The sequence below is a fragment of the Candidatus Formimonas warabiya genome (assembly GCF_002777255.1).
Lineage (GTDB): Bacteria > Bacillota > Dehalobacteriia > Dehalobacteriales > Dehalobacteriaceae > Formimonas > Formimonas warabiya.
The window spans coordinates 1845345-1903015 of the sequence record NZ_CP017634.1; the positions used below are offsets into that span (position 1 = coordinate 1845345).

47 protein-coding genes (2 of these 47 cut by a window edge) are annotated in these 57671 nt (G+C 46.4%); 3 read left to right on the forward strand and 44 right to left on the reverse strand.

All coding sequences use genetic code 11. The features are described 5' to 3' along the window. Nucleotides 1–301: the start of a xanthine dehydrogenase subunit XdhB gene (xdhB, locus tag DCMF_RS08740; RefSeq protein WP_148134072.1), read on the reverse strand. Its footprint begins 581 nt before the window's first position; the window shows 301 of its 882 coding nt (coding positions 1–301); the start codon lies at nucleotides 299–301; its stop codon lies off the left edge, out of view. 40 nt (nucleotides 302–341) lie between these two features. Then, nucleotides 342–2642, reverse strand: coding sequence for a xanthine dehydrogenase subunit XdhA (gene xdhA / locus DCMF_RS08745; RefSeq protein WP_148134073.1), 2301 nt, complete (start codon nucleotides 2640–2642; stop codon nucleotides 342–344). Nucleotides 2643–3205: 563 nt separating this feature from the next. Between xdhA (DCMF_RS08745) and DCMF_RS08750 the strand changes: the two genes are divergently transcribed. After that, nucleotides 3206–4960: a sigma-54 interaction domain-containing protein gene (locus DCMF_RS08750; RefSeq protein WP_148134074.1), complete on the forward strand. Its 1755-nt coding sequence runs from the start codon at nucleotides 3206–3208 to the stop codon at nucleotides 4958–4960. Between the two features lie 35 nt (nucleotides 4961–4995). On the opposite strand, the gene xdhC is transcribed toward DCMF_RS08750, so the two are convergent. The 9 genes from xdhC to DCMF_RS08795 form a co-directional block, all read right to left on the reverse strand. Further along, on the reverse strand, nucleotides 4996–5487 hold the full coding sequence (xdhC, locus tag DCMF_RS08755; protein WP_148134075.1) for a xanthine dehydrogenase subunit XdhC: 492 nt from the start codon (nucleotides 5485–5487) through the stop codon (nucleotides 4996–4998). Next, the gene (gene xdhB / locus DCMF_RS08760; RefSeq protein ID WP_148134076.1) at nucleotides 5484–6362 is read right to left on the reverse strand and encodes a xanthine dehydrogenase FAD-binding subunit XdhB; all 879 of its coding nucleotides are present in this window, start codon (nucleotides 6360–6362) and stop codon (nucleotides 5484–5486) included. Before xdhB (DCMF_RS08760) ends, xdhC begins: the two co-directional genes overlap by 4 nt. Next, entirely contained in the window at nucleotides 6362–8629 is a 2268-nt protein-coding gene (gene xdhA, locus DCMF_RS08765; protein WP_148134077.1) for a xanthine dehydrogenase subunit XdhA, read from the reverse strand. The genes xdhB (DCMF_RS08760) and xdhA (DCMF_RS08765) overlap by 1 nt, the downstream gene beginning before the upstream one ends. A 101-nt stretch (nucleotides 8630–8730) precedes the next feature. Then, a complete protein-coding gene (locus DCMF_RS08770; RefSeq protein ID WP_148134078.1) occupies nucleotides 8731–8925 on the reverse strand; it encodes a hypothetical protein in 195 nt (64 codons plus the stop codon). Nucleotides 8926–8962: 37 nt separating this feature from the next. Beyond that, complete coding sequence (xdhA, locus tag DCMF_RS08775; protein WP_148134079.1) at nucleotides 8963–11224, reverse strand: xanthine dehydrogenase subunit XdhA; 2262 nt, start codon at nucleotides 11222–11224, stop codon at nucleotides 8963–8965. 98 nt (nucleotides 11225–11322) lie between these two features. Then, nucleotides 11323–12780, reverse strand: coding sequence for a trimethylamine methyltransferase family protein (locus tag DCMF_RS08780; protein WP_148134080.1), 1458 nt, complete (start codon nucleotides 12778–12780; stop codon nucleotides 11323–11325). Between the two features lie 300 nt (nucleotides 12781–13080). Then, nucleotides 13081–13701, reverse strand: a complete 621-nt coding sequence (locus DCMF_RS08785; RefSeq protein WP_148134081.1) for a Crp/Fnr family transcriptional regulator — start codon at nucleotides 13699–13701, stop codon at nucleotides 13081–13083. 47 nt (nucleotides 13702–13748) lie between these two features. Continuing rightward, complete coding sequence (locus DCMF_RS08790) at nucleotides 13749–14402, reverse strand: Crp/Fnr family transcriptional regulator (protein WP_148134082.1); 654 nt, start codon at nucleotides 14400–14402, stop codon at nucleotides 13749–13751. Nucleotides 14403–14625: 223 nt separating this feature from the next. Continuing rightward, the gene (locus DCMF_RS08795) at nucleotides 14626–16050 is read right to left on the reverse strand and encodes a purine-cytosine permease family protein (protein WP_148134083.1); all 1425 of its coding nucleotides are present in this window, start codon (nucleotides 16048–16050) and stop codon (nucleotides 14626–14628) included. Nucleotides 16051–16830: 780 nt separating this feature from the next. Between DCMF_RS08795 and DCMF_RS08800 the strand changes: the two genes are divergently transcribed. Further along, nucleotides 16831–18192, forward strand: a complete 1362-nt coding sequence (locus DCMF_RS08800) for an amidohydrolase family protein (RefSeq protein ID WP_148134084.1) — start codon at nucleotides 16831–16833, stop codon at nucleotides 18190–18192. 145 nt (nucleotides 18193–18337) lie between these two features. Next, nucleotides 18338–19681, forward strand: a complete 1344-nt coding sequence (locus DCMF_RS08805) for a nucleobase:cation symporter-2 family protein (protein WP_148137809.1) — start codon at nucleotides 18338–18340, stop codon at nucleotides 19679–19681. A gap of 79 nt (nucleotides 19682–19760) precedes the next feature. On the opposite strand, the gene DCMF_RS30055 is transcribed toward DCMF_RS08805, so the two are convergent. The 33 genes from DCMF_RS30055 to pyrB all read right to left on the reverse strand — a co-directional run. Beyond that, complete coding sequence (locus DCMF_RS30055; protein WP_269467159.1) at nucleotides 19761–20615, reverse strand: methyl-accepting chemotaxis protein; 855 nt, start codon at nucleotides 20613–20615, stop codon at nucleotides 19761–19763. A gap of 268 nt (nucleotides 20616–20883) precedes the next feature. Beyond that, the gene (locus DCMF_RS08815; protein WP_148134085.1) at nucleotides 20884–21690 is read right to left on the reverse strand and encodes a methyltetrahydrofolate cobalamin methyltransferase; all 807 of its coding nucleotides are present in this window, start codon (nucleotides 21688–21690) and stop codon (nucleotides 20884–20886) included. A 118-nt stretch (nucleotides 21691–21808) separates the two neighbouring features. Beyond that, complete coding sequence (locus tag DCMF_RS08820; RefSeq protein WP_148134086.1) at nucleotides 21809–23209, reverse strand: monomethylamine:corrinoid methyltransferase; 1401 nt, start codon at nucleotides 23207–23209, stop codon at nucleotides 21809–21811. A 14-nt stretch (nucleotides 23210–23223) separates the two neighbouring features. Further along, nucleotides 23224–23922, reverse strand: a complete 699-nt coding sequence (locus DCMF_RS08825) for a cobalamin B12-binding domain-containing protein (protein WP_148134087.1) — start codon at nucleotides 23920–23922, stop codon at nucleotides 23224–23226. 357 nt (nucleotides 23923–24279) lie between these two features. Then, entirely contained in the window at nucleotides 24280–25887 is a 1608-nt protein-coding gene (locus DCMF_RS08830) for a PucR family transcriptional regulator (protein ID WP_148134088.1), read from the reverse strand. Between the two features lie 279 nt (nucleotides 25888–26166). Continuing rightward, nucleotides 26167–27867: an adenine deaminase gene (ade, locus tag DCMF_RS08835; protein ID WP_214659207.1), complete on the reverse strand. Its 1701-nt coding sequence runs from the start codon at nucleotides 27865–27867 to the stop codon at nucleotides 26167–26169. Nucleotides 27868–27974: 107 nt separating this feature from the next. Then, on the reverse strand, nucleotides 27975–28883 hold the full coding sequence (locus tag DCMF_RS08840; RefSeq protein WP_148134089.1) for a tetrahydromethanopterin S-methyltransferase subunit H: 909 nt from the start codon (nucleotides 28881–28883) through the stop codon (nucleotides 27975–27977). Between the two features lie 20 nt (nucleotides 28884–28903). Continuing rightward, nucleotides 28904–30268 carry a monomethylamine:corrinoid methyltransferase gene (locus DCMF_RS08845; RefSeq protein WP_148134090.1) on the reverse strand — a complete coding sequence of 455 codons (1365 nt, stop codon included), beginning with the start codon at nucleotides 30266–30268 and terminating at the stop codon, nucleotides 28904–28906. A 3-nt stretch (nucleotides 30269–30271) separates the two neighbouring features. Further along, entirely contained in the window at nucleotides 30272–30925 is a 654-nt protein-coding gene (locus DCMF_RS08850) for a corrinoid protein (RefSeq protein WP_148134091.1), read from the reverse strand. Nucleotides 30926–30978: 53 nt separating this feature from the next. Then, on the reverse strand, nucleotides 30979–32379 hold the full coding sequence (locus DCMF_RS08855) for a purine-cytosine permease family protein (RefSeq protein ID WP_148134092.1): 1401 nt from the start codon (nucleotides 32377–32379) through the stop codon (nucleotides 30979–30981). Nucleotides 32380–32496: 117 nt separating this feature from the next. Further along, complete coding sequence (locus DCMF_RS08860) at nucleotides 32497–33750, reverse strand: PocR ligand-binding domain-containing protein (protein ID WP_214659208.1); 1254 nt, start codon at nucleotides 33748–33750, stop codon at nucleotides 32497–32499. Nucleotides 33751–33851: 101 nt separating this feature from the next. After that, nucleotides 33852–34430, reverse strand: coding sequence for an orotate phosphoribosyltransferase (gene pyrE, locus DCMF_RS08865; protein ID WP_148134094.1), 579 nt, complete (start codon nucleotides 34428–34430; stop codon nucleotides 33852–33854). Then, on the reverse strand, nucleotides 34423–35145 hold the full coding sequence (gene pyrF, locus DCMF_RS08870) for an orotidine-5'-phosphate decarboxylase (protein WP_148134095.1): 723 nt from the start codon (nucleotides 35143–35145) through the stop codon (nucleotides 34423–34425). The genes pyrE and pyrF overlap by 8 nt, the downstream gene beginning before the upstream one ends. Before the next feature lie 70 nt (nucleotides 35146–35215). Then, nucleotides 35216–38431, reverse strand: a complete 3216-nt coding sequence (gene carB, locus DCMF_RS08875) for a carbamoyl-phosphate synthase large subunit (RefSeq protein ID WP_148134096.1) — start codon at nucleotides 38429–38431, stop codon at nucleotides 35216–35218. Between the two features lie 20 nt (nucleotides 38432–38451). Further along, nucleotides 38452–39531: a glutamine-hydrolyzing carbamoyl-phosphate synthase small subunit gene (gene carA / locus DCMF_RS08880; protein ID WP_148134097.1), complete on the reverse strand. Its 1080-nt coding sequence runs from the start codon at nucleotides 39529–39531 to the stop codon at nucleotides 38452–38454. A gap of 148 nt (nucleotides 39532–39679) precedes the next feature. Then, entirely contained in the window at nucleotides 39680–40969 is a 1290-nt protein-coding gene (locus DCMF_RS08885; protein WP_148134098.1) for a solute carrier family 23 protein, read from the reverse strand. Nucleotides 40970–41073: 104 nt separating this feature from the next. Next, nucleotides 41074–41631 carry a bifunctional pyr operon transcriptional regulator/uracil phosphoribosyltransferase PyrR gene (pyrR, locus tag DCMF_RS08890; protein ID WP_148134099.1) on the reverse strand — a complete coding sequence of 186 codons (558 nt, stop codon included), beginning with the start codon at nucleotides 41629–41631 and terminating at the stop codon, nucleotides 41074–41076. A 196-nt stretch (nucleotides 41632–41827) separates the two neighbouring features. Further along, the gene (locus DCMF_RS08895; RefSeq protein ID WP_148134100.1) at nucleotides 41828–42754 is read right to left on the reverse strand and encodes an RluA family pseudouridine synthase; all 927 of its coding nucleotides are present in this window, start codon (nucleotides 42752–42754) and stop codon (nucleotides 41828–41830) included. A 22-nt stretch (nucleotides 42755–42776) separates the two neighbouring features. Then, on the reverse strand, nucleotides 42777–43226 hold the full coding sequence (gene lspA / locus DCMF_RS08900; protein ID WP_214659209.1) for a signal peptidase II: 450 nt from the start codon (nucleotides 43224–43226) through the stop codon (nucleotides 42777–42779). A 387-nt stretch (nucleotides 43227–43613) separates the two neighbouring features. Continuing rightward, entirely contained in the window at nucleotides 43614–44318 is a 705-nt protein-coding gene (locus DCMF_RS08905) for a TraR/DksA C4-type zinc finger protein (protein WP_148134102.1), read from the reverse strand. A 57-nt stretch (nucleotides 44319–44375) separates the two neighbouring features. Next, nucleotides 44376–44615 carry a DUF5665 domain-containing protein gene (locus DCMF_RS08910; RefSeq protein WP_236860319.1) on the reverse strand — a complete coding sequence of 80 codons (240 nt, stop codon included), beginning with the start codon at nucleotides 44613–44615 and terminating at the stop codon, nucleotides 44376–44378. Between the two features lie 380 nt (nucleotides 44616–44995). Next, entirely contained in the window at nucleotides 44996–46426 is a 1431-nt protein-coding gene (locus DCMF_RS08915) for a sodium:solute symporter family protein (protein WP_148134104.1), read from the reverse strand. A gap of 62 nt (nucleotides 46427–46488) precedes the next feature. Then, entirely contained in the window at nucleotides 46489–47001 is a 513-nt protein-coding gene (locus DCMF_RS08920; RefSeq protein ID WP_148134105.1) for a hypothetical protein, read from the reverse strand. A 21-nt stretch (nucleotides 47002–47022) separates the two neighbouring features. Beyond that, complete coding sequence (locus DCMF_RS08925) at nucleotides 47023–47829, reverse strand: BtpA/SgcQ family protein (RefSeq protein WP_148134106.1); 807 nt, start codon at nucleotides 47827–47829, stop codon at nucleotides 47023–47025. Between the two features lie 12 nt (nucleotides 47830–47841). Then, the gene (locus DCMF_RS08930; RefSeq protein WP_148134107.1) at nucleotides 47842–48927 is read right to left on the reverse strand and encodes a M42 family metallopeptidase; all 1086 of its coding nucleotides are present in this window, start codon (nucleotides 48925–48927) and stop codon (nucleotides 47842–47844) included. 22 nt (nucleotides 48928–48949) lie between these two features. Then, nucleotides 48950–50464 carry an FGGY-family carbohydrate kinase gene (locus tag DCMF_RS08935; RefSeq protein WP_148134108.1) on the reverse strand — a complete coding sequence of 505 codons (1515 nt, stop codon included), beginning with the start codon at nucleotides 50462–50464 and terminating at the stop codon, nucleotides 48950–48952. A gap of 61 nt (nucleotides 50465–50525) precedes the next feature. Further along, nucleotides 50526–51287, reverse strand: coding sequence for a DeoR/GlpR family DNA-binding transcription regulator (locus DCMF_RS08940; protein WP_148134109.1), 762 nt, complete (start codon nucleotides 51285–51287; stop codon nucleotides 50526–50528). 257 nt (nucleotides 51288–51544) lie between these two features. Then, nucleotides 51545–52804 carry a branched-chain amino acid ABC transporter permease gene (locus DCMF_RS08945; RefSeq protein ID WP_148134110.1) on the reverse strand — a complete coding sequence of 420 codons (1260 nt, stop codon included), beginning with the start codon at nucleotides 52802–52804 and terminating at the stop codon, nucleotides 51545–51547. 23 nt (nucleotides 52805–52827) lie between these two features. After that, a complete protein-coding gene (locus DCMF_RS08950) occupies nucleotides 52828–53793 on the reverse strand; it encodes a branched-chain amino acid ABC transporter permease (protein ID WP_148134111.1) in 966 nt (321 codons plus the stop codon). 229 nt (nucleotides 53794–54022) lie between these two features. Then, complete coding sequence (locus DCMF_RS08955) at nucleotides 54023–55234, reverse strand: branched-chain amino acid ABC transporter substrate-binding protein (RefSeq protein WP_148134112.1); 1212 nt, start codon at nucleotides 55232–55234, stop codon at nucleotides 54023–54025. Between the two features lie 149 nt (nucleotides 55235–55383). Next, complete coding sequence (locus DCMF_RS08960; protein ID WP_148134113.1) at nucleotides 55384–56100, reverse strand: ABC transporter ATP-binding protein; 717 nt, start codon at nucleotides 56098–56100, stop codon at nucleotides 55384–55386. Continuing rightward, nucleotides 56097–56873: an ABC transporter ATP-binding protein gene (locus DCMF_RS08965; protein WP_148137812.1), complete on the reverse strand. Its 777-nt coding sequence runs from the start codon at nucleotides 56871–56873 to the stop codon at nucleotides 56097–56099. The genes DCMF_RS08960 and DCMF_RS08965 overlap by 4 nt, the downstream gene beginning before the upstream one ends. Nucleotides 56874–57172: 299 nt before the next feature. Next, on the reverse strand, nucleotides 57173–57671 hold the 3' portion of the coding sequence (gene pyrB / locus DCMF_RS08970) for an aspartate carbamoyltransferase (protein ID WP_236860224.1). It continues 467 nt past the right edge of the window; the window shows 499 of its 966 coding nt (coding positions 468–966); its start codon lies off the right edge, out of view — the gene reads right to left on this strand; the stop codon is at nucleotides 57173–57175.

Below are 57671 nucleotides of genomic sequence, written 5' to 3' on the forward strand. Positions count from 1 at the left end.
CCACCTTATCGACCGCTTCGCCCAAAACCGGCACGTGTTCCCCGATCAGGGCATGCCGGGTGATTTCACTGAAGGTGGTACCGGATCCGATGCTGATGGTGCCCTGCTCATCCCGGTGAATCCCTTTTAGTTCAGGGATGCCGTGAATGCTGATCAACTCGGCGTCAGGCATTTTTCCCTCATGTATTTTTATCAACAGGTCACTTCCCCCGGCGATCAAACGGGCCCGGGGATGGGCCTGCAATAACTGAACAGCCTCCTGGACAGAATGGGCTTCTTCATAATGGGCAATGTCATACATGCTTACGGCCTCCTTTATCCCAATGTCTGGGAACATACTTCTATTTAGAACCTGGCTCCCCAAGTAAACCTGCTTCTTTGAACTTCTCAAACAAACGCTGGGGGCTCATGGGCAGTTCATCTATCTTCACGCCGGTAGCATCCAGAATCGCGTTCCGGACGGCAGGAGCCGGAGAGACAGTAGGAGGCTCCCCTAACGCCTTATTCCCGTATGGTCCGGTTGGCTCATAAGTTTCTACAAACCCCATTCCCATCTCAGGGGTATCCAATACAGTCATCAGTTTGTAGTCCAAAAGGTTATTATTTAGGGGTTTTCCTGTTTTTTCATCAAAGAGCAGCTGCTCAAACAAGGCATAACCCAGGCCCATGCTCACGCCCCCATGGACCTGCCCTTCCGCCAGCTGAGGATTGATCAGCTTCCCTGAATCATGAATATTATAGAGCTCCAGAATCTCCACTTTGCCGATGGCCATATCCACTTCCACTTCCACAAAGGTACAGCCATAGGCCAGGGCGTTAACCCGGGCGTTATTGGAAACATCCGCCGTGATGGGCGCGGCATCAACCGGGTGATAATAGCTTTCCAGAGCCACCCGGGCAAGGGGCAGCACCTTTTCACCCCCTGGTTTCTTCACAACCCAGGCATCCACCAGATCCAGGTCCTCCGCCGGAAGATCCGTCATGCGCTGGGCCCAGTTCAAGACCTTGGCCTTCACCTCTTCCGCCGCTTTGCGCACCGCCAGGCCGGAAACATAGGTTTGTCGGGAAGCGTAGGCGCCGGTGTCAAAAGGGCTAATGTCCGTATCCTGCTCGGAAACAATATGCACCATCTCCAAAGGGATGCCAATGGTTTCCGCGGCCATCTGGGAAAGTACGGTGTCACTGCCCTGGCCGATTTCCGCGGCCCCCACCTGGAGCTGCACAGAACCATCCTGGTTCATGACGATTCTCGCGCCGGCAATTTCCAGGCTAACGGGATAGGTCCCTGTGCCATAGCTGAAGCAGGCCATGCCCAACCCCCGCCGTTTCAGCCCTGCCGGCTTCTCTCTGCTGGCTTTTTTATCATCCCACCGGATCAGTTCCTTCCCTTTGGCCATACACTCGGCCAGCCCGTTGGTGTAGGTGACAAGGCCGGTCAGGGGATCCGCATAGCCTACCTGGTGCAGGTTTTTCAGCCGGAATTCTACCGGATCCATCGCTAGCTCCCGGGCTATGTTCTCCATATGGGATTCCAGGCCGAAAATCACCTGGGGCGCGCCATAGCCCCGCATGGCTCCTGCCGCCGGTGTATTGGTATAAACCGTGGTGGCCGCACATTTAACGGCATGCTGCTGATAGATCTGGCGGAAAGTGGTGGTACATTTCCCGGCAATAGAATGGCCGTGGGAGGCATAGCCCCCGTTCTGGGAGATCAGCCGCATTTCCGCCCCCACCAGGGTGCCGTCTTTTTTGACGCCGGTCTTAAACCGGAAGTGAACGGGATGCCGCACCCGGGAGGCAATAAAAGTTTCCTCCCGGGAAAGCTCCAGCTTCACCGGCCTCCCATGCACCACGGTGGTCAAAAAGGCCGCCAGAGGCTCCACGACCACATCCTGTTTACTGCCGAAACCGCCTCCCAAATACGGTTTAATCACGCGCACCCTCCCCCAGGGAATTCCTAAAGCCTGCCCCACAATGCGGCGGCAGATATGGGGAATCTGGGTTGAGGAACAGACCACGATCCTGCCCCTGCTGTCCATATAGGCATAGGCACTGTGGTTTTCCATGGCACAATGCTGGACCATGCTGGTGCGGAATTCATCTTCAAAGATGATATCGGCTTCCTGAAAAGCTTTCTCCGGGTCGCCCAATTGATACTCGCTTTTCTTAATGATATTCTTGGTTCCCTTATGGATTTCCCTGGCCCCCTCTTTTAAGGCATCTTCTGCCCTTAAGAGAGGCGGGTATTCTTCATATTCTACTTCAATCAGCCTTAAGGCCTTTTGCGCCGTCAGCTCATCCCGGGCAATTACGGCGGCAATTTCATCACCCCAGAGCCGGACGCTCCGGGTGAGGAGATTGCGGTCCGCCACATCCTGATGTTTGGGGTCTATATGATAAGGATGCCCTGCCGTAGGGAAGGTATGCTGAGGAACATCTTCAAAAGTGACCACAGCTTCCACCCCCGGCAACGCCTTGGCTTTTTTCGTGTCAATCCTCTTCACCCAGCCATGGGCAATGGTGCTGCGGAACACCTTGGCGTATAACATGTCTCTTTCCATCAAGTCATCCACATATTTCGCCTGACCGCACACCTTGACCACCGCATCCACTCTTTGGGCCCTATCTCCCACATGATTCATATTTTTCTCCCCTCCCTTTTTCTCACTGCTCCACCTGAAATAGGCCTGGCGAAGGGTTATTCAAATTTGATCCAAATCTGCTCAGATCAGCGGGATCCCTCTTCCTGCCTCTCTTAAAATTTCTGCACCGGGTGACGGTTTTCCTCCAGAAATCCCCCCGTACCGGCTTGGTCTTTTCTGGAACCAAAACATCCCTTTTATTTTTTACATGCAATTACCGTGCCAACTATGTGGTAAAAAGCCTAAAGGTGTTTGGGAGATCCGGGATCCGGCTGCCGGGCCCGGGAACAACCTCCATAAACAGGCTCGTCCCGGTATGGAGAGGCAAAAGAGAGCCATCTATTCGGATCCGGTAGGAATGAATTTCTGCCCTTCATAGCCAATCTTTCTCAATATGATAATTTATATTTTTCCTCGGGATAACGCACCTCGTCAAGGCATTATCATCTTGATAAATAATTATCATTATGATAAAATAAATTGGTAATTGATGTGCAAGAATGAGCCATGCCAAGGGACATGGCAAAGACTTCGATCGACAAAAGGGAAAGGAATGACTTCCTATGGTAAATCTGCTTCATATTCAAGAACCGGTCCAGCAAATCGCCACCGCCATCTCTACGGTGCTTAGCGTGGATGTGGAAGTGGTCAACACGGAGTACATACGCATTGCCGGAACGGGAAAATATGCCCATCACATCGGCGAAAAGATCAAGCTCAACCACCTCCACCAAAAGGTGATCGCCCAAAAAAAAGATGTGTTTATCAGCAATCCCAGGGAACACGAATCCTGTGCCCCCTGTCCCCACAAAGACCTCTGTGAGGAATGCGCGGAATTGTGCACCCCCATCCTCTCGGAGGATATGGTAGTAGGGGTTTTCGGCCTGGTGGCTTTTCACGAACCCCAGCGTAAAATCCTGATCCGTCAGACCAATGAATTGTTGACTTTTATTAAACAAATGGGGGCCCTGATTGTCTCCAAAGTAAATGAGGAAGAATACATCAACCAGTTGCGGGTGGCCAAGGAACAACTGACGGTAATCATGGACTCGGTGAACGAAGGCATCCTGGCGGTGGACAGCCGGGGCCATATCACCCATGCCAATGATTCCCTGGCTGCCCTGATCAACCACCAGAAAAAAGGCCTGATGCACCGCCCGGTGCATGAAATCATGCCTGACTCGCCCATGCTTCACGCCATTACCAAAGGCAACAGCTACATTAACAAAGAGATCTATTATCCGGAATTAAAAAGACAGTTCCTCACTACCACCCGCCCTATTATCTCCAATCAAAAAATTATGGGCGCCGTGGCCACCTTCCGCCCCATTGAGGAAGTGGAACAGCTAATTCTGGACTACACGGAACCGCGCATCGATATCCGGTTAAACACCATTATCGGCAGGAGCCCGGCCATGGAGGAACTGCGCAAAAAGGTGCTTCAATTCGCCACCAGTTCTTCTACGGTTTTGATCAGGGGCGAGAGCGGCACGGGAAAAGAATTAATTGCCCGGGCCCTGCACAGTGCCAGTCCCCGAAAAAACAAATCCTTCATCGCCATTAACTGCAGCGCCATACCGGATACCCTTCTGGAAAGCGAATTGTTTGGCTACGATGAAGGCGCTTTTACCGGCGCAAACCGGCGCGGCAAGCCCGGCAAATTTGAAATGGCCCACGGAGGCACCATCTTTTTGGACGAAATCGGCGATATGCCCATTCATTTACAGGCAAAAATTCTGCGCACCTTGCAGGAGAAAGTGATTGAACGGCTGGGCGGCCACACCAGCCTGAATATTGATGTCCGCATCATTGCCGCCACCAACCAGCCCCTGGAAACCATGATTTCACACGGTGAATTCCGGGAAGATCTTTATTACCGGTTAAACGTGATCCCCCTCTACGTCCCTCCTTTGAGAGAGCGGCAGGAAGACATCCTGCCTTTAATAGAACACTTTTCCGGTAAATACAACAAATTATTTAAAAAGAACATTCAAGGCTTTTCCGAACAGGCTTTTGCCGCCCTGCTGGACTACGACTGGCCGGGAAATATCCGGGAACTGGAAAATGCCGTAGAATATGCCTTTAACATTGAAGCCTCCAACTACATCCGGGAAGAAAGCCTCCCTATCAAGTTAAGAAATTCGGAGCATAAAAGTAATACCGATACTTTTCATACCCTGAAAGAGCTGGAAAAAAAACACATCAAAACAGTTCTGGAGAAATACCCCGGCAGCACCGAGGGAAAAAAGCAAGCAGCAGATGTCCTGGGCATTGGCATCGCTACCCTGTACCGGAAGATAAAAGAATATGAGCTGTAAAAAGCTTATCGTTAATCCCTGTAATTATATTTGTACTATTTGTGAATTTGCCTATATTCTTCTGAGTTTTTTTCCGCCGCTTTTTGAACAGCCTTAATAATGTTGGTATAACCCGTACAGCGGCAAAAGTTTCCTGATAACTTTTTCTTAATCTCCTCTTCCGTTGGGTTAGGGTTTTCTTTTAACAGTGCATGTCCAGCCATTAAGAACCCGGGGGTACAGTAGCCACATTGCACGGCGCCGGCTTCAATAAAGCTCTCCTGTAATTTCGACAGCTTACCATCTTCAGCTAGCCCCTCAACAGTCAGAATATTTGTCTGATCAGCCCATGCTGCCAAATATAGACAAGAATCCACCGGAACATCGTCTACCAAGACCGTACATGCCCCGCACTCTCCCGCTTCACATCCCTTCTTGGTTCCGGTTAAATCCAACCGGTCCCTAAGAACTTCCAGCAGCGATTCCCGATCGTCAATTTCTACAGTCATCATTTCCCCATTGATGGTACAGCTAATAAACTTTTTCATGATCGTTTTCCCCCGGCTTGAAAAAATGCTTCCAGTAATGTCCGTGAAGTCAATTCTTTGATTAGTTCTTCCCTAAATTCTCTTGAAGCCCGCCACGATGAGCGGGGCTTAGCTTCTTTTACTGCCTCAATGCCAACTTTTACTAATAATTGGTCGGTAAGATTTTGCCCCAAAGCTACATTTTCCGCCTGATAACAGCGTATTGGCATCGGTGCTGCAGTGCCCAATGCAATCCGGATTTCCCCTATTGTCTTTTGATCCTTTAACAAGCAGACTACGGCACAGCCTAACGTGGAAATATCCATGGCTTTACGCATGCTAAATTTCGTGTAATGGCCTCCCCATAAACCGTTGATCTTAGGGATAGAAACAGCAGTAAGAATCTCTCCGTGCTGGATATCAGTTTGATATAATCCTTGATAAAATTTTTCCATATCAACAACCCTGGTACCATGCAAACTTTGTAAAGTCAGCTTGGCTTTTAATGTCAACAAAGAAGATGCACTGTCAGCAGAGGTGGCTCCATTACACAAATTTCCGCCAATAGTAGCCACATTCTGAATCTGCGGCCCACCCATGGTAATAGCGGCTTTAGCTAAAAAGGGCAGTTGATCATTAATAATCGGGTCTTTATTTACTTGGGTAAAGGTTGCCATTGCCCCAATTTGCACACTGCCGTTAGGAAGCTCTTTGATCTCTTTGAGACTTTTAATTCTTTTCAAGCTGACTAAAGGGATATCTGAAATTTCCTTATGACGAAATTTCAGTAAAATATCCGTACCCCCGGCAATAATCTTAGCCGTCCGGTCATTATTTAAAAATTCCCATGCCTCTTGTAAATCTGAGGGTTCATATAACTGGCTAAATCCGAACATTATCTTGTCACCCCCTTTTTCAATTTCATTAGCACTCTTTCAGGGGTCAACGGAATTTCATTATATTCTACTCCAACCGCATTAAGCACGGCATTTCTGATGGCAGGAGCTACAGAAATACAGGGAGGCTCCCCTAGAGACTTATTCCCATAAGCTGTTGTTGGTTCTTCGGTCTCAATAAAAGTTACATCAACCGGCGGCATATCAAGCATGGTAGGAAGTTTATAATCAAGGAGATTACCATTTAATGTCCGTCCGGTTTTCTGATCAATTAGTAACTGTTCGGAAACTCCATAGCCCAAACCCATGAATATGCCACCGTGAACTTGACCTTCTGCTAATAGAGGGTTAATGATTTTCCCTGAGTCATGGAGCGCCCAGATCTTTTCAACTTCAACCTTACCTGTACCGGTATCTACTTCTACCTCAGCAAATACCGCTCCGAAAGTCAGCGGATTACAGTTAGGTGAAAAATATTCTTCAAAGCAGATCGTTATCGGATGCTTGTGATCATAGTAAGCTTTCATAGCGGCTTTTCTGACACTAAGCAGTTTTTCATCATTTTCTCCCAAAATGAAGCCTTCCCGGGTGTCTAAACTTTCCGGTGATTTATTTAACATTTTTGCGGCATACCCTAATAAAGCTTCTTTACATTTTATTGCCGCCTTTTTCACTGCCATTCCACCTACAAAAAGCTGGCGGGAGCCATAAGCCCCATTATCAAAGGGGCAAATATCCGTATCTACGGCAATGACATTTATGGTGTCTATAGAAATACCTAGTGTTTCGGCAGCGATCTGGGCCATGGCCGTATCATTACCCTGGCCTACTTCCGCTGAACCTAAAAAGAGGGTTGCTGAGCCGTCTTCATTAAGTTTGATTCTGGCTCCGGAAAGCTCATGAACTGCAGGGTAAGTATGGCTTTGATAACTAAAGCAGGCCATGCCCAATCCTTTTTTCGTTACACTGCTATCATCATGCTCACGGTTCCGTTTCGTTTTCCAATTACTTAACTTTTCACCTTTTTCCAAACACGTTCCCAAACCGTATGAATTTACAATAAAATACTCATTTGGACATTTAAAATCAGGACTAATGAGATTTTTTCTCCGGAACTCCAGAGGGTCTATACCCAACCTTCCGGCGATATTCTCCATATGGGCTTCCGTAGCAAAATTCAGTTGGGAAATCCCGTATGACCTCATAGCCGAGGCTACCGGCATATTTGTATAAACAGATTTACCCTTAAACAAGGTATTAGGAGCGGGATATAAAGTAGGAAAATGAGAACTCATACTGTATACAATTCCGTGCCCATGGCCGGCATAAGCCCCGGTATTTGACAAAACGTCCATCTGTCTTGCTAATATTTTCCCTTCTTTGGTCACGCCGGTTTTTAATTTTATGATGGTAGAGTGACGGGTTCGTGTAGAAACAAATTCTTCTTCCCTAGTATACTCTAATAAGACAGGTTTCCCCGTTTTTTGAGTCAAAACCACATTAATAGGCTCCTGGCAGACATCCTCTTTCCCGCCAAATCCGCCGCCAACATATGTCTTTATGACCTTGATTTTTCTAATCGGTATATTTAGTGCTTGTGATAATATTCTGCGTAAATGAAAAGGAACCTGAGTGGCAGAATGAACCGTATACCGGCCATCATCCTCTAGATACACCAAAGATACATGATTTTCAATGGGACAGTGTTGCACGATCGGGGTTCTAAATTCATCCTCAAAAACATAGTTTGAGTCTTCAAACCCTTTTGCGACATCGCCAAACTGAGAAATATTCTCTCCGCAAATATTCTTGGTCCCCTCATGGATTTCCGGTGCATGTTCATCTAATGCATCTTCAGGTGAGAGAATGGCAGGAAGCTCTTCATATTCTACTTCTATTAATCTTATTGCTTCCTCAGCAATTTCTCTACTTTCGGCTGCTACTGCTGCGACAGGGTCTCCTACATACCTGACCTTTTTGTCTAAGATATACATATCTTGAGGACTGTCATCCGGATAAGGATGACCGGCGGAGCAATATAAAATTCTGGGAACGTCCTCCCAAGTTATGACAGCCTTGATGCCGGGAAAATTTTTCGCCTTACTGGTGTCTATTTTTTTAATATAAGCATGGGCAACCGAACTCCAAAGTATTTTTCCGTATAACATTCCAGGCATTTTGATGTCTCCGATATATTTAGCCTTGCCCATGACTTTGGGAATCGCGTCAATTCGCGGCACACTTTTACCGATATACTGGTTGTCCATACAAGACCCTCCTTATCAGGCGATGGGAAATAGTGATATCTTTGCGCTGAACCTACATATCTGTTCCGAGTTATCTGGCATCTCCTTATTTCCTCACAACATTAATAGGAGCCTTTGTATAAATGTACCATAATAAATAAGAAGAAAAAAATATTTTTCTCGGTTTTTTGTTCATATGCACAAGAGAGGAATCCCCCCTGCCATATGAAGAGAATTCCCCATATGACATCAAGAATCGTTACTTTTGCGATAGCATCTTTTCTTTTAATGCTTTGACCAACAACATCATGGGTCATGTTTTTACCTCATACAATTGTCTAAATGCCACATCTGCTATAACACCGTCCTTTTTAAGTGCAATAATATTTTTTCTGGTGTTAAAGGAATTTCATTATATGCTACCCCAATGGCATTCAAGACTGCATTTCTAACCGCAGGTGCTACAGAAATACATGGAGGCTCGCCCAAAGCCTTGTTGCCATATGCGGAAGAAGGTTCTATGGTCTCAACAAAAGTGACATCTACAGGGGGTACGTCCAGAATAGTTGGCATTTTATAATCCAGAAGATTCCCATTCAAAACCCTTCCGGTATTTTTATCAATCAATAGCTGTTCTGACGTTCCATAAGCAAATCCCATACTTACTCCGCCGTGGACCTGGCCTTCCGCTGCTTGATAATTAAGGATCTTACCGGAATCATGGAGCGCCCATATTTTTTCAACCTCTACCTTGCCTGTCCCCGTATCAACCTCAACTTCTGCAAATACTGCTCCAAATGCCAAAGGATTATTCCCCGGAGAAAAATAAGCCTCATGGTCAATAGTCACAGAATTGCCTTTTGTATAATGGGCTTTCATGGCGGCATCCTTTACTGATATTAAGCTCTCACCGGTTAACCCGTCATAAATTACTCCATATTTGACCAAGAGATCCTCCGGGTCCCGATTAAATAAAGATCCCACAAAACCTGTTATAGCCTTTCGGCATTTAACCCCGGCTTTTTTTACAGCCATACCACAGACGCTGGATTGACGGGAAGCATACGCTCCCATGTCGATAGGACAAAGGTCGGTATCAACGGCAATGACATGAATGGATTCCACGTCAATTCCCAGCTCCTCGGCTGCAATTTGGGCCATAATCGTATCATTACCCTGTCCGATTTCTGCAGAGCCTATGAACAAGGTGGCACTGCCATCTTCGTTCATTTTAATCCGCGCTCCCGATAGTTCGGCATTATAAGGGTATGTGCTGCTGGCATAGCTTAAGCAGGCCATTCCTAATCCTCTTTTTTTGATCCCGTTTGACTTTTGCCCTCTTTTCACGACCCAATTGCTTAACTCTTTACCCTTGTTCAAACACTCCTCTATGCCACAGGAATTTACCGAAAAATACGCTTGTGGGTCACGATAACCTAATTTGCAAATATTCTTCAAGCGGAGATCCAAGGGATCCATGCCCAATCTTTGGGCGATATTATCCATATGAGACTCCATCGCAAAATTATATTGGGAGATCCCATAAGATCTCATCGCCGAAGCAATCGGCATATTGGTATAAACCGATAATCCTGCAAAAGAAATATTAGGTGTCGGGTAGAGTACGGGAAACTGGGCATCAATGTTATAAACCACACAATGGCCATGAGCAGCATATGCCCCGGTATTTGACAAGACTTTCAGCTCTCTGGCAACCAGTTCCCCATTTTTCATCACTCCGCTTTTCAATTCTAGAATCATGGAGTGACGAGTTCTCGTTGAAACCATTTCTTCTTCTCGGGAAAACTCTAACAAAACGGGATTCCCTGTTGTTAAAGCCAATACTGCATTAATTGGTTCCTGGCAGACATCCTCTTTTCCCCCAAATCCCCCGCCAACATAACTTTTTATTACTTTAATTTTTCCCATAGGCATGCCAAGAACTTGGGATAGAATACGCCTGAGATGAAAGGGAATTTGAGTGGCAGAATGGACGATCAGCCTTGCGTCATTATCCAGATAGGCTAATGAAGCATGGTTCTCAATAGGGCAATGCTGAACAATTGGTGTTCGGAATTCATCTTCAATGATTAAATCCGCGTTTTTGAATCCCCCTAAGACGTTGCCAAATTCATAAGAATGCTGACCACAGATATTTTTGGTACCTTCATGAATTTCCGGGGCATTTTCTTTCAATGCCTCTTCAGGAGATAAAATTAAAGGTAATTCTTCGTATTCGACTTTGATTAACCCTAATGCTTTTTGGGCAATTTCTTTACTTTCTGCAGCTACAGCCGCCACCGGATCGCCAAGGAATCTAACTGTTTTGTCTAAGATATACATGTCTTGGGGACTGTCATCTGGGTAGGGATGACCAGCCGGGCAGTAAGCATGTCTAGGAACATCTTTCCAAGTAATAACTGCCTTAACCCCGGGAAGTCTTTTCGCCGGATCCGTTTCTATTCTTTTTATTTTTGCGTGTCCCAAAGCACTCCACAAGATTTTGCCATACAGCATACCAGGAATTTTTATGTCCCCAACAAATTTTGCTTTACCAGTCACCTTTGGAATCACGTCAATTCTTTTGGTACTTTTCCCAATGTGTTGGTAATCCACGAAATTCCCCTCCATGTAAAATATTTGGCTTTATACTATTTCTCAGATATTTAAGTTCCAAAGGATCTTGACATAAAAACAACGTTTCCTTGTCGGAATTATTTTGATCTCTTTCCAAGATTTTTTTCTGCACTTTTGATGATACTCTGCAGTTCTTTCTCGACTTCATTTGGCAAGACGATCGGTTTATGGTTTTCTTTGATCGATTTATAAATATCACGGGTACGTTCTATCATTTCTTTACTGCCCTGCTCTACCCAAGCCGGACGGGAAATTCTGTTAAATACTTTTGGCCTATAATTTTCTTTAAAATGCCTAAAGGTATGGTTCATCGTAATAAATGCTTCCCTGCCCGCCAGGTTCAGCAATTCTTCAAAACCCATAGTATCCTCATTAATCTCAAAACCTTTTTTTACCACCTTTGCGTAACCAAAAAGATCATTATCAATAATTAATTGAATCGGACTTGCCGTTTTTCCGGTTTCAAGATGTCCTACATCACCTAATATTGTTGCGTCAGACAAACTGACCAATTGGGTAATATACGCATCGGTACATGCGCTTTCCGCTCCTACAACAAAAGCGTCGGAGCCTCCTGCAAAACTGTGGCATGGCAGGCCATAGCCCTCTTCAATCAATTGGGACACCAACCCTCTGGCCATGGCGATTGAAACAGTAGCCTGAAGAGCATGGGTACTTGACATATCCATTTCATACATAATTGGTGTAAGAATACAAGGGGTCCCTGGACCGATACATTGAACCATAATCGTCATTGCCACGGTTTCAGCAGCAGCCATCAGTGCTACACCCGCTGGTGTGACCGGGGCATTAGCACCTGCTGTCGGCAGCGAACATACATGGATGGGTATGCCGTATTTGCCGCTTTGATATATAGCTTCAGAATCCATATATTTAATATCAAAGGGGGGTGCGGAACAAGATATATTGCTTACAATTGGCCTGTTCTTAAGTTCATCCATACCGCCCACTACTGCTGCCGCCATTTCCATCATATATGTGACATTTTCTGCCTCATAGGGCTGTAGCCAACCATGCTTTGTTGAATTATGGAGAACCACCTCAAAAGCATGGATATCCATTGTTTCAGGCGGGAAATCAGTAACCTTTAAAGTCAATAATGACCAAAAATCTATATGCTCCAATGCTTGGGTAACTGTAATGTAATCAGCCAAATCTTCTTTGCTGATACCTCTGTATTCATCAGTTAAAGCATCAATATAGTACATTGAGCCCGTAATCGCCCTAGTATAAAATAACCCTTCCGGATGAGGAAATTTCAAATCATACTTAGGGTCAATCCCCGCCAAAGTAAAGCTTCGTGGTGCTTGGCTCAGCATTTCTTCTTGTAATTCTTTCGGAAAAAGCACTTTACCGGAAGAACTTGAGACTTTTGCTCCTGCCCTTTCCAGATATTTCAATACCTTAGGATGGTCAACCTTCATACCCTGTTTGGCTAACAGCTCCTGGACTTTACTTTTCATTAGAGCAATTTCATCAACATGGGCAATTCTTAAACGTAAATTTTTTGCCATTTTTCTCCCTCCAATTTTTCAAATGAGGTCTTATCTACCAGTTGTCATTTATCGCCTCCTATTTTTAAAAAACAAGGTAGGTCTTTATTACTTTTGGGAAAATTTTACGCTTTAAATCTCTTTGAATTAATTAATATTGTAGAACCTCCTTTTATTTCGCAAACTGTACTAGACTAAAATCATTTTTTAAAACTGCAAAACGATTTTTCCATAAAAAAACCTCCCTTTTGATAACGAAGTAGTTTATCAATCAAGAGGTAAAAGATGCTAAGATATTTATATTTTTCAGGTTTAGTTTTCCTATTTTATCTTATAATTGGACAAACGGGTTTTTATTGACTTAGAGATGGTTACGGGATGTAAGGCCAAGGCATCTGCAATTTCTCCTTGAGAAAGATTTTGTAAAAGGATCATACTGTCCTTCATGGAAATGTTATAATTTTGGAAATCATTCATCAAAATATCAATTCTTTGATTGGCATCATTAAAACATAACGACTGAAGTTGATTTATGCTATTGTTTAGGACATTACTTTCAATGATAATTACTTCTTGAAAAAAGTTAGGATCTTCTTGCAGTTTTTTTTGAAATTGGTCAACAGGCATTCTAGCTAACTCAACTTTCGTAACAGCTTGGATTTCAAAAAAATAATCCTTTATTAATAACAAAAAATTATTTATTATACAGTTATCCCTCCAATAAATCATCTTCGTTCTTTTGCCATTCTTAATATAATATCTGATAATTCCTTTATTAAGATAATAAATATATTCCATCTTGTCAGATGCAAAAAATATTATAGCACCCGGTTTCAAATGAACAATTTCATAGGAAGAAAACACTTTTTTTACAGTAGGAATTGGGATATCTACATGCCAAAGCAACCCGCATTTGCTGGAATTACTGGCTGTCTCAACCATAAGTTTCTTCCTCCCTTTTGAAATTTGCGGTCTGTTATTAGGCAGAATTAATAAAACTGGATTAAGTTACGATTTTTGATTAGAATAAAGCCATCCTTCCGGTCTATCATTCCATTATTTTTAGCCTTTCGAATGAAAACATCAACTGCTTCAATGGATGAACTACTAAGATCAGCTAAATCTTGTCTAGTGATGGGAAAGTTTATTAAGATACCTTCTTTTTCCTGTATTCCAAACCTGTCAATAAGACATTTTAACACCCAGGAAATGCGTTGCCTTGTATCAAAAAAAGAAAGATTTTTTATTTTATCTTCCACCAATACATTTTTTTTAATAAGGCTTTTATATATCGACAGAGAAATTTCATAATTCGCCATAAACGAGCGAACCATCTCGTGTCTAAATACCAAGCATTTTACCTCAGAAAAAGCTTGTACAAAAAAATTGCTTTTTCCTCCATTATTAAAATAAAAATTCTCACCGAACCAGGATAACATTCCACAAAACCCAATGATATGCATCTTCCCGACATCGGAAATCATGCTAAGTTTTACATACCCGTCCTCAATAAGATATAAATTATCAACAAACTTTCCTTGTGATATTATTTCATCATTTTTATTAAATATAATTTTAATCCCTTTATCGTTTAACATTTTCAAATAGAGATCAGATATATCGTCTTCAATAAAGATAGACATAAATTTATCATCCCTCTTCTAGTGATAAAAAAGGTTAAACTTTAGCTAACATAATTAGTAAGTTATTCAAATATTATAGCTTTTATAATATAACATTTTTCTTAGGACAATTATACCGATTTAATATTCCGGATTTCAAGTCGTCAATCGTCGGTTTTGATTTGATAAAACAACATCCCCCCGGCCACTTTAAGTGGCACAGGGGGGATTTTTCTCTAACCGCTTAGCCAGGGGTTTTTTCTCCAATAAAGAAGCCCATACCATTTTTTAAACTCATTTTTCCGGCTATACCATAGATGATGGCCGTAATAAGGGTAGCCGGAAATACTATGCCGATAGTCATATGGATGAAGACCAATTTTTGCAGGAGAAAATAAATCGCCATTCCCGCGATCCAGCTTCCCATAGCAACCCAATTTATACCATTAGTGTACCAGTAAATCCCTTTCCTATCACTAATGAATTCCATTTTGTAATCCCCCTTGCGGACAAAATAATAATCGGTGGCCATAACAGCAATCAAAGGTGGGAACACCGCGCCTAAGTATCCGACAAATACATAGAAGAAATCCATGAAACTGCCAAAAACAATCGGTATAAAGGCAATTAATACAGTTACAATACCCGTTGTCCACAAGGTCTTTTCATAATTTAGGTTGGGGAAAACATTCAGAGTCGACATACAACCGGAAAAAAGAGCTACCATATCGGTTGTAATCGTAGATAAAATAATTACAATCAGCATGGGAATCCCAAGTCCCAAAGAGGTTGCCACACTGGAAGGATCACAGGCATTAGGGTCAAAGGTACCGGTTTGTATGGCTGAGGCAATTACAGCCATTACACCAACCAGGGCAAACCAATAAAGAGCTACCGTAGCACCCAATAACGGCGCAACTGTCGCCGACGTTTTCGTCTTGCAATAACGGGTATACTCTGCAACACAGGGCACCCAGGAAATACTGAAGGCCGCCATAGTATCAATGCTTATTCCTAAAGGCATTTTGAAGTTTGGATCCGGCTTCCAGGCAAGAATTTCCGAAATCGGAAAGGTCTTTAATACGGCATAAGTCATCCAGATACTAATCACAACCATTAAAACCACACTAACATTTTCAGCCTTTCTGATCAGTTTTGATCCGCCATAAGCAACTAAAAAACACGTTAAGATAGCATTTAATCCTGCACCGAAGGCCAGGCCTTTCCATCCGCCGGGCTCTCCGTAAGCAGGCCAGCCAAATATGATGCTAAAAACATAGCTCATGCTAATTCCACCAATAAAAGATCCCACCGAAGTCCAGCCAATTAATGAAATACTGTTTAATGCAGAAGGCAATTTACTTCCGATAATACCAAAGGAAAACCTGGTTAAGCCCATAGTGGTCGTGGCCACCTTAAAACCCATAAAACCCACTAAGGCAAGAATTAAATAAGCCAGTGGGTTGGCTATCATGGTAACCCCAAAAGCAGTCATAAAACCGGCTGCAGCAATTGACCCCCCAATAAACCATGCACCTGGCTGGCAGTTGGCTCCAACCCATGTAGAAGCCATATCCCAGAATCCATAGTGCCTAGCTTCCATTGGAACATATTCTTCAACCCCGTAATCCCTTGCTATACCTTCGCCATAATGATCGTGATCGCTCATTAATTAACCTCCTCGACAAAAGTAATTTAATTTTTACCCATGAAAATAAATTGATTTCTGTCAAGATAAAAACAGGTTTACAACCTCCTTGCAGTTAGGCTCTAATACAATTAATAAGGTGCACCTAAAATGATTGTAAAACAGCAAAAGAAAAATAAAACTGTAATAGACTAAAATCTATTTGACTGTTGTGATCTTACTTAAGGATGACAAAGGAAAAGGATCATAAATATAGAATAATATAATCAAATATTTTCATACTAGCATACGCCATACCTTTTGACTATGCCCGGCTTCGCTACTTTCTATCTATTTGGTGCATAGAGTGAGTAAATTATTTGTCAATTGGGGATATGCACAAAAAACATAAATAAATACTTCTTAAGAATAATGAAATATGAATAAATGCACAAAGGCCGGACAAAAAGAGTTGTAGAAATAAAAAGCGAATTAAATCCGAGACCAACAATCTATTGGATATAAACATATTTTACATGAGGAAAGTGAATTAACGACATTCTAACTTTAAAAAACCGAAAATTGGCTAAGCTTGCATATCAGTGAAACCATGTAGTCGATTTTGGACTAATCACTACATAGTGTAACAGCATCAATTAGCAACGTGGTTCTAGGTTTAACCCACGCTAAACTAACTTGTTATAGTTTAGCGTGGGTTTTTATTTCTCTATAAATCATAAAGGGAGGTAGGTTTAAAAGAATTTTCTAAGGAGAAGTTTTGATCGCCGGTAATTGGATACAAAAGAGACAGAGGTGGTTTTGATGTCAAGATTGCTGATAAAAAACGCAGATTCCATAGTAACCTGTGATACTAAAGACCGTATCATGCAACATCAAAGTATTCTAATAGAAGGTTCCAAAATTATTTCCATTGGTACTATCCCGGAGGATAAGGACGCTCAAGTTATTGATGCTAAAGGAATGTTTATCTATCCAGGCCTGGTTAATACACATCATCATGTACTACAGGCTTTTAGCCGAAACATTCCAGAAATTCAATCATCCGAACTTTTTGACTGGCTGCTATATCTGTATAATATTTGGGAAAAGGTCAATCCCGATTATATTTATTACAGTTCTATGGTTGCAATGGCTGAGTTTGTCAAATATGGGGGGACAACCTTATTTGATCATCATTTTGCATTTCCCAAAGGGATCGGTAAAAATATTATTGATCGCCAGTTTGAGGCAGCCAAGTCTTTGGGGCTTCGTTTTCATGCTGGACGGGGCTGTTTTACCAGGGGTAAAAAAGAAGGAGGACTCCCTCCCAATGAACTCGTAGAAACCTTAGATGAGGTTTTAGACGATAGTTTACGCCTTGTTGAAAATTTTCATGACCCAGAGGAATTTTCCATGCGTCAAGTGGCTTTGGCACCCTGTTCCCCTTTCTCGGTTAGTTCTGAAGTAATGATTCAATCAGCCAGGCTAGCAAGGGATAAAAAAGTAAGGCTGCATACACATCTGGCAGAAACCTTGGATGAGGAAAAATACTGCCTTGAAGTTTATGGAAAAAGGCCCTTGGCCTGGGCGGAATCCTGTGAGTGGGTAGGACCGGATGTGTGGTATGCCCATGGCATCCATTTTACGGATGAAGAAATTGATCTGCTCAGTCGGACCAAAACCGGGGTAGCCCACTGTCCTGTATCAAATATGAAACTTTCCTCCGGGATCGCCAAAATACCTCAAATGCTTGAAAAAAAAGTTCCGGTAGGTTTAGCGTTAGACGGCTGTGGCAGCAATGATGCGTCCAACCTATTGGCAGATCTTAGAATAGCTTATCTATTACACCGCTTAAGCTCCAGTACCAAAGCTCCCACCGGTTATGAAATCTTAAAGCTTGCTACTGTTGGGAGTGCAGCAATTCTTGGACGGTCTGATATAGGGTCCATTGAAGTGGGTAAAGCTGCTGACCTTTTTATGATAGACATTAACAAATTAGAATTTGTAGGGGGGTTATCAGATCCCGCATCCTTTCTTGGGACTGTAGGGTACAGCCGCCCTGTAGATATGACGATTATTAATGGGAAGATTGTTTTTAGGAAGGGCAGGTTAACTGGAATTGATGAGGAGGCTATTAAGAGTAAGGCAGCAAAACAGGTTGCGAAGGTGTATGGCACAATGTAAAGACCAGCTTGGTTCCATGAGTTTTCTTCAGTAAAGAAAGGGGGTTAATGAAATGAGCAGTCCTGAAAAAAAGACCTAGTTTGTAACAGAGCATCTTTATTTGCCGAGATTTTCAAATGATGATAACAAAAGGGGGTAGATTATGATGGCTGATGAAAAAGTTGATCGGGTTAATCAAATGTTGCCTGTTAGCAAGTTAAGTATTTTAGGGCTGCAGCACGTTTTGGCTTTTTATGCCGGCGGTATCGCTATTCCTCTGATCATTGGGGGAAGCATTGGCTTATCACAAGAGCAAATAGCACTTTTGGTAGCTGCGGATTTATTTACCTGCGGAATCGCCACCTTAATTCAAACGATCGGTATTAAAGGTTTCGCTGGAATCCAACTCCCGGTAGTACTTGGCTGTGCCTTTGCACCTGTGGCTGTGATGATTTCCATCGGAAACAGCATAGGTATAACAGCAATTTATGGTTCAATTATAGGTGCAGCCATATTTATGATTCTCGTTGCACCTTTTTTTGGCAAGGTTTTGAGATATTTTCCCCCCATTGTTACTGGCTCAGTTGTAACTATTGTTGGGCTTACCCTAATCCCGGTCGGCATAAACGATATCGCCGGAGGGTCTGGGAGTCCCACTTTCGGTGATCCCAAAAATTTATTGCTGGCTTTATTTACGTTGTTAGTCATTTTAGCAGTGAATAGGTTTTTTAAAGGTTTTATACAATCAATTTCCATCCTAATTGGTTTGTTCGTAGGGACGATTGTCAGCGGATTTTTTGGAATGGTCGATTTAAGCGTCGTAGCGAACGCAAAGTGGTTAAGTTTTGTTAGTCCTTTTGCTTTCGGAGTACCCTCCTTTGATCTTCGTGCCATCCTCACCATGTCTGTTACGATGATTGTCGTAATGATTGAGTCAACGGGCACGTTTTTAGTTGTTGGAAAATTTTGCGATAAAGAAATTACCGAGAAAGATGTTGTTAAAGGGCTGAGAGCAGAAGGGATTGGCAGTATTTTAGGGGGAGTGTTTAACTCATTTCCTTATACTACATATTCCGGAAACGCTGGACTTGTTGGTTTGACTAAAGTAGGAAGCCGTTTTGTTGTGGTTGCCGCCGGGATTATCCTGGTTGTTTTGGGGTTGATTCCTAAATTTGCCGCCCTGGCCACCGTTATACCCATGCCTGTCCTTGGGGCTGCAATGATGATGATGTTTGCCATGGTGGCAATGGCAGGAGTGGAAATTATGCAGAAAGTAGATTTTAGTTATCAAGGTAATTTATTGATCGCCGCCTGTTCGATTGGTATTGGACTGGGGATCACCGTTGTTCCTGCTTTATTTTCTAAAACACCCGAACTAGTTCAAATATTGATAGGCCAAAACGGTATCGTTTTAGGAAGTGCCACTGCAGTTTTATTAAACATTATTTTTAACCACGAAAAAAACCATGTTGAAGTCGGAGATACGGGCTACGTTCTAAAAAAAGTGTAAACCCTTGCGACAGACTTCTTCCCCGTTTGTGAAAGTAATGAACCGCTTACGGGGAAGAAGTTTAATTACTTAGGCAAATTTAGGCATTGGTATCTGTCGTTAATTCCTGAGCCATTGCTACAAGTAAATTAGCCAATCGAGTTAAATTTTCTACCTCTGGACTCACTTTAGTAAGAACTTCTGCTTGGTGGTTGGCGACCATAGCCACTTCTTGGGTGGATGAATTAATTTGTTCCACAGCATTTTTAATTTGGTCCAAAATACTTCCTATGTTTTTAGTAGACTTAGTACTGGTATGGGCTAATTTCCGAACCTCTTCAGCCACCACTGCAAAACCTCTGCCGTTCTCTCCAACCCGAGCCGCCTCAATCGCTGCGTTCAGTCCAATTAAGTTAGTTTGTCCGGCAATTTTCCGGATCACTTGCACAACTTGATCCGTTTCGCCAACACGAGCATTGGTTTGCATGGATATACTGTTTAATTCCTGGCTTGTAGCAGAAAGCTCTTCCGCTTCCGCTGCAATTTGTTGAACAGTCGTATCAAAATGCTTTATACTCTCTTCCAACGATTTGGCAATGTCAAGGAGCCTTTCTTTTTTATCAACTGACAACGCAATTGAAATGCCTCCCACAACTTCATTTTCTTCAAAGATCGGTATATCTATAGATATACAAGCTTCACCAAAGATTTTCCTATCTACCTCTGTTACCGATCGTTGTCTTTTTTTCATGGCATTATAAACTGGGTATTCGGGCACTATCGGCATACCGATATATGATTGACTCGATGGTTGTGCTTTTGTATTGGCAAACCAAATTAGCTTTTCTGTGTCATATAACCATATTCCAATATCCTCGATAGTAAATTGTTTAAGATAAGGAGCTACCGTTAAAAAATGCTGCAAAGTTCTACAATATTGATCGGACTCTGTCACTACTCCACCCCCATAGAAATATTTACTTCTAAAAGATAGAAACTGAACTTTAATAGAGTCAGATCATCCTTTGGTTCCAATAAATGTTTATCTCCGTTCACTATGAGCTCCACTTTTTTGCCCATCTCTTCTTCCCCAACTTTCCATCAGTCTAGAAAGATAACGATTACTAAAATCTCTCCCATAATTTTCTTGCCAGTTCCCTGCTCTTAGCCTCATTCTCTCAACTCGTCAATATCTATTAACTACTGTTGATTATTTATATTTCCTATTCATATAAACCATTTCTATAGGCCTTTAAGTATTTCATGGTATGTCGATCTAATCCCAACAACGCCTGAGCAGCAAATATAAGACCCATTAATTGTTTGTCGGTTGGATTTAGGATAAAAGAATCCATCCCCATACCCAGGTTCAATACTGTAAACACATGATTTAACACCTTCCGGTTGGGCAACCCGTAGGACACATTACTTAAACCGCAAATAGTATGGACATCCGGATATTTACTTTTTATATATTGGACGGTCTTAAGAACCTCTTGCCCCGCCTGATCTCCCGTACTAATCGGCTTGATAAGTGGATCCAGATAAATGTCATTTTGGGGTATCCCGGATTTTATAAGGTCGGGAATGAGTTTGTCCACTATTTTAATTCTTTGTTCAACCGTTTCCGGCATGCCGGAGTCATCCATTAATAATGCCACTACTTTAGCTTGATACTCTAATACCAAGGGCAACACATTTTCAAATCTTTCTTTCTCTGCTGTAATTGAATTGATCATCGGCTGTCCATTTCTATGCTGCCTTAATCCTGCCCGGAGGGCCTTACTGTTGGGACTATCCATACAAAGAGGAATATCCTTCACCACATCTTGAACTGTGTTTACCAGCCATTCAATTGTTGTCTCTTCCTCAAATACCACTGTTCCACAATTAATATCAATATAATCTGCGCCAGCTTTAGCTTCCTCTACAGCAACTTGCTGAATATAAGATGCATTTCTCGCCTCAACAGCTTCTTTTATTGCCTTGCGGCTGGTATTAATTAATTCTCCAACAATGAGAAGCGACATAATTAAGCCACCTTTCGAATCAATAACTTTGTGAATTTATGAAGATATCAGGAGGGCCTGGTACGAAAGCACCCGACCCTCAACTTCTTTAGATATCTTGCTTTTAATAAGATTGGGGCTACATTTCATTGTAAACTTTATCTAATGGCATACCTAAATCAATTAATTCTTTTCTGATGTCCAGATATAATCTTTCATATTCAGGAAGCGGCCTCATTTCTTTAAGATCAAAACAGTCTAATACGCTCTTTCCTTTAGGCGGGTTCGTAAGCCTTTCCTCGTATTTCGGAAGCACTTTCTTGGCTACTTCGTTAGCATCTTTACGGGTCATTCCCGCACAGGATTTGAACACTTCTCCGCACCACCAAGCCTCCATCGGCGTTAAATGATCGGTAAATTTTCCGCCGGCTGACCGGGGCTGGGTTGTTTTAGAAGCACCTGATACACAGTGATTCATTAAACCAACGGCTGCTTCATACATGAACATGTCGGTGCATGGACCGCCGGTTTCATTGACGATCTTGTTACGGATTAAATTGGTATTCCGGCTTACTGCCTGGATTGATACGCTGTTGGCCCACAAGGCTTTACGTCCGCAATTGCCAAACAATTGAATATCATAAACATAGGAACTAGTATAATCGCTGTCCAAAACTGTTCCGATCAACAAGTCGGTAGCAACATTGGCTAGCGCTGCTCCTTCTGCAGGACCTGCATACCCGCCGATATAAGAAAAACCGCCGGCACGGATCCTCATATCATAATTAATAGCCATCATGATCCGGTGGAATACGGAAAAATTGGTCTTCATTTCCACCGGGCAAAGAGCCATGGTAACATTTCCCGGGCCGCCCATAGCGGCAGCGCCGCCCAAATGTCCGAACTCAGTTACGGCACCGGCAACTCCCGTATTGGCCATCCCGGGGCGTCCTGCCCGCCATAAGGCATGACGTCTTAGCTCTACCTCGTAACGGCCCATTAAAGTTTCATAAGGGGTTCCGGACCGGACTTTTTGCCCATAGATGGTAGCTAGAGACGGTCCATGAAGCACATCCACCAATTTTCTGTATTTTACTAACCCTTCGACAATAGGAACATATAAATCTTCTGAAACCACAATTCCCAAGGAAGCACAAAGCAGGGGGGGAGTCGGGTCCTCTGGTTTTCGTACCTTCAACAATACGGTATCCGGACCGGAACCTAGGGTAAGTTCTTTGGGTTTATGCATTAATGTATGTTTTAATTCCTCTTCGGTAATCTTGATAATCCGTTCCGTTTCTACATTCAACATACCCAATTCCAATGCCAGTTCGTGCCCGGCTTTGAAAAACTGATCGGCTAAATCATCATCCGTATTAATCGGATTTTCCATATCAAGAGTATTCTGCAGGCCATATTTTTTTAATTTTTCTTTTATGGTTTGCGGAATAATCTTTGTATCCCATTCTTTTACCGAGCAAATCGGCCCCGTAAATGCTTTTTCCAGGCTCTTCAATAGCTTTTCCCGTCTTAATGACATATTTTTCGGCCCCCTTATGCCTGATAATATTCATAAACTACTGTTTCAAATGATCCGGGTTTATTACCGCTTTTTACTAATTGCTTGCAAACTTCTACCGCATCCGTGGCCGTCCGCCCATGTCCATCGGCTTTGATTGTTGCCGCCCAATTTGCCGTAACAGGTCCACCGCCCACAATGTAATAGTATTGGTCGCGTACACCGGCGTCCTCTAAATACTTGGCTAGGTCCTCCTGATAGGGCATGGAAGTTGTTAACAAGGTAGAAGTGGCAATAATGTTAGCCCCCACTTCCTTGGCTTTTTCCAGAAACCTCTTAACTTCCACATTAATGCCGATATCATAAACTTCAAAACCATTCACGGACAATAACCCGGCCACAATGTTTTTCCCGATATCATGCATATCTCCAAAGACGGTACCAATGACAACTTTGCCCAAAACTGGGGTATCGGCTTTTTCATCCGCCAATGCTTTGGACAAAACATTCAGAACTTCTTGCATGGCATCTCCGGCTAGAGTTAATTCCGGCAAAAAGGCTTCTCCGGCACTAAACCGGGCACTGATCACTTCCAATCCTTTTGATGCACCCTTCTCAATTGCTTCCAGAGCTGAAATACCTGCATCCAAAGCCTCTTGAGCCACTTTTTTAGCTTCATCGCCATCACAGTCTACGATTGCGTCTGTTAAACGCTTTAAAATTTGCTCCTTCATTATTTGCGCCTCCCAACATTAATTCTTCAGTTTCCTTGTTTTTTGTTAGATCATTTTAAGAAAAAATTTTGCCTCCATACTAAACTTTCAATGTTGGATGCCACCTCCCGTCAACTATGTTTTTGAAAAATTTGTTTTCAATAACAACATCATGATGTAGTGCTTTCCAAGATTTTTCTTTCTTTAACACATTTCAACCTTTCACTATTTATACAAAAAGAATGGTATCCGATATCTCCTTTTATTTAACCTTTTGTACTTTTGTGCAATACTTTCAAAAAAAAGAGGCGGCAAGTATTTGCGATACTGCCGCCTCAGGAGAAACATTGTAAATATTCAACTGAATACTAACGAGTTTCAAAAATTTAATTTGCCTTTGTTTTTTGCACTGATCAAAGGGAGTAATTTCAAGGCAATTTCCATATTTAAACGATCACTGGCTAATTTTAAATTAACTCTACACAACTTTTCAATAACAGAGATCCGGTATCTGACTGTGTTAGGATGCATAAACATTTTTTTTGCTGTTTCCCGATAATTACAACCGCTTTCAAAAAAACATTCTAAAGTCTCTAACAAATCAACATCACTTTCACCGCTTTGTTTCGTTAACGGCTTTAAGTAATCTTCATAATACTGGTTAACTTCCTGACTTACCTTGAGTATCCGAAAAAAGCCCAATTCGTGAAAATAATAAATCCTTGGATTTAAGTCTAAACATGACCCAATTTGGATCGCAATTTTCGCTTCTTCATAGCTCTTTGCCACATCCTGAAAAGTTGCTGGTCTTCCCAGTCCGATGATAATATTAGTAACTTTTAAAACATTGATTACCTCATGATATATTTTATTAAGCAGAGAAGAATATTTATCTAAATCATTAGGGATAAACAAAACGAAATGTTTATTCTCAACTAAACCAAATACGGTCTGACGCCCGAAAATTTTTGTGATCAAATAGTCTATATCATTAATAAAGTTAATTTCATGAAGTTCATTTGACATATTATCAAAACTTATGATCACCACCATGCCGTCATTGGGAATTTCAAAATCCAACTGACCGGCCTGAAATTTTGCTTCCTCCCACGAATACTTTCCATGCAGAAAAGATTCCAAAAAGCTTGTTCGATACTTCCTATTAATATCTATAATAGATTTAATTCTCTGTACTTCCACTGCACACGCGGAAGCAGCATAATCTAAAATATTAAAATCATTTTTATCAAAGTCCCGGTCATTTTTCAAAAGTAAAATGTTTCCTTGGGATTTTCCTTTCTCCACAATTTCTGCAGACAACCACTCTATCACAAAATCGTTTTTTACATATTGAAAAAGACTTACCCCACTACTAATATTTCTGGGAGTAAGTATTTCCCGCCATTTACTAGGATCAAAAACGAAGTCTTCCAATCCCCCCTGGGCCGGAAAATCATAAATTACATGCTGAAACAAAACCACAGCTCTTAAACCGCTCCATTTATAAAGTATCTTTGCCAATCCGGCCAATCCTTCAGTAAAAACACTGTAATTAATTTCCTTATATACTTCCTCTACCCGTTTCACTTCTTTCGTCAATTTGGAAACCATGTTTAAATTAATAAAGTCATAGATTTCGGTATAGGCATACTCATCCGGAATGCTGATGATCGGTACGTTAAGTCGATTCCCTAAGTCTTCCATTTTCCGGGGAAGTGTTCTGCCAAAAAAACGCAGCTTGATACCTAATGCAGCAGCCCCTTTTTTGGCCAAACTTTCTAAAACTATTTTTTGATTGTTTTCATCGTTTAAGAGACTATAACCAGTTGTAATAACTAATTCTCCGCCTCTTAAATATTTTGCAATATCAGGTGAGTCCAGCACTGTGACTGAAGATACAATATTGGAAAGTCCGCTTTGACCGGCTAGTACCTTTGACGCAGAAAAAAAATCACATGAAAGCAAATCTTTTAAGCTTATTTCCATAGTGCCACTGCCCCCTACCCTCAAAGTAGTTTGCCTCTATATCCTTTTCATATAAAATACATATAGGATACACCCTTAGAAACTCACTGTAAAACAATATTCGCCAAGTATCGGGCTGTTCCTGCAAGCACTCTTTTCGGGGAGACTTTGCTGTTGGGACTTTTTTCCCTTGGCACAGCGATAATTAAGAAAAAAACCTCCATTAATAATCGGAGGTTATCACCCATGTGACGCTTTAACACTTATTCTGACATGCTCAAGGTTATTTTTTTGATCTTTTTACAAGGGTATGATCTTAAATTCGTTTACATCAACCAATCCAAGATCCGTCAGCCTGATTTGAGGAATCACGGGCAGGGAAAGGAACGCCAAAGTCATAAAAGGATCGAAATCATCGGATACTCCTAGCTCCCGGGTTGCCGCCTTCACCAATTCCAGGGTTTCTACCACTTTCTCCACGGGCTCGTAAGACATCAGGCCGCCCAAAGGCAAAGCTAAGGAGGCGAGAACCTTTCCTTCTTTCACCACGGCTAAACCGCCTTTCAGTCTTACCATTTCGTCTATGGCCCGCAAGATATCATCATCATTGTCCCCGGCGATAATCAGGTTGTGGCTGTCATGGGCCACCGTAGAAGCAATGGCCCCGTTTTTGATATGAAAACCGTGCACCAGGCCCACTCCTATGTTGCCCGAGCCATGATGCCTCTCCACCACCACCAGCTTGACAATGTCTCCTGCACCGGACAGATACTGGGCAGAGGGAACCGTGATCTTTTCCGTCACCAGCTGATGCGGGATAATCTTGATCACATGAACGTCATCTTTCAGGTTAAAAGTCAATTTCCCCGGAGAAATCGGACCAATCTTTAAACCTTCCGGCAAACATCCCCCCACCTTTTCCTCAGGTACCTGGTAAACGGCTTTGCCGTCAACGGCCGCCAGCTTTCCTTTTTTAAACACCTTTGCCGCCGCCATGGTGTCCAGATCGTTCAGGATCACCAGATCCGCCTGGTAACCTGGGGCCACTGCCCCCAGTTGCTTCAAGCCAAAATGCTGGGCCGGATTAATGGTGGCCATCTGGATCGCCGTCACAGGCTCCATCCCCTGGGCGATACACAGCTTAACCAAATGATTGATATGTCCTTCTTTGATGAGATCCGTGGGATGCCTGTCATCGGTGCACAGCATGCACCGGCTCGAATTGTATTTGTTCACGGCAGGCAGCAAATCCTTTAAATTCTTCGCCGCCGTACCTTCCCGGATCATTAATTTCAGTCCTGCCCGCAGGCACTGAAGGGCTTCTTCGCTGCTGGTACATTCATGGTTGGAGGTAATGCCCCCCAGAACATAGGCCGATAAGTCTTGAGCATTGACTCCTGTAATGTGTCCATCGATGCGCATCTTTTTCTCTTGAAATAAATCCAGTTTAGCCCAGACGGACCGGTCCCCAAATATCACGCCGGGATAATTCATCATTTCCGCTAAGCCTAAAACTCTCGGATGACCGATAAATTTTGCCAGGTCATCAGCGGTCAGGGCAGCGCCTGAGGTCTCCAAATGAGTAGCAGGAACGCAAGAGGGCAGCATCAGATAGATGTCTAACGGGATCCGCTCACTTTCCTGCAAAAGGTAGTCGATGGCCCGCGTACCATAAACATTGGCCAGCTCATGGGGATCGGCAATAATGGTGGTCGTCCCTTTCGGCATCACGGTAGCGGAATACTGCACGGGGCTAACCAGGGAACTTTCGATATGCACATGGGCGTCAATAAAACCCGGAACTACAAAGGAACCGCCCAGATCAACTTCCTCCTTCCCCTGATAGGAACCGGTGCCCACGATATACCCACCGGAAATTGCTACGTCTCCCGAAAAACACGTACCGGAAAAGACATCCACAATCATGCCGTTTTTCAGCACTAAGTCTGCGGCTTGGTGGCCTCTCGCCATGGCCAAAATAGATTGATCATAATACACCATTCACCCCTCCTTGAATAAGGTCAGAAGACACAATGTCCCTAAATCTATTATAAAGGAAAAGCCTCAACCTAAAAAGATTGGGGCTTAAAATAACTGCTGGACCATGCTTAGAAAATTTTCAGCAACGGGGTCTGAGAAGTCAGGGGCCTTACCCCATACTCTTTGACGGTAAAAGCACCGACGGCATCCATCATGCTCACGCCGGCATATACCCAGGAAGCGTTTACCATGGGACCGTAAAAGATAAAATCCGCCCCATAGGCCACCGGCAGACTCATGGCTACGGAGCCGGCCGCTTGAAAAGCTTCCTTTTCCAGTTGTTTGGTCCTTTTCCACATGTATAAAGCGTTGGAAGGAGCGCAGCCGGTAACCAGGCCATATTTTTCTTTTAAATCGGCAATCGCTAAGGCGGACCAGCCGATACTGGGCAAATCCAGCACGCCTGTGTCCAATAAAATATTTTCCACTCCTGCCTCCGCCAGCCTGAATAAGATGTTTTGCTCTTTAGTTAACAGCTTAGATCTGTCAAAAGGCTTGATACTCCTGCTGTTAAAGACCATCAGCACGCAGTTTTTTACACCCAGTTCTCCCAGCATATTTATTTCCTGGGCCCCGGCTCCGATATCCAGGGAGTTATAGATGAGCTGGTTCTTGATTTTGCTTTGCCTTAGGCTTTTCATCACTTCCAGGCGGACTTTCTCGACAGGGGAATCCACCAGGATAGGGTCACCGGTCTGCTCAGCCACAAAGTGTACATACTTTTCCAAGGCTTCTACCGTTTCCCCTACCACATCAATCATCCGGGGCAAACCGGTTTTGATGGACCATTCCTGATCTGTCCGGAGCAGTTCCGCAGCCCGATCCCGGTCAAACTCTCCTTTTTGGTGATCGGTTACAATCTGATGTCCCCGGTAGAACAGGCTGCCGATTAAAACAGTAGGGTATTGGCCGGGTTGCCCGCCCAGGGTGATCTCACCGATGGTGATAGTTTTTTGCGGTGCCAAAAATTTGTGCATATTGTTTTCCTACCTATTCCCTAAAAGTCGAGTCCAAGTTTTGAGGCTTCTTCTTTCACTTCATGATACAGCCTCAGCCAATCATCTTTTGGTTGAATCCTTTGGGTGTCGTATACTTCATGATAGGGCACTCCTAAAAGGGGATTGCTGAAGGTATAATCATACTGCTTCACAAGAGCCAGAACAATTTCATTGGCCTGAGGCAGATCCATTCCTTGTTTCGCTGCGGCAATCCCGGTTTCCGCCATTAAACGGGCTTCCAGCCCGGAAGCATGAGGATACTTACCGTTGGTGGCCGCCACCCCCAACAAATGCATGGCGGAAACGGAAATCGCCAAGGCATTGGCCACAACCTCATATAACAGCTCTTTGGTGCCTGCCCCACAAGTGGCAAAGATATCTCCCAGGATGATTAAATTGGTATTCCGGCTAAAAGCCTGCCCCACCAAGCATTCCACCCACATAGTCTCCGGTGTGGAGGTGGACGTGTACCGGATATGGACGGGATGGCAGAGATGCAGGTGAGCCTGATTGGCCACCGTACCCAAAATAAAACTGGCCATGGCCGTAATCAGCGTCGCTTCCGGTCCTCCGGCGTAGCCGCCCACGATGGGATTGGGCAGGTTGCCGTTCAGTCCTCCATATTCCACAAAGTTGGCTACCTTGGACAGGTTATGGTAATCAGTTTTGAGCTCGCTCAACAAGGGGCACAGGTGGATATCCGAACGGCGCAAATATTCCGGTGCAGCTACGGCAATATCTCCTAATGCCGTAGCACTGCTTTCGGCCGCGATGAAAGGCATGCCCTGCCGGCCTAAAAGTTTTGCGCCCCGCCGCAACAATTCCAGTTCCCTTCTGGTAGCGGTAATCTCCAATGGGCTGCCTGTTTTTACTTCCAGCCCCTCCACCATGGTGATGGCGCCGTGATCCAGGGCATCGATCAGGGGCTCCTTGATATAGGATAAGGCGGTTTGGTAGAAGGTATCTTCATCCATGGGAGCGCCGGCATTACCCCCAAAGACCAGGGGAGTTCTCGGATCTGATATTTTTCTCGCGTACAGAGTCCGGGCGTCCTTGTATGCTCCGATAGTCAGCTCAAAAGGGGCTTCCCGCAAAGCCTGGGTAACTTCCTCTTTCGTGTATTGGATGATCCGTTCCGTGCTGCGGCAGTAAAGTCCAACCTGGGCCGCCATTTCCACGCCGGCGGCAAATACTCTATCCGCCATGGCCAGATCCTGGTTAATAATTTCATCCGGCTTATATTTAATCTCATATTCTTGGGCCAGTTTCCGGGCCGTTTTATAGATTAATTTCAGATCAAAATCCGTTTCTTTCGCATAGGGTCCATTTTCCGCCCGGTACATGGTTTCTAGAAAGCTCAGCATGAATCAGACCTCCCCCATTAAATTCAAGACCAGTTCGACAGCTTTGACGGCATCGGCAGCGTAGCCGTCGGCGCCTATTTGGGCCGCATAATCCGCGGTCAAGGCTCCCCCTCCCACGATCACCTTATAATCGGAGCGCTTTTGGGCGGTATTTAAAAGGCTGATCACGTCTTTTAAATAAGGTCGGGAGGTAGTGAGCAAAGAAGAAAGGGCAATAATATCCACTTTTTCTTTGCCGGCGGCATCAATAATCTTGGAACAACCGACATCCACGCCTAAATCCACCACCTCAAACCCGGCCGCAATCAAAAGGGAGCTGACAATATTTTTGCCGATGTCATGGATATCTGTTTCTACGGTGGCAATGAGAATCTTACCCCGGTGTACCTGTTGGGTCTGCTGTTCCGCTAAGCAAGGCCGCAGTAATTCCATGCCGTTGGCTAAGGCATTCCCGGCCAGCATTAAATCGGCCAGAAAATATTCTCCCTTTTCAAACTTTTCCCCCACCACCTTAGCCCCGGCAATTAAGCCGTCATTTAAGATGGACAACAAGCTTACACCGGCCTCAATCGCTTTTTTGACTTCAGCGTAAGTTTGTTCTTCGTCACCATTAATCACTGTTTCTTTAATGAGAAGTATCTCTTTTGCCTCTTCCATTTCTCACCCTCCATTTAGATACCTATTCCTAAAGCGGGAAATCTTTGTCTTGCTTAGGCCCGTAACGAATTCACATCCTGATAGGCTTTACTGGAGACACCAATTTTGGCTAAAACCCAGTAAATAATTAAAGAGAGCACAAACCCCGGCAGTAAGGAACCGGTACTGTTGATGCCAAAATTTATTTTTCTTAAAAAGAGATATACTGCGATACTGATGGCCCAGCTGGCGATGGCATACCAATTAAAACCGCCGCTATACCAGTATGGCCCGCCAATTTGGTCAAACTTGTCCACCTGATAGTTTCCTTTCCGGATCAGATAGTAATCAACCACCAGAATCGCCATCACGGGCGGAAAAATTAACCCGATATAATTGCTTAAGAAAGCCATAAAAGTGTCTAAAAAGCTGCCCACAATCAAGGGAATCAAGGAAACCAGAATTGAAATCACGCCGATGATCCAAATGATCTTTTTCATATCCAGCTTGGGCATAATATTGGCCACCGAGACAGAACCACTATAGATATTGATCAAATTGGTCGTTACCGTAGCAAAGATCACGACAATCAGGGCCGCCCAACCCAGTCCCAGCTGGGTCGCCACACTGGAGGGATCACTATAGTTGGGGTCGAAGGTTCCCGTCTGGATCGCCACTGCAATCACCCCCAGGGTCCCCACCAGGGCAAACCAGTAAATGGCCAGGTTGGCGCCGATAAAAGGAGCCAGGGTGGACGAGATCTTATTTTTGGTGTACCGGGTATATTCAGCGGCACAGATGGGCCAGCCGATGCTAAAGGCGGCCATGGCATCCACCCCTGCCCCAAAGGGCATACGCACGCTTTCATCAGGACGCCAGGCGGCGATTTGGGCCAAGGAATAGGTGCCCAGCACTTTAATGGTAATCCAGGTGCTCAAGATTAAGAGACCGACCATCATCACTTTCTCCACAAAGGCCAGGGACCGGGAACCCCCGATAGCGACGAATATCAGAGACAGCACCCCATTAATGACCGCTCCGATCGCCAGAACCCACCAGTCCCCGGGTTCACCGTAATAAGGCCAGCCAAATAAACTATTGAAGAGATAGCTCATGGAAATGGCCGCGATAAAGTTGGCTACCGCACCCCAGCCCACCAAACTAATGGCGTTGACCACGGACAAGAGCCTGCTCCCTTGAATGCCAAAGGGAACACGGGTAATTCCCATGGTCGTGGTGCCGATTTTGTACCCCATGTAGCCAATCAGCATCAGCACAAGATAGGTGATGGGATTAGCCACCAGCGTAATCCCCAGGGCTCCTCCCAGTCCTACGGCGGCAATGACTCCTCCGATATACCAGGAACTGGGCTGGCAGTTGGCCCCCATCCAGGTGGCAGTCATATCCCAAAAACCGATATGCCTGTCTTCCATGGGCACAGATTCATTGATCCCATACTCCTTAAAATGACTCAATCTATGACACCTCCGTTTTAATTGGGTATTTCTAAGTTTACGATACGAAAAAAAAGCGTTTTAGTCATGTAACTAAAGCGCTGTAAAATGTTCCTATTTTGCCATGATTGTCCCCGTCTACTCCCCACTGGTCCGATAAGCCAGGGGAGTCATGCCCGTATCCTTTTTAAAAACTTTGACAAAATAACTGGGGTTAGCGTAACCCACCAGCTGCCCAATTTCGCCTACCGGCAATCGCTTTTCCCTGAGCAGTCTTTTCGCCTCTTCCAGGCGCAAGAGGGTGATCAAATCATTCACGGTATAGGATAATTCTTTTTTAAATAAGTGACTAAGATAGGAAGGGCTTAGGTAGACGGCTTTGGCCACTTCCGATAAAGAAAGAGCGGGATTGGCGTAATTCCCTTGAATATATTCCACCGCTTTCGCCAAAACAAATTTATATTCCCCCTGCTCTTCCCGGGGCATGGAGGCAAAGAACAAATTCACCGTCTCTTTAGCCGCGATGTAGATTTTTTCTTCCCGGTCACAGCCCATCACCTTCTGGATGGCCTCATTATTCACCTGATAGGCAGCCTCATTAGGCAGGCCCGCATCACAGGCCGCCCGGGAAATCAACACCAGCATTTCAATCACCCGGTTTTTGATCCATTCCAAATCGTTCCCGGAGGAAATCAGGTCTTTCAACAACCGGCTCAAAACAGGAAGGGCGCCCGACCGGTCCTTCAAGCTCACATAATGGAGCAGCTCTTTTTCCTTTTCCAGGTAAACGGACCGGTTCGGCGCCGGCAGCTTGGCCAAAATCCTTTCAAATTTGGGGAGAGAAAATCTTTTCGACTCCCTGTGCAGCCCCTTGGCAAAATGGGATTGATAATTGGCAAAAATATAAACCAGCTCTGCGGCAATCTGGTCTTTGCCGGGTTCCACCTTTTTTACCGATTTTAAAGCCTGTTTTAAGCTGTCATAATTCAGCTTTAATTCGTCCGCCACATCTTTGAGCAGGTTAAAATAGGTCGTGCTGAAATGAGACATTAAGGCCTGTCCGTACACCACGGTGGAGACATGTCTTTCTTCCGCGAAAACCGGGATCGCCCATCCCACCAGCCCTGCATGGCAGCGAAAAATAAAGGGCTCCTTAAACTTTACCGATTGCAGACCGGCTTTGCGATAAGAGGAGCAGCATTTTTCCCGTCCGCAGGGGCTGGACCTGATCAGATCACAAAATTGGGGATACTGATACGAAGGCGGCAATAATGCCGGATTCCCGTCCACATCAACCAGTTTCGCATTAAATCCGGCGGATTGGGACATCAATTCCAAGACCCCCGCCAAATCCTTCGCCTCCAAAATATGCTTTAACTGCAGCTGAAACATCACACACCTCTTAGGGTCAGGCTTGACTTTTTGACTTTTGCCGTTGCATTCTATCGCCATTGTATCGGGAGCCTTAAAATAAGTCAATAAATTTCCCTAAGTCAAGCTCGAACCCGGCTGCCGGGTTTGACAGCAGGACTGCCTTCTTGACATAAGGGGCATACTGCCGGGTCCCAGCTGGGGACTTCCATGGTCAGAACGGCTTCCATTTTCACGCCAAAGTCAACTTTTCCCCCGCTCCGGTCCACCAGTAGGCCTACGCCTACTACCTGAGCCCCCTGGCCGGTCACTACCTCCATCACTTCCTGCACGGAGCCCCCGGTGGTGACCACATCTTCCACCACCAGGACCTTTTGACCGGGCTGCACCCGGAAGCCCCGGCGCAGGGTCATCTTGCCGTTTTCCCGTTCCGCAAAGAGGTTTTCCACACCCAGGTGCCGGGCCACTTCATAGGCGACCAGGATGCCCCCCATAGCCGGTCCCACGACCACATCAATTTCGTCCTTTTTGAACCGGGCGGCGATTTCTTCACACAAGGCAGCCGTGTACTCCGGATAGCGGAGGACCTGGGCGCACTGGATATAACGGTCGCTGTGCCGGCCGGAAGTAAGCACAAAATGGCCTTCCAGCAAGGCGCCGGATTTCCGGAACAGATCTAAGGCTTGATCCTGATTAAGCATCAAAGGCTTCCTCCATTTCTTCCACTATTTTTCGCGCCGCCTCACCGGGATTCTGTTGGGCGGTAATGGGACGGCCTACCACCAAATAGGTGGCACCCTGTTTTACCGCCTCTTTCGGAGTCATGACCCGCTTCTGGTCATTGGCGGTTGCCCAGAGAGGCCTCACCCCCGGGGTGACAATGACAAAATCATTTCCGCAGGCATTCCGGATAGCCCGGATTTCCTGGGGAGAAGCCACTACTCCATCCAGGCCGGCCTGCTGGGCCAATTTTGCCCAGTTTACCACTTGGTCTTCGATGGGCCGGGAGATGCCTACTTCTTTTTCAAAAACCTCCTGACTGATACTGGTGAGAACAGTAATGGCGATGACGAGGGGCTTCGGTATCTCTAATTGACCGGAAACTTCCCGCACCGCACTTGCGGATTTGGTCATCATTTCCACGCCCCCGGAGGCATGAATGCTGAACATAAAGGCTTCCCTGCGCGTAATGACCCGGGAAGTCTGGCACACGGTGTTGGGAATGTCGTGAAACTTCAAATCGACAAAAACCTTTCCCCCCAGGGCCTGAATGTCCCTGATAATATCAGGTCCCTCACTGTTGTACAATTGCATGCCGATCTTGAAAGCCCCTACACTGTCCCACAACTGCTCCACCAACCCCAGTGCCTCTTGCCTTGTCGATACATCCAAAGCAACAATCAATTTCTCTTTCATAAAGTTCACCCGCCTATTCTCTTTATTTATAAAAATATGGATATCCTAATTTCAGATCATCATCGCCCGCTCAAATCCTTCCCTGCATCCTATATTCCTGCAGGGGTACAAGGCGGAATTGCTCTCCCTTGGACAAAGACCGGAGCACATAAAGGATCACCCTGGTGGTATCCAGGGAGGTGAGACAGGGAATCCCCATCTCCACCGCCGCCCGGCGAATTTTAAAACCGTCCCGTTCCGGACTTTTCCCTTTCGTTAAGGTATTCACCACAAAATGAATGCGATTGGACCGGATCAAGTCCACAATATGGGGAGATCCTTCGGCCAGCTTATTCACCCGTTCCACTTTCAGGCCCGCCTTTTCCAAAACCGCCGCCGTCCCGGAAGTGGCCAGCAAGGTAAAGCCTAGCTCCCGAAAAGCCCGTAAAAGAGGAATCGCCTCGCCCTTATCTTTATCGGCAATGGTGGCAAGGATACTGCCCGAGGTGGGAATATCCGCCCCCGCCGCGACCATACCCTTGTATAAGGCCTTGGCAAAGCTCTTTTCCACCCCCATCACCTCGCCCGTTGATTTCATTTCCGGCCCTAAGGTAGTATCTACCTGGAGCAGCTTGGCAAAGGAAAAGACGGGAACTTTTACGGTGACATAAGGGGGGGCCGGATAAAGGCCCGGCGCGTAACCCTGGTCTTTCAGCGTGATACCCAGAATGGCCTTGGTCGCCATAAGCACCATGGGAATGCCGGTGATTTTACTTAGATAGGGAACGGTCCGGCTGGACCGGGGATTTACTTCCAGGACAAAAACCTGGTTATCATGGACCACATATTGGATATTGATTAATCCTTTCACTTTTAAGGCCCGGGCCAAAACTGAAGTATAGTCCACGATTTGGTCAATCACGTAAGGGGGTAAGGAATGGCTGGGGTAGACCGCAATGCTGTCCCCGGAATGGACGCCGGCCCTTTCAATATGTTCCATGACGCCGGGAATCAGGACATCCTCACCGTCACAGATGGCGTCCACTTCCACTTCCCGGCCCATGATATATTTGTCGACCAGCACGGGATGTCCGGGGGAGACTTTCACCGCAGTGGACATGTAGTCTAACAGGTCCCGGTCATGATAGACAATCTCCATCGCCCGCCCGCCCAGCACATAGGAGGGACGCACCAAAACCGGGTAGTCCACTTCTTTCGCCACCGCCAAAGCCTCTTCCACACTGGTAGCGGTGCGTCCGGGGGGTTTGGGAATCCCCAGTTCCTGGAGCAAGTGATCAAATTTATCCCGGTCCTCCGCCCGGTCAATATCTTCTACGGAAGTACCCAGGATTTTTATGCCGGCTTGAGCGAGAGGTTGGGCCAAATTGATGGCGGTCTGGCCGCCGAACTGGACAATCACCCCTTCCGGCCTTTCCTTTTCGATAATATTGAGCACATCTTCCGGGATTAAAGGCTCAAAATAGAGCCGGTCCGAGGTATCAAAATCGGTGCTCACCGTTTCCGGGTTATTGTTGATAATGACGGATTGAATCCCCTGCTCCTTCAAGCCCCATACCGAGTGGACAGAGCAGTAATCAAATTCCACCCCCTGGCCGATACGGATGGGCCCGGACCCCAACACGACAATTTTCCGCACCGCATCCGGCCGGGCTTCGTCTTCCGCTTCATAGCAGGAATAATAATAGGGCGTGACCGCTTCAAATTCCGCGGCACAGGTATCCACCATTTTATAGACCGGCAGGATCCGGAAAGCTTTTCTCATCTCCCGAACGGCCGCCTCTTCCCGCCCTGTGATTTTGGCAATGCTCAAGTCGCTAAAGCCGGTTCTTTTTGCCTTGCGGAGCAGATCGGGGGTCAATTCCCTTGCGGCCAGTTCTTTTTCCAGCTTCACGATCCGGTCCAGCTTTTCCAAGAAGAAAAGATCAATTTTGGTGCGGTCCCCGATTTCTTCAGGGCTCATGCCCCGCCGCAGCCCCTCGGCTACAGCAAAGATGCGCTGGTCGTCGGCTTGGTTGATTTTTTGGGCCACCTCCGGGTCCGATGCCTCTTGAAAGGTTTCCATGGCCAAGCCCGTCAGCCCCAGCTCCAGGGATCTGACTGCCTTGAGCAAAGCGGCTTCAAAGGTACGGTCAATGGCCATCACCTCTCCGGTGGCCTTCATCTGGGTGCCCAATAAACGGTCGGCCCGGGAAAACTTATCAAAGGGCCAGCGGGGAATTTTGATTACCACGTAGTCCAGGGCAGGTTCAAAACAAGCGTAAGTTTTCTCCGTGACGGCATTTTTGATTTCGTCCAGGGTTAAGCCGATGGCGATTTTGGTCGCTACCTGGGCAATGGGATAGCCGGTCGCTTTGGATGCCAAAGCAGATGACCGGCTGACCCTGGGATTCACTTCAATAACATAATACTGAAAACTAACGGGATCTAAGGCATACTGGACATTGCAGCCCCCCTCGATGCCCAAGGCCCGGATTATTTTCAGGGACGCGGCCCGGAGCATCTGGTATTCCCGGTCCGTTAAAGTCTGAGCAGGGGCTACCACAATGCTGTCCCCGGTATGGATCCCCACCGGATCAACATTCTCCATGCTGCACACGGCAATACAATTATCGGCCGAGTCCCGTATCACTTCGAACTCGATTTCTTTCCACCCGGCGACACTTTTTTCTACCAAAATTTGTTTAATGATACTGTATTTCAAACCCCGGGCGGCAATTTCCCTTAACTCCCGGGCGCACCAGGCCACGCCTCCCCCGGTACCGCCCAAAGTATAGGCGGGCCGGACAATCACCGGGTACCCTAATCCTTCCCCAAATTCCACGGCCTGATCTACAGAGGAGACAATGACGCTTTCCGGAACCGGTTCGCCGATTTCCTCCATCATCTTTTTAAACAGTTTCCGGTCCTCCGCCTTTTGAATGGCCATGAGGGGGGTACCCAAAAGCCGCACCCCTTCTTCCTCCAGGACTTTCTCTTGCGCCAGCTTCAGGGTCACATTCAGCCCTACCTGTCCCCCCAGCGTAGGCAGGAGTCCGTCCGGTTTTTCCTGCCGGATGATTTTGGCTACAAATTCCGGCGTCAGCGGCTCGATATAGACCCGGTCGGCAATATGGGCGTCCGTCATAATAGTGGCCGGATTGGAATTAACCAGCACCACTTCTAATCCTTCTTCCCGTAAAGCACGGCAGGCTTGGGTTCCGGCATAATCGAATTCGGCCGCCTGGCCGATAATAATGGGCCCGGAACCGATCACCATCACCTTTTTCAGACCGGCATGCTTTAGCACATAAACCCCTCCTCAACTACCTAAGCTGGAAAATTCCTGATCATATCGTAAAATTTCTCGAATAAGTATTCACTGTCCGTAGGGCCGGGGAAGGCTTCCGGATGGTATTGCACGGAAAAAGCAGGGATGTTTTTACACCTGATTCCTTCCACCGTATGGTCATTGAGATTGATGTGGGAAACCTCCGCCACCTGAGGATCCAGGGTATCGGCATTGATGGCAAAGCCATGATTCTGGGAGGTGATATAAACCCGGCCCGTATCCAGATCTTTCACAGGATGGTTTCCCCCCCGGTGGCCGAAATGAAGCTTATACGTATCCGCTCCCAGGGCCAATCCCAGCAGCTGGTGCCCTAAACAAATGCCGAACACGGGCAGCTTCCCCAAAAGTTTTTTAATGTTTTCCGCCGCATAGAGCACCCCTTTGGGGTCCCCCGGGCCATTGGACAGCATCAGGCCGTCCGGGTTCAAAGCCAGTATTTCTTCCGCCCCGGTATGGGCAGGCACCACGATCACGGTGAGATCTAGTTTGCTCAGCCAGCGCACAATGTTCCGCTTTGCCCCAAAATCCATCACCACCACCCGGTATTTACCCCCTGCTACAGTATAAGCCTCTTTGGTGGTTACCTGGGAAACCAGGTCCTGACCGTTCAGCACAGGCGCTTTTTTTGCCAAGTCCACCAGCTCCGCCCGGGTTAAGGCATCGGTGGTAATGATCCCTCCCATAGTGCCGGAGCTTCTCAACCTTTTCGTGAGCGATCTGGTATCGATTCCTTGAATCCCCACGATCTGATGCTCTTTTAAAAACTCTTCCAAATTGCTGGTAGAGCGCCAGTTGCTGGGCACATGACACAGTTCTCTGACCACAAAGCCCCGGACCTTCGGGCCGGCAGATTCGAAATCATCCCGATTGATGCCATAGTTTCCAATCAAAGGGTAGGTCATGGTCACAATCTGCCCGCAATAGGAGGGGTCGGTAAGAATTTCCTGATACCCTGTCATGCTGGTATTAAAGACTACCTCTCCTTGTCTCAGCCCGGTCGCTCCAAAGGATATTCCTTCAAAGACAGTGCCGTCTTCAAGTGCCAGGTATGCTTTCATCTTGTTTCCTCCAAACTCCATTCTATATTTTCCCATCCCTGCTTGCTTCTTGACTCTTACCTTTTGCCTCCTGAACGCGAGGCCCCCGAATAGTTATTATGACCAATACTTCCCCATTTGTTTTCCGAACATAAATCTTTTTTCGCCCTTAGGATTCTTGGGGCAGAACCAAGTTCAAAAGGATGCCGGCCAGCGTGGCATAGCCGACTTTTCCCGTGCCCACTCCCAGAATCAGGATCACGGCCACAATGATCAAATTGCGCGTAGACGATAAGTCTGATTTGGCTTCAATCATGGTTCGGATCCCTGCCGCAGCAATCATGCCGAAGAGCAGGATGCAGATCCCTCCCATCACGGCAAGGGGAATGGTGCTTAAAGCAGCAGAAAGTTTACCAATCAAACTCAAGCAAATGGCGATCACTGCGGCGATCCGGATCACCCAGGAGCTGTAAACCTTGGTAATCGCCAGGACACCGATATTCTCTCCGTATGTGGTGGCGGGAGGGCCCCCAAAGAAGGCGGCTACCACCGTAGCCAACCCATTTCCTAAAAGCACCCGGTCAAAACCGGGATTCTTAATCAAGTCTTTTTCCGTCACATTGCCAATCACAAAAATGTGGCCCAGGTCTTCAATAATGGAAACAAAGGCAATGGGCGCAATGGCGAGCAGGGCCGCCGCCGTAAACTGGGGAACAGGAAGATGAAAAGAGGCAAAGGAAAAGACCTGTCCGGCAAACTCGTGGGCATATTGGGCGGTGGGATTGGCCAGCCAGGCAGCTTCCAAAATAGGCTTCACATCCAAAAGCCGGAGATCGGGAGCAGCAAGGCCCCAGGCTTGAAGTTGAGGAAGAAAACCGCCATATTGAACGATGATGGAGAAAAGATACCCGGACAAGATGCCTAACAAGATGGGGATTACCTTAAGCATTCCTTTGCCCAGGATGCTGAAAAAAACAGCCGCCAGCAGCGTAAAGGAGGCTATCGCCCAGTTTGTGGAGGCCATATCGGCCACCGCCGTTTTGGCCAGGGCAAGTCCGATAATGATCACCACCGGTCCCACCACCACACTGGGCACATAACGGTTGATAAAGTCCGTGCCGAACACTTTGATCACCAGATAAATGGTTACATATACCAAACCGGCAATGATCGCTCCGCCCATCGCCTCTCCCAGGGAATGCTTTTCCGTGACATAAAGCGCAAGGGGAGCAATAAAAGCGAAGGAGGATCCTAAGTAAGCCGGAACCTTTCCTTTGGTAAAAAAGTGAAAAATCAGGGTGGCGATGCCGGAGGTAAGAAGGGCTACTGCCGGAGACAGTCCCGTAAGGTAGGGAACCAGGACCGTAGCACCAAACATGGCAAAGACATGCTGTACCGCCAGGGGCAACGCTTTGAACAGAGATAGTCTTTCATCAATTTGCACAATTTGTTTACTCATTTCGCAGCCTCCATATTTTAAATATAAAAAAACCCTTACCGTGATTACGATAAGGGCCAAAAACCGCTTCCCGACCTCGCCCTTATCAGCCTCACTGGACTGATTTAAAGTTTTTCGTCGGCAATCTCCTGAATAATGACTTTATCTTCTTTGTCTATTTCCCCTACATAAACCGAAACAATTTCTTTTAACGAAGTAGGAACATTCTTTCCTACGTAATCGGGCCTGATGGGTAATTCCCGATGGCCCCGGTCCACCAGCACCGCCAGTTGAATGCTGGCCGGGCGCCCCAGTTCGAAAATCGCATCCAGAGCAGCCCGCGTAGTTCGTCCGGTAAACAATACATCGTCCACTAAAATCACCGTTTTACCGGAAACCGGGAAAGAGACATCCGTATGGCTTACCACCGGTTGACCGGAAGAGAGGGCCAAATCATCCCGGTGCAAGGTAATATCAACGACCCCAATGGGAAGATCTTTCCCTTCGATTTCCTTAACCTTTCGGGTCAGTCTCTCTGCCAAAGGAACCCCCCGGGACCGGATGCCGATAAAACAGAGGTTTTCCACCCCATTGTTTCTTTCAATTATCTCATGGGCGATTCGGGTCAGGGCCCGCCTCATGGCATCTTTATCCATAATTTGTGTTTTTTCAATTAATTTCATCGTTTTCACCTGATCAAAAGGTTAAAATGAAAAACCTGCTTATACTAGGCTAAGCAGGTTGATATACCGCACCAAACTACAGTGGAATATGTCTTCCTTCATAGCCTCTCCGGACTATCTTAAAGGTAAGTTTTTGATCGGTTTTATTTTACAGGAAAAAAGGACTGCCGTCAATGCTTTATTTGCATAAAGTGTTTTATTTTTTTACCTGATGATTTCGTAAGTCCTGGAGCAATTCTTGAAAGTATGGGGGCAAAGGAGCTTCAAACTCCATATAGGCTCCGGACCGGGGATGATGAAAGCCTAACACCCGGGCGTGCAGCGCCTGACCTTTCAGGTCTAAATTCCCTTTGCGCGGCCCGTACAGGGGGTCTCCCACGACCGGGTAGCCTAAATAACTCATATGAACCCTGATTTGGTGGGTCCGGCCTGTTTCTAATCTGGCTTCGATCAAGGTATATTCGGAGAATCTTTCCAGGACCTTGTAATGGGTGACGGCCCGCTTGGAATTTTTCAGCACAACGGCCATTTTTTTTCGGTGCACCGGGTGCCGTCCGATGGGCGCATCGATCACGCCCGCCGGCTCCGCCACGGTTCCGTGTACGAGGGCATTGTAAACTCGGGTAATCGCATGGTCTTTGATCTGTTTTGCCAGGTTCATATGGGCAAAATCATTTTTCGCCACCATCAAAAGTCCGGAGGTATCTTTATCGATGCGGTGAACGATTCCCGGCCGCATCACCCCGTTGATTCCCGACAAGTCCGTACAGTGATGCAGGAGGGCGTTCACCAGGGTGCCCTGATAATTTCCCGCCGCCGGATGAACCACCATCCCTTGGGGTTTATTGACCACAATCAGGTCCTGATCTTCAAAAAGAACCTCAAAGGGAATCTCTTGGGCCGCCAGCTGCAGTTGTTCAGGTTGGGGGATGCCGATGAGAATTTCATCCCCCTCTGCCACGGCATAATTGGGTTTCACGGTTTTTCCGTTTACCAGCACTTCCCCGTCTTTGATCAGCTTTTGGATCCGGGAGCGGGAAAGATCGCTCACTTTATCTGCCAAATAGAGATCGATGCGGATCCCCAGCTCCGCACCGGTTGCCTGAAAAATTGTCTCAGTCAAGAAACATCACCATTTTCTCCCTTTACTTATCACCACGGCTGCGTAAATCCTGCCGGATCAGTTGCCAGCAGATCAGCGCCACCCCAACCACGATGGCGGAATCCGCCAAATTAAACACGGGCCAAATCCGAAAGTCCAGGAAATCCACCACTTCCCCAAAACGAATCCGGTCAATCAAATTTCCTACCGCCCCGCCCAGCATCAGCGCGATGCCCAGACGCAGCCAAATTTTTTCCCGTTCCACCCGGTAATAAAAAAAGATGGCGACAGCCGCAGCCAGAAGGGTAATGGCAATAAAAACGGGAGTTTGATTGGGCAGCAGGCTGAAGGCGGCTCCGGGATTGCGCACATATGTTAAGTGAAAAATATTATCGATCAAAGGTATCGTCTGCATTTCGGCCATTTGGGACCGGACCAGAAATTTGCTGCCCTGATCGATGATAATCACCGCTAATGCCACAGCTATGAGCATGATCTGTCTCCTCTATTGTTTCCAATTTGCATCTATCTTAACATACAACAACCCCTTTTCACAAGCTTGGGAAAAGGAAATTCGGAGACGGTTCTTGGAGGAAATTCAGGGACGGTTCTTGAATTGAATTTTAGTTTAAATTATGCTTAAAGCCCATAAAATAAAAAAAGTATGGCCTTTTATGGTGTTATTTAATCATTAGACTAAACAAACCAGGAAGGTCACACTTTACTTTATGATCACAACATTGATGATGGATTGTTAATGTCTCAAGAATTAGGATGTCTTTCTGCTCTATTAACAGGTCCTCATGATTACTTCTGTTAACCGGCATTGCGGGATGGTCCATTTTTCCGGCTACACCTGTCTAAGAGGCTATTGATATGCTCAGTCTCCCGCCTCATCACGCCTGCCCTTATATCCCGACCGGAAATCCTTATAGGCCATGCCATCCTTGGACCGATAATACGCCACGTTATCTACGTCATCTACAGCACCCACATCTTCATCCCAATCGTCATAAACATTCGGGTACTGGGCGCCGGATTCCGCCAGATCCTGGGGAGAATCGGCCGTACCGAAACGGGCTACCGCCTGCCAGGCATCTTCCCCGTCAAAAACCGGCTGGTTGTCCTGATCCCCAAATTTTCTATCATAAGAATAGTCCCGCTGTTCGCCAAAAGGCGGCCGGATCACTTCTTCCTCAATGGGCCGGGGTGTCCGGTCGGCTACCTCTTCCGCTTTCTTACAGGCCATGCATAAATTCGCGGAAGGCATCGCCTCTAACCGTTCTTGAGGGATGGGTCTGCCGCATTGATCACAAAGACCATAGGAATGGTCTTCTATTTTGTGTAAAGCCCTCTCCACATGGTTTAATTGGATTTCCGCATTGTCCCTCAAAGACAGGTCCTTTCCTCTTTCAAACAACTCATCTCCGATATCCGCCGGATGGTTATCATACATCGACAGTTCACCAATAGATTCTCTCATGGGATCATGAAGTCCCTGGTTCAGCCCCTCAATTCTCTCCAACAGTTCTTGTTTTTCCTTTAACAGACGATCACGGAAGCCCTGTTGCCGTTCTGTGTCCACTTTGTTACCCTCCTCCAGCACCTTATCGGTTAAGGCTTACCGGAGCTCCCGGTACATTTAGGGCCTTAACCCTTTACTTTCCTGGACATATTTTAGTAATTCCGCAATAAAATCCCCCACCAGGGGCAGGTTTAAGCCTACCAGTCGCTGCAGAATGAGAAAGGCAATGGCCCCTAAAAGGGTAAAACCGACGGCCATGCCAAATCCCCGGGAAATACCGGCAATAAAGTTAATAAAGATCAATTTCCGGGGGTTATTGAGTAATTCGATGTACTCGGCTAATTTCATCTTTTCCATATAAATGGAAAGTTTGTCTAGCTTCTTCTCAAGGGAATCCGTCACTTCCCTGAAACCTCCTCTACCCTTTATTAGGTTTTCCTGTAATAAAGTAAATTATGTCGGCAAAATCAATACCCATGTATTACTATCGTACCCTAAATAAAGGGAAAGGATCAACCAAAACCTTTCTTATTTTTCTGTAAAAAAAATGAGTCAAGTACGCCTTGACCCATTTTTATCCTCGATGATCCGATGATGATTCGATTCTGCCGCCCATCCCAGGAGAGCTGCTCTCAATTTCCAGTACCTGCCAGGTACCCTTGCTAGCCATCCTGGAAGATCTATACCCGTACCATAAAAACAGCGGATATAGATAGAGAAAAGTAATTCCCGGGATGTTAAAAGGCTTCAAAAGATGAAACCACCTCAAGCTTCTCTTGCCCAGGTGGGGCAGTCAACAGCGAAACCACCACATAAACCACCAGAGATGCCAAAGCACCGCAAATGTTAGGGTAAATTAAACCAAATAATCCAGGAACCTGCCCATATATCCAAAAATTAGAAACAAGGGCCATAATAGAGCCTACAATAAAGCCGCTGATCGCTCCCGCGGCATTGCCTCGCTTCCAGAACAGGCCGACTAACAGAGGGAACAAGATACCTGCACCGTAAATGAGCGATGACAGCACAAGCACCTCGATGACATTGCTCATAAAAAAAGACATGGTAAGGGAAATGCCGGCGACAGCCGCGGTGGCAATCCTCGTAACCATTAGATAGTGGGCGTCTTTCGCATCTTTTTTGATCAGGCGCTTGTAAATGTCCACCGTAAACATCGTCGAGCAGGCCGTAAGGCATGAGTCGGCAGTAGACATAGCAGCCGCAAACAAACCTGCCATAGCCAAAATGGACACGCCAAAGGGGACAACATCTCTCAGCACATATGTATAAGCAAGATCGGCGTTTTCAAGACCCGGGAACAGAATAGAAGCGCACATGCCGATCATCGCGTCAATGATCCCGAACACCAGCCATGCTCCTGCGGTAAACAGAAAGGCATTTCTGGCCACAGTGGGGTTTTTCGCGGCAAAAATTCTCTGCAGATAGTGCTGGTTGGTGCCGTAAAGAATAAAGCAAAGCGCGATCCAGCCCAGCGGCTCGGAAATTCCCAGGGCCCCTATATCAAAAGCCGAGGCCGGCAGCGTGGATTCCACCGTGGACCATCCGCCCACCGCCTTAAGACAGTATGGAAGTGCCACGATAATACTGAACATCAGAATGAAGAACTGCAAGACATCGGCGTATTCCACCGCTCTCAGACCGCCCATCACCGCATAAGCGACAAATACGACGGTCGTGATCAGGACACAAAAGGTCTGGGATAACCCTGTCATGGTGTTCATGACATAAGATACCGCAAGGGTTTCTGCGGTAATACCGACGCCGATGGAAATAATATGCAATATCGCTGCCACGGTGCGCAGTGTGGGATTATAGCGTCTTTCCAGAAATTCCGAACCTGTGGTGAGATTTGCGATACGTAACCTGCCTACTACAAAAATACCCAGAATGATAAATGGCGGGATCGCTACCCATCCCCATAGACCGCCGGCAATCCCCACACTATAGGCGAGTCCGCAGATACCGATAACCCCGGAAACGGCCATATCCGTGGCGGCTGTAGAGAGTGCGGTGGGCAAGAACCCCATCTCCCGTCCGGCGATATGGAAATCTTCGCTGGTTTTCACCTTCCTCTGAGTGATCCTGCCGATGATAATATAGATCGCAAAAAAAGCCACCATTGCCATAATCATGATCGTGCTTTGCATCTTCTAACCCCTCTTTCTAATCACATTCCTACTCCTCTCTGGGTAAAGCGGTATGCAAGATGTTAACTCCGCCGCACGGATTTTATGCTGTACTGGTCCGAGGGAACATAGATAAATTCTTCCCCTTTGCCATTTTTGATCCCAACGGCGTAAAAACACCGGTAGATCTTTGTAAAACAGGTAAATTCACACGCGGGGTAGTATCTATGCTTTCTAAACAGATATGTCATCGCGCTGTTTCTACATTCCGACTTCAGCTGTTGCTCCGACAGTTCCCGCTCATAAATTTCACATCCGGTCAGATCACAGGAAACCGTTTTAAAGTCGATGCCGGTCTCAACCGGAATAGCCTTCATTGTCACGGTATCCATGAGATATTTGATCTGGACTATCTCACGGCCGCCTTTTGTCTTAATGGCAGCGGCGGAATCGACAATGTAGTATGCCCGGAACACCTTTTTCACCACTCCGGTTGTCCGGCATGCTTTTTTCTGCCAAAAACCGAGGGTACCCACAGCAATCCGTACCGCTTCCAATTCGTCTATTTCAGGTTTTAAAACAACGACGCCCGGCATCCTCTTTCCCTCCGCAAGGAATCAGTTTCTAAAGCTCTTCACCTTTTCCATGAACCTTTTGACCTGTCCTTCGTCCACAAGGTTTTCGAACTTGCCGTCTATCTTGAAGGCTGTGCCCACTACAGCGCCATCTGCGCTGGCGAGCTGTTGTTCGATGTTATCATGCCGGACACCGGTATTGGCAAATACCGGTGTCGCACCGGCCACCTTTTTTACCCGGCGCAGCGTGTCGATACTGGTCTCGCTCCCTGCCGTTAATCCGGATACACACAGCACGTCCGGCCTGCAGTTAAATATCGTACCCTGTACAATCTCTTCAATATCTCTTTGGGCAAGATATTTTGCTGCTTCCGGAACGATATTAAAAAGCTTTAAAATGGGGTGGGCATCAATTGCCTTTGCGTGACGGAAGGTATCCCCGCAGTCTGTATTCCAAAGACCGAAATCCGAAGCATAAACGCCGGTGAAAATCTCGCGAACAAATTTGGCCCCGGTGACAGTCGCTAAAGTGATGCTGGCTTTGGGATCCCAGAGCACGTTCACTCCGTACGGCACAGAAATCTCTTTCCTCAGCTCGCCAATGATCCGCGCCATCGCAGCAACAGTTTCTGTTCTTACCTTTGTGAGATAGGGCAGGCTAAACTCATTGGAAAACATCACCGCATCAACGCCGCCATTCTGCAGGGCATGCAAATCATGTCTTGCCTTCTCAATGACGTCGTCCATGCCCTTGTCCTTGTCGTAATACGGATCACCGGGCAAAGCCTGCAAATGACACATGGCTATCACCGGTTTGTTCGTTCCAAAATATTGGGGCAAAACTTCCACATTGTCATCTCCCTACCTGGTAAATATGGTATTTTTATTAATTCTGGTCACGGCCGCGGTCAGAAAGATACTGGTCATCTGTACATCGGCAAGATCACAGGTCTCTACAGGTGAATGGAAATACCGTGCAGGCACACCGATATCCACACAGATCGCACCCTCACCCTCCAGCTGTACATAAGCAAGATCTGTCAAGCCTCCTATCGCCGCCTCTTTTTGGATAGGTATCTTTTCCCAATCTGCCACCTGTTTGAGATATCTCACCAGCCCCGGATGAGGGATCGTTCCGTTGAGCGTGCCCCGTCCGTGGAAGTTATACAGAATAATTACCGGCCCTCCACCCATTGACACATCGCCCTTGCCTGTCAAATCGGGCGTATGGGTATCAAGGGCCACGTCGACACAAATGGCGATATCCGGCTTTATCTTTCGTGCCGCCATCATGCCACCGCGCAGGTTGTATTCCTCCTGCACGGTACCGACCAGATAAACCGTTGTCTCGGGCGGGGTCTCCTTAAGCCGGTACGCCATATCGGCCAGCACGGCGGTAGCGCACCGATTGTCAAGGGAAGTTGCCACAACCCTTGTTCCCTGCAGCCGATCATAGCTGGGATAATATACCACCGGCGCACCGATATCAATTCCTAAATCCAGCACCTGCTGCTTGGATCGGGCACCGATATCCACAAAAAGATCCTGATATCTTTCCACGCTGTATTTTTCTTCAGGCAAAGTGGCATGGTGGGCTTTTACGCCTATCAATCCGGGGATCATCTCTCCCTTTTCATTCTGGATCTGAACTTTAAGCCCCGGCAACACCTTCTCCGGTATTCCTCCCACCCGTTCAAGGAGAATAAAACCGCCCTCATCGATTTTACGCACCATGAAACCCACCTGATCCATATGGGCAAACACCATCACGGTAGGTCCGTCCTGGCTTTTTCCCGCCACCTTGGCGATGACATTTCCAAAGACATCCTCTGCTGTCTCATAGCCAAGCGCGTCAAACAGGTCTTTCAGGTATTTTGCCATCTTCTGCTCGTGTCCGCACAATGCAGGTATCAGTGACATCTCTCGGACTAGTTTTTCTACCCTCATAGCCCCACCACACTCCCTTTCCTTATTTAAGATGCATTAACTGTTTATTTACCTGATATAAGCCGTTGTAAATCTTACGATTTACCGCATAACGGGCGCTAGTCTGGTGGTCCGGTACCGTCCTGGATCTGATTTTTATCCATTTTTTCAGCTCCTTTGGCTCAAGGGCGCCCAGAGCAAGCGCGGCAATCATGGCGTCTCCGTAAGAGGCCCCCTGCAAAACCTGAGGTATGTGCTGTTCCAACCCGCAAATATCGGATACCATCTGCATCCATGCGCTGTTTCTCGCTCCTCCGCCCACTGCCGTGGCCCCTTCAATTTTCAGACCGCTCTTGCGGTACAGCGCAAGACATTGTTCAATGCCAAAGGCAATGCCTTCAAGGGCGGCTCTAAAAATATGTCCTTTGGTATGGGAAAGCTTGAGACCGAAGATGATCCCCTTGGCATCAGGATCACAAACCGGCATCCGCTCTCCGTAAAAATAAGGCAGCACAACCACGCCATCCGACCCGGGCGGAACGGACCGGATCATATCGAACAGCCTGTCATAAGCGTTTTCCCCACCTCTTTCTTCCGCTTCAACCAGCTCTGCGGCAAGGTTATCCCTGATCCATCGTGTCAGTGAACCGGAGGTAGCCGTTCCGGCGCAAAGACCGGTCAACCCTTTCACGACGTAAGGAGCGATAGAAAGAGAAGTCTTTGCGGGTGGTTTGTCGCTTAGGTACAAAATGTATATGGTAGAACCGTACATAATCATCATATCTCCCGGCTCCATTACGCCCACGCTCAGCGCTTCCGCACCGGCATCAGTGGTTCCGCAGGCCACGGGAGTCCCCGCACCGAGACCTGTCTGTTCTGCAGCCGCTTTCGTGACATATCCTATAATGTCTGTAGCGGCGGCAAGCCGGGGCAATTGTTCCTGGGGAACGACATAACCGCACATCTCTGGGCTCCAATCCAACCGATCATAATTAAACAATGGATGGGCGCCGGAAGCGGAGTAATAATCCACCACATTATTGCCTGTCAGCCTCGCGTTTAAAAAGCTCTGGGAAATTGTGAAGCATGCGGTGCGCCGATAGATATCCGGCTCATTGTTCTTTATCCACAACATCTTAGGCCCATAGCTTTCGTGAGACAATGCCTCTTTACAGTTCTCCAAAATACGGTCCTGCCCTATCACACCGTTAAGATACTCGATTTCCTTAGAGCACCGGGTATCTATGCCGTACAGGAGGGCATTCCGGAGCGGGATAAATTTTTTATCCACCGGAATAATTCCCGCTGCTACTGTGCTGCAGCAAATCCCTTTCAGGCCGGATCGCTCTATACCAGTATCTTTTAACAGTCCCTTGGTAATTTCGCACAGGCCTTCCCACCAATCCTGGTGCGGATCGTGCTCTGCCCAACCCGGATTAGGCGTGAGCAAGCGGTGATCGGAGACCCGGGAAGCGATCACGTCTCCCGCTAAGTTACAGATCACGCCTTTTGTCTGGTAAGTCCCAATATCCACTCCCATCACATAATCCCTTGACATGCATCAACTCACTCCCGCCATATATCCCGTTTACATGTGGGATCCCCGCATGCTCCCTGCATCAACCGGTGATATAGATTGCTATGCCTTTAGCCTCCAGGGCCTCCCGCGTATTGTGATCAATCTGGTCTGTGATCAGGCTGTGAATACAGTCCAGATCGCAGATCTTCACAAATACTCTTTTGTTGAACTTGCTGCTGTCAGTGACGAGAATAACATGGTTAGCCGCCGCTATCATCAACTTTTTCACGCCAACCTCACGAATAATGGTATTGGACAATCCAAAATCCACATCTAAAGCATCACAGCCCAGAAAAACTTTGTTTACCTTTATCTTCCTCAAGAATTCTTCCGTGTCCGTACCGATCAAGGTATAGACTGATTTCTCCAGCTCACCGCCGGTCATGATCAGGTTGATGTTGGACATCCGGGCTGCTTCAAAGCCTATCTTCACATCATTCGTGATCACAGTGATATTTTTACTCTTGATTTTTTTGATGATTTCAAAGGTGGTCGAACCAGCATCAAGAATGATGACATCGTTGTCCTTGATCATTGTGGCCGCCAGCGTACCTATCTTTGCCTTTGCGTCTATGTTGAGCCTAAATTTACTGTGATAGGGTATTTCAAAATTAAGCCTGTCGGCGATGGAAAGCACCCCGCCATGGGTTTTGATGACAAGCCCCTGCTTAGCAAGCTCGTTAATGTCGCTCCTAATGGTGACTTTTGAGGTGCCGAAATACTGGCTTAATTCATCAACAGTGGCTTTTTTATGCTCATTTATATACTCAAGCATTCGCTCATGCCTCTCGATCTGATACATGGGGCACCTCCTATTGCTTCTTTGTGTTTCCTTTATTTTTTTTTACTTTCTTTATCTATCATTATACTTTTTATTGCTTTCTATGTAAATGTCTTTTTCTTTCTTTTGGTTTTGTTTTTTTATATTTTATCTTTATCCTATTTTTATGCGTATCCATACCCATAAATAAAAAATGCCAACCCGCTCAATAGTCAAGCATTCGGATTGGCATTTTACCTGCTTTTCTTGGAAATTTTCCCAGCCCCTCAATAATTCCGTCAAATCCCCTGTTCCGGTGGGTCGGCCACCTGGACAGGACTCTGACACGGTGCCTCAATTGCCTTTTCCCGTTTGATCACATTTTTCTTAAAGACCAGGCAGTAGTTGCGCACCCGTTTGGGGATCAGTCCGGCGGGCCGGACAATCAGCACTGTTAACAGAATTAAACCGTAGACCAATTGCTGAAAGTCAGAAAAAACGCGTAGTTTTTCCGTAATCACGGTGAGGATGAAGGCACCGGTGAGCACACCCACCACATTGTCCATCCCCCCTAAGATGACCATACAAATAATCATCAGAGAACGGGAGAAACCAAAGTCATCCGGCCCTACATAGCTGGTATAGCTGCCATAAAGGTTGCCGGCAACACCGCAGAAAATCGCCCCGATCACAAAGGCAAAAAGCTTGCGCGCAGTAATATTAATGCCCAGACAATTGGCCGCCACCTCATCCTGAGCGATGGTATTGAGGGCAAGTCCGATGCGGGAAACATAAACACGCATGGCAATATAGGTGAAAAGAATCAGCACCAGCAGGCAAAAATAGAGATAAGGTACTTGGGGCGCCATCTTGATGCCAAGCACGGTATAGCTTTTTACCAGAGAAAGGGAGCCAATGGTCATGGGCTTCACGCCGGTGATTCCATTGGGGCCGCCCAGAAAGGGAATATTAAACAGCACCATGGTAAAGGCCAACTGCAAGGCCATGGTCACCAGGGAAAGATAATAGCTTTTGGTGCGCAAGGTGGGCAGCCCGATTAAGAGGCCCATCAAGCCGGAGAGCACAACAGACCCTGCCAAGCCCAGCCAGGGAGACATACCCAGCTTGGAGGTAAATACGGCCAGCGTATAAGCGCCGATGCCCATAAAGGCGGCAGGGGCAAAGTTTACCATATCGGTAGAACCCATCTGGAAATTCAAGCCGAGCCCGGCCATCCCATAAATGGTAACCATGATGGCAATGTGGGCAATGTAGCGTTTATCCGCCAAAAAAACGGGCAACAGCAGCACAACGATGAGCGCGGAAATCAGGGCGATGGTTTTATAGCGGATAAAAAGGTTAAAGATCTCATTGATCAAGCCTTTTTGATCCATGAACAGCAAGAGGAGAATCGCCGCCACCAGAAAAGCCATGCTCACGGCAAAGTCAGCCACTAAAACCACATAGATCACGGTAAAAATAATGATGTTAATCAAGACGACGCCGATAGGGCTTTTGATCAAGTTTGAAACTGGGCTATTGATATGTTTATCGTTCATGTTTCTTCCTCCCGATTGTTGTCTTACACTTTTTCCACAGTTTTTTCGCCGATAATACCCTCGGGCTTAAAGACGATAAACAAGACAACCACTACGAAAGCGATGATGCTGGAATAAGAGGTGCCGTTAGGTATATAGCCGGAAACAAAAACCTCTACGAAGGCCAAAAGCATCCCGCCCACAACAGCACCATAAATACTTTTTAAGCCGCCGACAACGGCCGCGGAAAAACCCTTGATGCCGTACATGGAACCATTGTCAAAGCGGATAATGGTATTATAAGAGCCGACGAGGAATCCTGCCAGGGACAAAAGAACGCCGCCGATGATGAACGTCAAAAGAATAATCCGGTTCACATTGATCCCAATCATCCGGGACACTTCTTTATTTTGAGAAATCGCCTGCATGGAAAGGCCAATTTTCGTTTTATTCAAGAATAAGAATAAGCCCAGCAACAAAACCAAGGTCACCACAATAATAATGATATTACGCTCTGAGATGGTGCCGTCGGGGGCGATCAGCATCGGCATCGCCTGAGGATTCCGGCCTCCCTGGACCAAAAGAGCGTCTCCGCCGGAGGACACAGCTTGCGCCATAGGATTAACAATGCGCTGAAAGAGCAGGCCCAAGCATTCCTTAATTACTACGCCCAAAGCAATGGTGCTTAAAAGGGGCATCAGGAGAGGAGCATTCTCAAAAGGTTTAATGGAAATCCTGTAGGTTAAAAGCCCAAGACAGGCACAAAGAATTGCGGAAATCAGCAGTAACATCAAAACTACCACATTAAAAGGCAAGGCATGAAAAAGGCCGGCGCTGGCTAAAATGGTATAGGATCCCAAAATGGAGAAGGCGCCGAAGATGGCAATATCACCGCAGCAAAAAACAACGGCGTCCAAGACCCCAAAGAATAGGGAAAAGCCAATCGCGACCAGGGTGTACGTACAGCCAAGCAAAATCGCATTAATAATTTGTCCTAATAATTGCTCCATGATTTGAGTCAACTCCTTAGAGCATGTTGATCAACCCCTGCTTACTTTGTTCAGCTGTCTTTTCCTGCCCGAGCCGGGGTAAGTCCGGTCAGGGCGGTAAAAGCCGGCTGCGCTTAGTGTCTAGGGATCTCTGAACAGTCTCATTTCTTATCGGGCAAAACATAGTAAGTGGGGGGAGCAGATGCCGGGTCTCCCCTGCATCCGCTCCCGGGTTAAATTTAAGCTTTAATTATTTTTTCGGTAAAGCACGGGTGCCGCTGGCATATTCGGAATCTTCATAAGGAATCCATTTTCCGTCCTGCACAACCAGCATATAAGCTGCTACATTATTGGTCTGGCCATATTCGTTAAAGGTGGTGGTACCCATAATGCCGGTGGTTTCGCTGTTTCTGATCGCGTCAACCATGGCTGCGGCAGTAGGTGCGTCACCACATTGCTTTAAGGCATTGAGTAAAATCATGGCAGCTTCATAGGCATAAGGAGTGAAAGCGCCTACAGGCTCCGTATAGCCGCCTTTGGCATAATCATCCAGGAATTTTTGGCCTTCCGGGGATTTGGCGGGATCGATTCCCGGCTTAATCGCCAAAGTGCCTTCTGCGGCTTTTGCCCCAATCTTCAAAAAGTCGTCGGAGTAAATGCCGGAAATACCTGCAAAGACTACATCCTTCATACCGGCTTCATACATTTGGTTTTTCAGCAAGGAAGCTTCCGTGACAACACCGCCGAAGTAAACGGCTTCAGCGCCGGAGCCCTTAATTTTCTGGATGATGGGACGGAAATCAACAGTACCTTCCTGAACTTTCTCCGTGCCCAAAAGCTCGCCGCCCAGATCGGCAATCTTCTTGGTGAAAACAGTGGTATTGGCTTCCCCGTAAGAAGTTACGTCGGAAACAATAAACCATTTTTTGTAGCCCATATCGGTAATCAAGGTTTTGGCCAAAGGCTCATTTTCCTGGGCAGCAGTAGGTGCGGAACGGGTAATATAGGGATAGTTATCCGGAGAGGTCAACCCTTCCTTGATCGCGCCCCAGATTAAAAGGGGAATCTCCGCCTGTTTAAAAATAGGAATCGTCGCTTCCGCCACGCCGGAATTCCAGTGACCGGTAGCGGCCACTACCTGCTCGTCAGCCACAATTTGCTGGGCGCCGGCAGCGCCAACTTCAGGTTTACTGGCATCGTCAATGGTAATGACTTCAATCTTGTACGGGAATTCGCCGGATGCATTGGCAGCATCAATGGCCATCTGGAAAGCATTACGGGCCGCAGCACCTTCAGCCGCATTGGGGCCGGTGATGGGAGAAAGGAATCCCAGCTTCACCACTGCCTGCTCTTCACCACTGCCGCTTTGGCTGCCGCCACAACCGGCCAGGGCAAAGACAGCGGCCACGATGATCATGACGAGTAATAGAGAAAAAATTTTAGCTTTAGTCTTTTTGCACATCTAATTTTTACCTCCAGTGAATAATAAATTTTTTTACCCCCAGCATTTCTAACCCCTGCTCATCTATCTATCTGCTCACTCACCCCCCCTACTAGGTATAGCTGCGCAGGCTCTTTTGAAACATCAATCCGGCTCGTGAAAAAGGTCAATCAGCCACACACAGGGTTTTCAATGAACTCACTGGAGCGCAGAGCTTCCTTATCTCCCTCAAAAACAATCTGACCTTTTTGGATCACATAGCCGTAATGGGAAACACTCAATGCTTTCTGGGCATTCTGCTCAACAAGGAGAATGGTCATTTTTTCTTCTTCATTCAAACGTTTAATGATGCGAAAGGTCTCTTCCACCATGATCGGTGCCAACCCTAAGGAGGGCTCATCCAGTAACAACAGCACGGGCTTATTAATCACCGCCCGGGCAATGGTGAGCATGGTGCGTTCACCCCCGGAAAGAGTGCCTGCCTTTTGTTGCAGGCGCTGCTTGAGAATGGGGAAAGACTGGTAAACCTCTTCCAAACGTTCGTTCAGTATTTTTCGGTCATGGATATAGTAGGCACCCATCTTCAGGTTGGTTTCCACCGTCATTTTCTGCAGGGTCCCGGCCGCGGCGGCGGCAATAGCAATCCCTTTTTCCACTCTTTTGTGGGTAGGCAAGGCGTCAATATTTTCTCCGTCCAGCCTGATGCTGCCCGTATCGGCCTTGACCATCCCCAAAATCGCTTTGAGCAGGGTCGTCTTGCCAGCGCCATTAGCACCTAACACGCAGACGATGCGGCCTTTTTCAATACCCAGGCTCACATTCATGAGCATGGGAATCCGCCCGTACCGGGTGCTGACATTTTCTATTTCCAAGGTTTTTTGCGTCATCTTTCCGCCCCTCCCAAATAAGCGTTAATTACGCAGAGATCATTGACCACGTCATGGTAAGTTCCTTCCGCAATTTTTTCTCCGGCATTAAAAACCACAATGCGTTCGGGAACTTCCTTCATCACCTGCATATCATGCTCAATGATAATGATGCAGATATCCGCTATTTTTTCCTTAATCTTTTGGATATCCTTCATCATGGTCATGGTTTCTTCTTCGTTCAGGCCGGCAGTTGGCTCGTCCAACAGCAAGATAGAGGGGCTCCCTACCAACGCCCGGCTGATTTCGATGCGGCGGCGGTCGATATGGGGAATATTCTTGGTCAGGACATACCGTTTATCCACCAGGTCAGGATTAAAATAACAGAGCAGGTCCATCGCTTCCTGTACCCCGGCATAAATCTCTTCGTTGCAGTGCCGGGGGCGGAATAAAACATCAAAAAGAGAACTTTTCTGGCTGGTGTAAAGACCTATGACCAGATTGTCGGCAACACTCAAATCCCAGCATAACCGGCTGGACTGGTAGGTGCGAGAAATACCTTTCTGGTATATCTGGAAGGGCTTAAGCCCGGTGATATCCTCACCCTTCACATAGGCCTTGCCTTTCGTCGCCTGATATATGCCGCTGATGATGTTTAGGAATGTAGTTTTGCCGGAGCCGTTAGGGCCAATGAGACCTACCACTTGTCCCGAATGAATGGCAAAATCTACGTCCTTCACCGCCCATAGCCCGCCAAAATTAATTGAAAGTTTTTGGGTCTCCAACAAGGCCATATATTTTTCCTCCTACTGCTTTAATAAGTGAAGATTTTACAGTGGTAAAGTAATGATGCAAAAATTCTGAAACAATTCATCGTTCTCTCATCTATCTTTAAGGGGTCAGTCTAAATTGTTGAAACATTCTATCTATTAATTCTATTTCCAGGTACCCTGACCCTTCTTTTTGTCAGCTTCTCAAATTATTTCATTAAAACATTACCATGGTAAAATTAGGCAGAATTTTCAAATTTTTCGGAAGCAAGAAACGCCCTCAGAAAAACGTTTCTTGCTTCCCACAACCTGGGCGCCGGTGCTTAACCGACGCTTCCCGTTGTCAGGGCCAATAAAGCCATCCGTACGTATAAACCGTTATAAGCCTGTTCAAAATAGAGGGCGCCAGGATATTTATCCACACCGACGGTGATTTCATTCACCCGGGGCAGGGGGTGCAAAATGATCATGCCTTCTTTGCATCCACGAATCAATTCCTCATCCACAATAAAAAGATCCTTTACTTTTTCATACTCTGACGGATCAGGGAAACGCTCTCTCTGAACCCGCGTCACATACAGAACATCGGCAACCTTGACGGCATCCTGCAGGCTATTGGTTTCTTCCACTTTAACCCCTCTGTCTCTTAAGCTGGCGACAATATCCTCCGGCATTTTTAATTGATCGGGGGAGGCCAAAATCAGGTCGCATCCATAGAGAGCCAGGAAATCGACTAAAGAGTGTACGGTGCGGCCAAATTTCAGGTCGCCCACCAAAGCTACCTTTAAACCTTCCGCGCTGCCTTTTGCCTTCAGAATGGTA

What these genes read in the sequence shown, in the direction of transcription:
- DCMF_RS08825 (WP_148134087.1), bottom strand. Translation starts at nt 23,922, where the DNA reads ATGAAGGAGCAAATTTTAAAGCGTTTAACAGACGCAATCGTAGACTGT.
- xdhB (WP_148134076.1), bottom strand. Translation starts at nt 6,362, where the DNA reads ATGTTCGGATTTAGCCAGTTATATGAACCCTCAGATTTACAAGAGGCA.
- DCMF_RS08770 (WP_148134078.1), bottom strand. Translation starts at nt 8,925, where the DNA reads ATGACCCATGATGTTGTTGGTCAAAGCATTAAAAGAAAAGATGCTATC.
- DCMF_RS08800 (WP_148134084.1), top strand. Translation starts at nt 16,831, where the DNA reads ATGTCAAGATTGCTGATAAAAAACGCAGATTCCATAGTAACCTGTGAT.
- DCMF_RS08860 (WP_214659208.1), bottom strand. Translation starts at nt 33,750, where the DNA reads ATGTTTCAGCTGCAGTTAAAGCATATTTTGGAGGCGAAGGATTTGGCG.
- DCMF_RS08885 (WP_148134098.1), bottom strand. Translation starts at nt 40,969, where the DNA reads ATGAGTAAACAAATTGTGCAAATTGATGAAAGACTATCTCTGTTCAAA.
- DCMF_RS08915 (WP_148134104.1), bottom strand. Translation starts at nt 46,426, where the DNA reads ATGCAAAGCACGATCATGATTATGGCAATGGTGGCTTTTTTTGCGATC.
- DCMF_RS08750 (WP_148134074.1), top strand. Translation starts at nt 3,206, where the DNA reads ATGGTAAATCTGCTTCATATTCAAGAACCGGTCCAGCAAATCGCCACC.
- xdhA (WP_148134077.1), bottom strand. Translation starts at nt 8,629, where the DNA reads ATGGACAACCAGTATATCGGTAAAAGTGTGCCGCGAATTGACGCGATT.
- DCMF_RS08965 (WP_148137812.1), bottom strand. Translation starts at nt 56,873, where the DNA reads ATGGCCTTGTTGGAGACCCAAAAACTTTCAATTAATTTTGGCGGGCTA.
- DCMF_RS08960 (WP_148134113.1), bottom strand. Translation starts at nt 56,100, where the DNA reads ATGACGCAAAAAACCTTGGAAATAGAAAATGTCAGCACCCGGTACGGG.
- DCMF_RS08820 (WP_148134086.1), bottom strand. Translation starts at nt 23,209, where the DNA reads ATGTCATTAAGACGGGAAAAGCTATTGAAGAGCCTGGAAAAAGCATTT.
- DCMF_RS08945 (WP_148134110.1), bottom strand. Translation starts at nt 52,804, where the DNA reads ATGAACGATAAACATATCAATAGCCCAGTTTCAAACTTGATCAAAAGC.
- carA (WP_148134097.1), bottom strand. Translation starts at nt 39,531, where the DNA reads ATGAAAGCATACCTGGCACTTGAAGACGGCACTGTCTTTGAAGGAATA.
- DCMF_RS08790 (WP_148134082.1), bottom strand. Translation starts at nt 14,402, where the DNA reads ATGTCTATCTTTATTGAAGACGATATATCTGATCTCTATTTGAAAATG.
- DCMF_RS08850 (WP_148134091.1), bottom strand. Translation starts at nt 30,925, where the DNA reads ATGGAAGAGGCAAAAGAGATACTTCTCATTAAAGAAACAGTGATTAAT.
- xdhA (WP_148134073.1), bottom strand. Translation starts at nt 2,642, where the DNA reads ATGAATCATGTGGGAGATAGGGCCCAAAGAGTGGATGCGGTGGTCAAG.
- DCMF_RS08795 (WP_148134083.1), bottom strand. Translation starts at nt 16,050, where the DNA reads ATGAGCGATCACGATCATTATGGCGAAGGTATAGCAAGGGATTACGGG.
- DCMF_RS08840 (WP_148134089.1), bottom strand. Translation starts at nt 28,883, where the DNA reads ATGCACAAATTTTTGGCACCGCAAAAAACTATCACCATCGGTGAGATC.
- DCMF_RS08785 (WP_148134081.1), bottom strand. Translation starts at nt 13,701, where the DNA reads ATGGTTGAGACAGCCAGTAATTCCAGCAAATGCGGGTTGCTTTGGCAT.
- DCMF_RS08950 (WP_148134111.1), bottom strand. Translation starts at nt 53,793, where the DNA reads ATGGAGCAATTATTAGGACAAATTATTAATGCGATTTTGCTTGGCTGT.
- DCMF_RS08910 (WP_236860319.1), bottom strand. Translation starts at nt 44,615, where the DNA reads ATGGAAAAGATGAAATTAGCCGAGTACATCGAATTACTCAATAACCCC.
- DCMF_RS08805 (WP_148137809.1), top strand. Translation starts at nt 18,338, where the DNA reads ATGGCTGATGAAAAAGTTGATCGGGTTAATCAAATGTTGCCTGTTAGC.
- lspA (WP_214659209.1), bottom strand. Translation starts at nt 43,226, where the DNA reads ATGCTCATAGCTGTGGCATTAGCGGTGATTATCATCGATCAGGGCAGC.
- xdhC (WP_148134075.1), bottom strand. Translation starts at nt 5,487, where the DNA reads ATGAAAAAGTTTATTAGCTGTACCATCAATGGGGAAATGATGACTGTA.
- DCMF_RS08940 (WP_148134109.1), bottom strand. Translation starts at nt 51,287, where the DNA reads ATGTATCAGATCGAGAGGCATGAGCGAATGCTTGAGTATATAAATGAG.
- DCMF_RS08845 (WP_148134090.1), bottom strand. Translation starts at nt 30,268, where the DNA reads ATGCTGAGCTTTCTAGAAACCATGTACCGGGCGGAAAATGGACCCTAT.
- DCMF_RS08815 (WP_148134085.1), bottom strand. Translation starts at nt 21,690, where the DNA reads ATGTCGCTTCTCATTGTTGGAGAATTAATTAATACCAGCCGCAAGGCA.
- DCMF_RS08780 (WP_148134080.1), bottom strand. Translation starts at nt 12,780, where the DNA reads ATGGCAAAAAATTTACGTTTAAGAATTGCCCATGTTGATGAAATTGCT.
- pyrE (WP_148134094.1), bottom strand. Translation starts at nt 34,430, where the DNA reads ATGCTTAATCAGGATCAAGCCTTAGATCTGTTCCGGAAATCCGGCGCC.
- pyrF (WP_148134095.1), bottom strand. Translation starts at nt 35,145, where the DNA reads ATGAAAGAGAAATTGATTGTTGCTTTGGATGTATCGACAAGGCAAGAG.
- DCMF_RS08830 (WP_148134088.1), bottom strand. Translation starts at nt 25,887, where the DNA reads ATGGAAATAAGCTTAAAAGATTTGCTTTCATGTGATTTTTTTTCTGCG.
- pyrR (WP_148134099.1), bottom strand. Translation starts at nt 41,631, where the DNA reads ATGAAATTAATTGAAAAAACACAAATTATGGATAAAGATGCCATGAGG.
- DCMF_RS08920 (WP_148134105.1), bottom strand. Translation starts at nt 47,001, where the DNA reads ATGCCGGGCGTCGTTGTTTTAAAACCTGAAATAGACGAATTGGAAGCG.
- DCMF_RS08935 (WP_148134108.1), bottom strand. Translation starts at nt 50,464, where the DNA reads ATGTCAAGGGATTATGTGATGGGAGTGGATATTGGGACTTACCAGACA.
- ade (WP_214659207.1), bottom strand. Translation starts at nt 27,867, where the DNA reads ATGGTGTATTATGATCAATCTATTTTGGCCATGGCGAGAGGCCACCAA.
- DCMF_RS08955 (WP_148134112.1), bottom strand. Translation starts at nt 55,234, where the DNA reads ATGTGCAAAAAGACTAAAGCTAAAATTTTTTCTCTATTACTCGTCATG.
- DCMF_RS08930 (WP_148134107.1), bottom strand. Translation starts at nt 48,927, where the DNA reads ATGAGGGTAGAAAAACTAGTCCGAGAGATGTCACTGATACCTGCATTG.